This is a genomic window from Ligilactobacillus sp. UO.C109 (assembly GCF_026847815.1).
In the GTDB taxonomy this organism is placed as follows: Bacteria; Bacillota; Bacilli; order Lactobacillales; family Lactobacillaceae; genus Ligilactobacillus; species Ligilactobacillus salivarius.
On sequence record NZ_JAPSFH010000005.1, the window covers coordinates 1 to 51,616 of the forward strand.

Sequence of the window (51,616 nt, forward strand, 5' to 3'; positions counted from 1 at the left end):
AGTTTTCAAAGATCTACTCATCAGCTATCAACAACTGACAACTTTTATATCATATCAAGTCGTCATATATTTGTCAACAACTTTTTCATTTAATATTTTTTATCACTTTCTAAATCAGCGACAAGTAATATAATAGCAAACTTATTTTTAAGAGTCAATTATTTTTTTACAAAAAAATACTGTTAAGTATCTCTTACGACACTTAACAGTATTTATATTATTTCTCTTTTAGTTCTGGAGCATCAGTTGAGAACATATCCTCTGTCGATTTACCATTATTCTTTGTTAATAAACTTGTTTTCTTTTTCTTCTGTGCTTCTTTCAATTCCTTCAAGGCTACACTCTTCTTATAAGTATATTGTGACTTGTCTACTTTCTTAAAGCCTTCCAAATTGTAGAATCTCAGTAAATCACCTGTTATTATCTTATCAGACATATTCAACTCACTGTCTACTTCATCTTGTTGCTTTTCAACTTCCTTAGACTCCTTAGAAGTTAACTTAGAATTTACAACTTCACCATTATTATTATAAACTTTGCTTCCAATTTTACTATAAACAGGAGATACAAAGTCACCATTTCTAAACGCAACTGTCTGACTTCTATTATTTGATAACAAATCTTGTCCAAGTTGAACAGTTCCTGTATCTTTTATTCCTAGTAAGTCCATTAACGTAGGCATTACATCAATTTCTCCACCATATGTATGATTAATGCCACCTTTCAATCCATTTAAGTGGATCATGAATGGAACTTTTTGGAACATAGCCAAATCATAACTAGTTACTTTCTTTTTACCCAATAATTGCGCAATTGCTTTTTTATGGTTATTTGAGATACCATAATGATCACCATATACAACAATCATTGAATTATCATATAATCCTGCCTTCTTCAAATAATTAATAAATTCTTCAAATGACTGATCGAGGTAGCGTGCAGTTTGGACATAACCATCAACAGTTGCATCTCCTGTTGTTGTTTTCGCAATTGATTGATTCTTTTTATCCAATTCATATGGATAATGGTTTGTTAGAGTAATAATTTTTGCATAAAAAGGTTGTGGCAATTGTTCAATATATTTTACGGATTGTTTTAAGAAAATCTTGTCTTTTAATCCATAACCTATATTATAATCTTTCTTACTCTTATAGTAGTCTTTACTAAAGAAATATTGATATCCCCAAGACTTATAGGTATTATCTCTATTCCAGAAACTTCCTACATCTCCGTGGAATGCAGCTGTGGTATATCCTCTTTGATCTAACATTGCTGGCAATGCTTGGAACGTATTTCCAGCTCCATAACTTGTCATAGCAGAACCTGATGGCAATCCATACAATGAATTCTCTAACATAGTTTCTGCGTCAGAAGTCTTACCTTGTCCTACTTGATTAAAGAAATTATCAAATGCTAATGTATTAGAATCATGATAAAACTTATTTATATTTGGTGTTACTTCTTCACCATTAACTTTATAATCAATCATAAATTGTTGGAAACTTTCTAAATGGAAAATAAACACGTTCTTTCCTTTAGCCTTTCCATAATACTCAATATTAGGAGATGTTCTATTTTTATTAATTTTCTTCAGAATTTCATCTAGGTCTTTCTTGCTAGCATTAGCTCTAGTTGCAGATTCTTGATGAGCTTGATATGTACTGTAACCCGCAAAGAAATCTAAACCTAAGTACTTAACAATGTAATTATTATCAAATGTTCTTGTTAATAGTTGCGAACGGTCTTTCTCGGCTAAACCTAAATTAATAGCAAATAAAACTAGTGAAGACACCGTAATTATTATAGGTCTCCAAATTTTCACAGGGCTCAAATCAGGTTTGATTACTTTAAAAATCACCAATAGGGCTAAAATAATTACATCTAAAAATACTAAAAAGTCTGTTCCATGTATAATCTGACTAATACTTAAACTTAAGTTATTTGAAACAGAACCCGATGATTTTATGATACTCATCGATAGAAAATCTGAAAATTCTCGATAGTATAAAATATTGGCAAACAACCATAACGATTGTAGCAGATTAATGACTATCATAATCCAATAAGATTTTCTACCTCTGAAATAAAGTGCTATTCCAAATAATAATAATCCTGCCGGTATCGGATTCAAAGCTAACAAGAATTCTTGCATTCCATCCGATACTCCCAAAGTGAATTTAGTATTGTATACGATATAAGTCTTCATCCAAAAAAGGAAAAGCGTTAATGTAAAGAAACCTATTCGTGTACTCAATCCATCTCGAATTTTTCTTAATGCTAATCGCATCTCTTTTTGCCTCCATAACAGATTAATACAAAACGATTATAATAGAAAAGATGGCCTATTTAAATAATAGTAAGCCATCCTTCATAATTACTTAACAAATTAAAGTTAAGACTAATCATCCAACAAATCAAAAATTTCAATAGCTGCTAGATCAATATCATCAAATTCAAACTTTTGATGTGTCTGCATCTCTTCAAGAGTGTAAGTATTTGTAGTTGGATCATATGCTACTTGACCACGTTCAGAGCCATTTTTTTCAAAACGTCTAACTTGAACTTCATCGCTATCACTTTTAGCCATAGCATCAAGACGTGTGATAATCGCTACAAGTTGTGAATTTTCCATAAATTACAGCCTCTTTTCTTTAAACAATAATCGTTATTGCAATACTTATAATATACAAACATGATAATATCATGTTTACCATATTTTTACATTAGATTTTATTAAAAATTTCCCTTTTCTATACAATCTATTTTTTCGTTACAATTTGTTTAGGTTGAATTAACATTGCTATCAAGCCACTCAGCATCCCAAAATAATAAGTAACTATTCTCCATAAAAGCATTGCTAAAACTAACTTGCTTCCAGTACCGATAAAACTACTAAAGATTACCGAAAAGCTATATTCAGCTCCTCCAGCTCCTCCAGGTATTGGAAATAAAGATACAACCATAACTATCAAAACATGCATAGAAACTACCATAATGACGTTAACATGTGTCACTCCTAACGATAATAGGATGAAGTATGGAATAATATAATATACAGCTAACTGTACAAAAGTTATTGCACTTATTTTTAATAATAATTTCCAATTAGATTTCAATTTTAAACTCTCTTCATAGAAATTATCAATTTTCTCATCAACTATTTTATTCCAATTTTGATATTTTTCGTCATTAAATATCCATTTTATTGGTAATAATGTTACTTTTATAAACTTCTTAGTAAAATCATACCAATACATCACCATTAGCAAACTAACGATAACAGCTAGGTGTATAATAAAACCAAATACTACCAACCACGCTAGCGTATGTATTTTTTCTTGAATAAAATTAAAACCTATTAATAAACACAATACAAAATTAACAACTATCATAGCTTGGTAAACAATAAATTTCATCAATGTACTTGACGTTGCACGTCCAGCATCTAAGCCTGATTGCATTAATGCAAATAATTGTGCGGGTTGTCCCCCTGTTGAAAAAGGTGTTATCCCATTAAATAGTTGCTCTAACATTGGCACTCGTAACGCATCAAAAAATGGATAACTTTTAATCTGCCTTTGAACTAGTATTTTTATGACTAACGCTTCAAATACTAAAGAAAGAAACATACACAAAAATGCTATTCCTAACCACCACAAATTTAAGGTGGTAACATCATGTACAAAGCTACGAAAAGATATTTCTCGTAAAGAGAGTAAAAAAATCGCTATTCCTATACCAAACATTATGAATAACACTATTCTATTTTTTCTTGTCATAATCTTACCTACTAAATTTTTGATAATAAGCTAGCCATATTTTTGCTAGTCTTCTTTCAGAATAATATTCTGCAGCTTTTTTGGACTTTTCTTCCAACTTTTCTAATTTTTTTCTGTCTTGTGATAAATTGATAATTTTTTTATTCATATCATTTACATCCTTAGCCGGTTCATAGTAACCATCAATGATTGAATAATATAAATCTAAATCACGTAACATAACTGGCAGACCTGCACTAAATGCTTCTAATACACTCATTGGAAACAATTCATTGTATGAAGGAAGCAAAAATAAATCAGCAGCATTATAATACTCATTCATTTTATTCCTATCAACTATTCCCGGAAATTTCAAATTTGCAGGAGGATTCTTTATAACTTTTTTTAGTTCGTCATATCCATCAGTAATAGCTCCAAAAGAAAACCCACCTACCCAAACAAACTGTATGCCAGGATTTAGTTTAGCTAGTTTCACAAAGTCAGGTACTCCCTTACGTTCTTGTACTTGTCCTACACCAACTATTGTGAATTTATTATCTAAATTCAATTTCTTTCTCAAATTCTCTTTTGAATCTGAAATTTTATAAAAAGTATCACTAGATACAAAATTAGGTATATATGTTATTTTTTCTCTCTTTATTCCATAAGCCGTCAATTTCTCAATAAATGATGGATTAACAACTACCAGCTGATCCATTCTTTTATAAAAAGAAATTATATATTTAAAAAAAACTTTTTTCGCTAACCAAGGTAATTTCAAACTTCCATCTATCGTTTCCGGTAAAAAATGTACATATCCAATTTTACAGCCTCTTCCCGGAAAAAAAGTAGATAAATAAAATTGTGGATCAATAGTGTGATAATGGCTAATATTTACACGGTTAAATTTATTAATCTCTATATTAAGTTCTTGCGAATAATATTTTTTTAATAAATTTATTAACTCTGTATATGCACTTCCAACACCTTGTCCTTTAACCTTAGTTGCCGAAGAAAACATCCCTATCTTTATCAAAATTATCTTCCTTTCGCTTTGTTCAGCTCATCAGAATTAAATCTTAATTTCTTTTTCATATCAAAATCTAGCATACATTTTTCATAAAAAGAAACAACTTTTCTCCCAAAATTATCTGCAGAAATACTATTCAACAATTCTTCTCTCGGTTTAGAATCATTATATTTTTCACCATTTAATAGATAATCGACAACCTTGTTAACCAATTCATCTTCACCTGTAAAAGTCATACCTATACTTGCATCTGTCAAAATTGAATCTGTATATGGACTATGAGTAGTAATTACTTTTGTGCCTGAAGCGATTGCTTCTATATAGGTCAATCCTTGTGACTCTGATACTGAAGTTGAAACGAAAACATCAGCTGCCTTATAGTAGCTACCTACTTCATCATTGTTAATTTCTCCAGTAAAAATAACGCTATCAGTTAAATTCATATCAGATACCTGTTGTACCAAACTCTCCCTAGCAGGTCCATCACCACAAATCATCAACTTAGTTGCTGGAACTCTAGCTAAAATATCCGGCATAGCATTTAGTAACTTATCTATATTTTTTTCAAAGGCCAATCTACTCAAAGTTAGTAGTAAAGGTTGCTCTGAATTTATTTTATATTTTTCTCTAATATTTTCATTTGTACTTTTAGAAAATTTAGAGATATCTACTCCAGTTGGAATTATTTCAATAGGTTCATCAATTCCATATCGTTCTAATGTCTCTTTAACTCTTAAACTAGGTGCTACTATTCCTGACATGTGGTAACAAAAAGATTTAGACATTTGTTTAACATGATAAGGCTTTAATAATCTTCCTTTAGCCACATAATGTAGATAGTCCTCATACATTGTATGATAAGTATGTATACATGGAATTTTCAAATTTTTAGCGACGAATTTCCCAATTAATCCCATCGAAAATTCTGTTTGAGTATGAATAATATCTAAATTTAATTCTTTAGCTACTTGATAAGCATGAAAAAGTCCCCTTACAGCAATACGTCTATCTGTAAATGAAATGAATGGAATACTTGAAAAGCGAAAAATATTACGCTCATAAATACTTTTGTCAACATTAGGATCAGTTGTCGTAAAAATGTACGCTGTGTGCCCTTGTTTCTCTAATTGTTCTCGTAACGTTTTGATAGAGGTCGCAACACCACTTACTTGCGGATAATAAGTATCCGTAAATATTCCGATATTCACATATATCCCCCTCTGTCATTTTATAGTCATTGTTAATTATATGTTTTTAACAAAACCATTGCAATTAAAACCCATAATTTGATCAACAAATATCCCAAATTTTACAAATAATTTACAAATCAAAAAAGCTCGAGAAGGTATTCCCCTCTCAAGCCTTTTATATAAGTTATACTAAACTATTTTGTGTACTGATTTACAAGTTCTACAACTTCATCAGCTGTTTCACAATCATTAACTGCTTTATCAGCTAATTCTTCCATCTTCTTAGAATCTAGTGTCTTCAACAAACTACGTGTCTTCAAAATTGAAGTAGCACTCATTGAGAATTCATCTAAACCTAATCCTAATAAGATAGGAACAGCAACTTGATCCCCAGCCATTTCACCACACATACCAGTCCATTTACCTTCTTTGTGTGATGCTTCAATTGTATTCTTGATCAATCTCAAAATTGAAGGATTATATGGTTGGTATAGGTAAGAAATCTTTTCATTACCACGGTCAGCAGCCATAGAATAACCAATTAAGTCATTCGTTCCAATACTAAAGAAGTCAACATACTTAGCCAACTTATCTGCAACCATTGCAGCAGCTGGAACTTCCATCATCATACCTACTTCGATATCATCAGATACTGGAACACCATCTGCAACAAGTTTTGCTTTTTCTTCTTCAAAGATAGCTTTTGCTTCCTTAAATTCTTGAACAGTAGCAATCATTGGGAACATGATAGCTAAACTACCATAATGGGATGCACGCAATAAAGCTCTTAATTGTGTGCGGAAAATATCTTGGCGATCTAAAGAAATACGAATAGCTCTATATCCTAAGAAAGGATTTTGTTCTTCTGGTAATGGAAGGTATGGTAATTCCTTATCTCCACCAATATCCATTGTACGAACAACAACTTGTTTACCATTCATACCTTCAACAGCAGCTTTGTATGCTTTAAATTGATCTTCTTCAGATGGCAACTCGGAAGCATCCATGTAAAGAAATTCAGAACGGAATAAACCGACTGCCTCTGCACCATTATCATTTGCACCTTCAACATCTTTAGGTGTACCAATGTTTGCAGCTAATTTAACTTCTTTACCATCTGCTGTAACTGACTTAGCATCCTTCAATAATTTCCATTCTGCTTTTTGATCAGCAAAAGCTTTAGCTCTAGCCTTGTAATCTTCTAATTCTTCGTCAGTTGGTTCTACTAATGCTTGTCCATCTAAACCATCAATAATAACCATTTGACCTTCAGAAATTTCACTTGTAGCATTACCAGAACCTACAACTGCGGGAATTTCTAATGTACGAGACATAATAGCAGAGTGAGAAGTACGTCCACCAATATCTGTGATAAATCCCTTAACAAAATTACGATCCAATTGAGCTGTATCAGAAGGAGTTAAGTCATGAGCAACAATAACTACTTCTTCATTAATTAATGCAGGGTTAGGAATAGATACTCCCAACAAGTGACCCATAACACGCTTAGTAACATCGCGAATATCACCAGCACGTTCTTGCATATAAGCATTATCTTCCATTGCTTCGAACATTTGAATGAACATATCAGTTACACTCTTCAAAGCAGCTTCAGCATTTACTTTGTCATTTTTAATTTTATCGTTAATTTGTCCAAATAATTCTGGATCAGATAAAATTGTCAAATGAGCTTCAAAAACTTGTGCTTCTTCAGCACCTAGATTTTCAGTAGCTTTTTGCTTAATGACTTCAAGTTCTTGTTTGGAAGTTTCAACAGCTACACTTAAACGTTCGATTTCAGCATCTGGATTATCAATAGTTTTTTCTTCAAATGATAAATCAGGTTGAACGAGCATGTAAGCTTTAGCAGCTGCAATACCATCACTAGCTGCGATACCGTTTAAAACCTTAGTCATTATTCAGCTAAACCTTCCTTTTTCATTGTTTCTTCAATAGCAGCAATTGCTTCTGCTTCATCTGCACCGTCTGCAGAAATTACAACATCAGCATTTTGGCCTACACCTAAGGACATAACACCCATGATAGACTTCAAGTTTACAGACTTGCCATTGTATTCCAATGTTACATCTGAGTTAAATTTGCTTGCTGCTTGTACCAACAATGTAGCTGGACGTGCGTGAATACCTGTTTCTGCGATTACGTGAAATTCTTTCTTTTCCATTATTAATCAATCTCCTTTGAATAAGTAAATATATGTGATTAAGAGCCTTGTTAAGAACACGTTTACATTAACAATATGCAAACGATAACAATCTCGATACTATGATAATAACATGAAAACCTTAGTAAGACAAGACTTACTTCATTTTAAATTTATACATATTTTTTAGGTATTTTTACTGTTAAATAACTATCTTTACTGATTTATACTTAAAATATACTTGCTAAAATCATTATCATGCACAAAACATAATTAATACTAAATTAATTTGGATTCCTTACTATAAATATAGGTAGCTCCCCCACCTCGTTTAGCTGTTCCAACAATATTCTTTCTATGACTATAATTCATAAAAGCTTTTTGAAAATCCATGAATTCTTCTGTATTTATTTCTAACTTATCTAGTGTTCCTTCTCTAAGTTCGTCTAACAATGCAGTATAATCTTTTTCCATAAAAATCACCTCGCGCACAAAATTATAACATATATTTTATCCAAGTCTTTATACTTGAACTTTATACCTAACATTGTATAATGAAGTCATTAAGGTCAAAGTTGGTCAAAATAACTTTGATATGTTGATAGAAAGGTCGTGAAAATCTATGTTATGTCAAAATTGTCATAAAAATCCTGCGACAATTCACTTAACAACTAATTTAAACGGTCGCCAAACCTCTATTGATCTTTGTCAAAATTGTTACCAAGAAATCAAAAATGAAGCTAACGGCTTTAATAATATCGGACAAGATCCATTTGGTTTTGGTAGTTTAGATGATATTTTTAAAGCTATATCTAATCCTAATTTTTCTAACCAACAAAGTATGTCTCAAGAGCCACCTACACAAAGTGGTCGCATAGGTGGAAATAACGGTAATCGTAATGGTAATTCCTCTATTCTGGGACAATATGGATTAGATTTAACAGAAGAAGCAAAAAATGGTCAAATCGATCCAGTTATTGGACGTGATAAAGAAATAGCCAGAGTAATTGAAATTCTAAATAGACGTACTAAAAATAATCCTGTTTTAATTGGTGAAGCTGGTGTTGGTAAAACTGCTGTTGTTGAAGGACTCGCCCAAAAAATTATTAATGGCGATGTTCCTCAAAAACTAATCGGGAAAAAAGTTATTCGTCTAGATGTTGTTTCTTTGGTACAAGGAACTGGTATCCGTGGACAATTTGAACAAAGAATGCAACAACTAATGAAAGAATTGAAACAACAAAAAGATGTAATCTTATTTATTGATGAAATTCATGAAATTGTTGGTGCTGGTAATGCTGAAGGTGGAATGGATGCTGGTAATGTGCTCAAGCCATCTCTTGCTCGTGGAGAATTCCAATTAGTAGGTGCTACTACCCTAAATGAATTCAGAACAATTGAAAAAGATGCTGCACTCGCTCGTCGTCTTCAACCAGTTCAAGTTGATGAACCTAGTGTAGAAGAAACTATTAAAATTCTAAATGGTATTCGTAATAAATATGAAGCTTATCATCATGTAAAATACACTGATGAAGCTTTAAAGGCTGCTGTAACTTTATCTAATAGATATATTCAAGATAGATTCTTACCGGATAAAGCAATTGATTTATTAGATGAATCTGGATCTCGTAAGAATTTAACGATTCATGCAACTGATCCAAAAATTATTGAAGAACGCATTAAGAATGCCGAAAATCAAAAACAAGCTGCACTAAAAGAAGAAAATTATGAAAAAGCAGCTTACTATCGTGACCAAGTATCACGTTTTGAAAAGATGAAAGACAATGCTTCAGATGAAGATACTCCAGTTGTTACCGAAAAAGATATGGAACGTATTATAGAAGAAAAAACTAACATTCCTGTTGGTGAATTAAAAGCTAAGGAAAAAGAACAACTTCGTGATTTAGGCTCTTCACTTGAAAAGCATGTTATTGGTCAAGATGAAGCTGTAGATAAGGTTGCTCGTTCAATTCGAAGAAATCGTATAGGTTTCAATAAATTAGGACGTCCAATTGGTTCATTTTTATTCGTTGGTCCTACTGGTGTAGGTAAAACTGAAACAGCTAAGCAATTAGCCCGCGAGTTATTTGGTACTGAAGACTCAATGATTCGATTTGACATGAGTGAATACATGGAGAAATTCTCAGTTTCTAAATTAATCGGTTCTCCTCCTGGATATGTTGGCTATGAAGAAGCTGGTCAATTAACTGAACAAGTTCGCCGTCATCCTTATAGCTTAATTTTGCTTGATGAAGTTGAAAAAGCTCATCCTGATGTAATGCATATGTTCTTACAAATTCTTGATGATGGACGCCTAACTGATTCTCAAGGAAGAACAGTTTCATTTAAAGATACTATCATCATTATGACAAGTAATGCTGGTAGTGGTGATTCTGTAGTATCGGTTGGTTTTGGAGCTGAAGCAAATGGTTCATCTCATTCAGTTATTGATAAATTAACCAAATACTTTAAACCTGAATTCTTAAATCGTTTTGATGATATCATTGAATTTAATCCATTGTCTAAAGATGATTTAGTCAAAATTGTTCGGTTAATGCTAGATGATGTTAATAAAATGATGGCTGATCAAAATATGCACATTGATGTTAGTGATAAGGTAGCAGATAAACTTGCAGAATTAGGTTATGATCCTAAGATGGGTGCTAGACCACTTCGTCGTGTAATTCAAGAACAAATTGAAGATAAAATTGCTGATTTTTATCTTGATAATCCAAATGTCCAAAATTTTGTTGCTGATTTAGATAATAACGGTGATATCGTAATTAAATCTAAGTCTGAAAAAAATGAAGATTAATTTCTTAAGAGAGTTAACTTTTTAACTCTCTTTTTTTATGCTTTTTTATTCAATATTTTTGATAAAATTAATATATTTAGCTATAATATAATTAGAGATACAGGAAAGGTTCGGTGATTATTATGATGCATTTAGTTGATGTAACTGCTAGTCATGCTAAAGATATTCAGCGTGAATTAGCAGCCACCCCTGCCCACTTCATTAAAGTTTATACTTTAGGAAATTCACGTGTTGTATATAAGAAAAAGCATGGATTTTCTGAAATTGTAATTTCAAATAAATTACGTGGAATAACCGACAAAGAAATTACTTTTGTTGTTGAAAAACTTTTGAAGAATGACGCTAAAAATATAGAGATTACTAAACAAAAGAGTTTAGTTGAAATCATCGTTAATAACTAATTCATATATGACTACTACTTATTAGCCCCAGATTGATATTTTACATCAAATTTGTCGGGCTTTTATTATTTCACAAATTCATTTAAAATCTTGTTTATTTTAATGATATAATAGAAGATAATAGTTCTTCATGAAATGAGGTGAAATAATGGCATTCTTAGACTCAGTAAAAAACTTGATGAAGTTTAATAAAAATAATGAAACAAAACAAAAAAATGATATATCCACAGTTGAAAAAAGTGATCTCTCAGATAAAAATAAAGAACCTATCACTAAAGTTGGACATAACGCTACTTTAATCATCATATATCAAGATGATCGTGGTCAAAGTCTGACTACTCCACAAATTATTTCTGGATATATTGGCGAAGAACTTCATTTAAGATTCAAAGAATTTCCCAACTATGACTTAATTAATATTTCAGGATTTACCAGTGCCTTTGTTGATCAATATGGTTCTATAACTCTTACCTATCGTAAACATCAAGGGGCTGATGTTTGGCTATTTTCACAAGATATTGATAAGCAAAAGTTACTGATGCGTCCTGTCTTTATCCGAGGAGATTTTGGGGAACGTTTTGAATTAAATGCCCCTACCATCCCTGACTATTCACTACAAAAAGCTGTTGGTCCTACTCGTGGTGTCTTCTCAGATAAACAACAATTAGTCACATACTATTATCGTAAATCACGTTGGAAAATTGTTGATCATAATGTGCATTATCTTCGTATCAATTCTTATTGTTTAAGTTATACAGAACCCGAAGGACATGATATATCTGTCACACTTGCTCCAGATACTATTTGGCAAACATTTGAGTCTATTCAGCTTATCAATAATGATTGGTGGTATAACATTGGCGGAAATGCCTGGGTTAAATTTGATGAACAACGTATGGAATTACTAGAAAACAATCCATATACTTTATCAGATACATTAAAGATCGCTCCTATCCAGGATGATCCTGAACTAAGTATTCCTGAACCAGTTAAATTATCTGTTACTGCTGAAATTAACTTTGTACCTAACCAAAAACTTGCTCTTTATGATCGACCATTCGGTAAAAAAATTAATGAGATAGAAAATGGAAAAACTGTGCTCATAACTGCTCGTAACCGTGTCGGTCATATGCTTTGGTTTGAAGTTGATGGTCTAGGTTGGACAATTTGGGAATATCTACAATTTTAAAAAGAGATGTAGTTGAAATTCAACTTACATCTCTTTTTTATTTATTCAGCTTTAAAATGATACATTGTAGCAGCATAGTCATTACGGATAATAGGATCATAGAATCCTAATTCCATTAATTCATCGCCACCATAAACCTTATTAGTTTCAACATCACGGTAGTTCCTATTGGTATCTAATCCATATAATTTAGTTTTCGTTAATACAGGTTGAGCTTCTGCTAAAACTTTACATACCATTACTACTGCTTCATCTTTTTGAGGGCTTACAAACATCCAAGCTGTTTTATTACCATCTTTAGAAAATTGTAAACGATAGAAATCTCCATATTGGACTAATTTTCTAATACCCTTGTATTGATTTACTTGTTTTTTAACAATTTCTTTTTCTTCGTCTGTCAATGTTGTTAAGTCTAACTCATAACCAAAGACTGCACTCATAGCAACTGCACCTCTAGTATCGATTGGTGTCACTCTACCAGTTTGATGATTTGGAACTGCAGACACATGAGCTGTCATCATTGATGGTGGATATACTAAACTTGTACCATATTGAATAGTTAATCTGGCAATCGCGTCCGTATTATCACTAGTCCAGCTTTGTGGCATGTAGTAAACAAAGCCTGCATCAAATCTTCCACCACCGCCAGAGCAGCCTTCAAATAAAACATCTGGGAACTTGCTAGTTATTCTTTCTAAAATATCATAAACCCCTAAAACATAGCGATGATAAACTTCACCCTGTCTATCTGCAGGTAGATTTTGTGAATAGATATCAGATAAATTACGATTCATATCCCACTTAACATAATTAATATCATTATCGGCAATAATAGTTGAAATCTGATCAACTATGTCATCTCTGACATCTTTTCTTGTCATATCTAAAATATATTGATTACGTGATGGACTTGGTTGTCTTCCTGGAACTTGCATCAAATATTCAGGATGGCTTCTATATAATTCCGAATCCATTGAAATCATTTCTGGTTCAAACCAAATACCAAATTTCAAATCTTTGCTGTGTACGTAATCTGCAAAATGTTTTAAGCCTTGAGGGAATTTTTTCTCATATACATTCCAATCACCTAATGATGAATTATCGTCATCGCGATGACCAAACCATCCATCATCTAATACAAACATCTCTATCCCCAGTTCCTTGGCTTCGTCTACGATTGGCTTTAATTTATCTTCATCAAAGTCAAAATATGTAGCTTCCCAATTATTAACTAGAATTGGGCGTTCCTTATATTTATATTTGGAACGTGTAATTCTATCTCTGATAATATTATGAAATGCCTTACTCATAGCATTCAATCCATTATCAGTATATGTCATTAATACTTCTGGAGTTTGGAAACTTTCCCCTGCTGGCAATTGCCAATTGAAATTATAACCATTAATCCCTACTAATAATCGAACTTGATCAAGTTGATCTTTTTCAATTTCAAAAGCATGGTTTCCTGAGTAAACTAACGCAAAGCCATACGCAGCACCATTGAATTCATCAGTATTACTATCAACCAAAGCAACAAACGGATTCATTTGATGACTAGAAGTACCACGAATGCTACCAAATGTTTGAATCCCATATCCTAATTTTTGTCTTTCTAAATGACGTTCGTTTACATGGGCTCCTGGTAAACTAATTACATCAAAGTCTCGTTGAGAGAAATCTATTTGCATGGATGCAACTTTTTCCAAGTTTACATTTTCTTGTCCTAGATTCTTAACCTTAACTGAACGTGTAATAATTGGATAATCACGATATATTGTATATAGTAAGTCAAATAAAACTCCACTTTTCTCGTCTTCTAGCGTAACAATCAAAGTATTAGCTTCCGATTCTGACTCCACATAAGCTGCTGGAAGTCCTGTCAATTCAGGTTTTCCTTCTTCAACTTTGTAAGCCTTATATTTTAGCATTAATCCATTTGAGCCATCTTTTTGACGCACTACTATTGCTGGAACTCGATAATCCATCTCACCGGCACTACTATATTCTTGTGGCAAAGTATCTTTGGAAAAGGTTCTATCTAAACTACCTGGTAAATTACCAGAAAATCCTCTATCTACTCGTGGATAACGTAATTGTCCATGATAACTTTTTACCCTTTTACCAAAATATAAATGACTAATAGTATCGCCATCTTCAATTGAAAAAATATATGAAAGTTGCTCATTATGCAAATGAAAAACTCGATTTTCTTTATCTACTGTAATTAAATCTACCATTTTACCAAACCTTCCTTAGCTATAGTTTACTTTAATCCACAATGCCTACTTCTTCTACAAAACGTTTAAATGCCATTCTACCGGTGTCATCATGCTTATAAACTCCAGCATCTTCTAGCACTCTAGCAAATACTCGACCTAATTCTTGATGAATAATTGTATCAACATTATCTTGATTTATATCTGAATATTTTTGTTTAATATCATCAGCCCACACTTGATGATATTCTTCCATTTTATTTTCTTGACCTAATAAGTATTTCTCAACTTCTTGAAGTTCACCTTTCAAACGAGGAGGTAAAATTGCTAATCCCATTACTTCAATTAACCCAATATTTTCTTTCTTAATATGTTGAACATCTGGATGAGGATGGTAGATACCATCTGGATATTGTTCTGAAGTTTGATTATCACGCAATACCAAATCTAATTCTAACTGTCCATCTCGTTTGCGAGCAATTGGCGTAATCGTATGATGTTTTTCACCATTAGATTCAGCTAAGACAGAAACTTTTTCATCTGAATATCCACGCCAAGTTTTTAGAATTTTATCAGCTAGATCTACTAAATCTTCTTTTGAATTTCCACGTAAACGAATAACTGACATTGGCCATTTAACAATTCCTGCTTGTATATCTTCATAACCTGCAAATTTTAATTCTGTTTCTATTGGTGCTTTTTCCATCGCGAAAGTATGACGTCCACCTTGATAATGTTCATGTGTTAATATAGAACCACCCACAATTGGCAGATCCGCATTACTTCCTACAAAATATCCTGGAAATTGCTCAATAATACCTAATAAATTATTGAATGTTTGCTTGGTGATTTCCATTGGTTCATGAATTGTATCTAAGAAAATACAATGTTCATTAAAATAAGCATACGGCGAATATTGGAATCCCCATTGTTTATCATCTAAATCGAAACGAATAATTCTATGATTTGCTCTTGCAGGATAATTAACTCTTCCTTGATAGCCTTCATTTTCCATACAAAGTTGACATAGAGGATATCCACTTGCTTTCATCTTTTTAGCCAAAGCAATTTGTTTTGGATCCTTCTCAGGCTTCGATAAATTAATTGTTATCTCTAATTGTCCATATGATGTTTCAACTGGAAAATAAATATTTTTCGCAATAGCTTTTGTCTTAATATAGTCATTTCGTTTACTTAAATCATAAAAATTCTGAATAGCTTCTTCTGGTGAATTTTGTTGGTAAGTTTGCCAAAAATCTTGATTAACTTTACTTGGTAAAGGAGTAATGAAATTCATCAACTCTGCGCCTAAACAATCTTGTTCATTCAAAGTTTCACCAACTTTACCATGTTGGACAGCATATTCGACTAGCTCGTTTTTTAAATCAATAATTTCATTTTTAGTAGTTGTTAGTTTTTCAACACCTTCTCCTACCAAATTCAAAATCCGATTATATAAGTAATTTCTATCAAGTTCTGTATAATTTCCTTGTTCAATTACTTGCTTTATAAATGTATCTAATAGTAATTTATCATCCATCTTTCTCAGAACCTCTCTTTACTTATCTTGATAACCTTCTGGATGTAAAGTGTGCCACTTCCACGCTGTCTCAATAATCTTACTAATATCATCAAATTGAGGTTTCCAACCTAAAACTTCTCGTGCTTTTGTAGAAGAAGCCACTAATACATCTGGATCTCCACCACGTCTAGGTGCTATTTCAGCTGGGATTTCTTTATTTGTAACCTTTCTTGCTGCTTCTAAAATCTCTTGATTAGAAAAACCTGTAGACGAACCTAAGTTAAATGCCGTACTTGGATTACCGGCTTTTAGATAATCTACCGCTAGAATATGCGCATCTGCCAAATCTAAAGGATGAACATAATCTCTTATATTAGTACCATCTGGAGTATTATAATCATCACCAAAGATTTGTAGCTTGTCTCTTTTACCCATTGCTACTTGTAACACAATTGGTAAAAGATGAGTTTCAGGCATATGGTCTTCACCGATTGATCCATCAGGTTTAGCACCAGCCACATTAAAGTAACGTAATGGTACAAATTTTATTCCATATGCTTTATCAGCCCAACGCATAATCTTTTCCATCATTAACTTACTTTCTCCATATGGATTGATTGGATTTTGTGGAGTTGTTTCCTTAATGGGAACTTCTTCTGGAATACCGTAAGTAGCTGCTGTAGATGAAAAAACAATTTTATCAATTGAAAATTCATTCATTACTTCTAATAACTTAACCATTCCAGCAGTATTGTTATCAAAATACTTCAATGGCTTTTTCATGGACTCTGCTACTAAAGAATAGGCAGCAAAGTGAATGACCGCATCTATATCAGAGTTTTCTTTAAAAACTTGACGCATAAAATCTTTATCTGCAATATCTCCTTGATAAAACTTAGCATCCTTGTTAACCGCTTGACGATGTCCAGTCACCAGACTATCAACAACGATTGTTTTTTCACCCTTCTCTATCAATCTATCCACTGTATGTGAACCAATATATCCAGCTCCACCTAAAACTAAAGTAGCCATCAAAATCCCTCCATTAATTATTCTTTATTAAAGTACTTTTGTTCCATCTGCAATTTCTGCAATATAGAATGTAGGAGCATAACCTATCTTTTCTGTATAAACCTTACCCACATTTTCTTTAAATGCTTCAACTTTGTCTTTATCAACAATTGCGATACCACAACCACCAAAACCAGCACCAGTCATACGAGCTCCAAGTACACCTTTTTGTTTCCAAGCAGTATGTGCTAATGTATCAAGCTCGATTCCTGTAACTTCATAATCATGTTCAAGTGAAACATGTGATGCATTTACTAAGCGACCGAATTTTTCTAGGTCACCTTCTTCTAATGCAGCTTGTGCTTGCATTGTACGTTGATTTTCCCATACAGCATGGCGTGCTCTCTTCAAACGATTTTCGTCTTCAATTAAGTAAGCATATTCATCAAAAGTTTGAGCATCTAGTTCACCTAAAGTATTAATATCTAATTTAGCTTGCAATTCACCTACTGCAGTTTCACATTCACTACGACGTTCATTATACTTAGAATCAGCTAATTCACGACGTTTGTTTGTATTCATAATAACAATTACGTTATTTTCCATATCTACTGGTGCATATGAATATTCAAGAGTATTAGTATCTAATAAGATTGCTTGGTTTTGTTTACCCATTCCTACTGCAAATTGATCCATAATACCAGAATTTACACCAATAAATTTATTTTCTGTTTCCATTCCTAACTTAACTAAGTCAACACGATCAATATCTAAGTTAAATAATTCTTGGGCAATTACACCAATTAACATTTCTAATGAAGCGGACGAAGATAAGCCAGAACCGTTAGGAATATTTCCTTCAATAAAGATGTCCATTCCTTTATCAACATCATGACCTGTTTCCTTTAAGAAATAAATCATCCCTTTAGCATAATTTACCCAATTATCTTTTTTGTCGTACTTTAAATCATCAAGCGATGTTTCGATAATTCCTAAATCTTCAAAGTTAGCGGAATAAAAACGTAATTTATTATCTTCACGTTTACGAGCAGCACCATAAGTTCCTAAGCTAATTGCACATGGGAAAACATGACCACCATTATAGTCTGTATGTTCACCAATTAAATTAATACGTCCTGGTGAGAAGAATGTAGCTTCAGCTTGTTCACCAAAAATTTCTGTAAATTTATCATTAATTACCTTTTTATCCATAATATAATCCTCCTCGTTATCTCGTATAAAGAAAACGTTTTATTAACAATTTTATTGTAGTACTTTTTAGTAAACTTTTCAATAAAATTTACTAAAAATATGAGAAAAATTTATTATTATATCAATCTATGATACAATATATATTGAAGTTACTTAGAAAGATGGGGTTATATGGCTACTATTAAAGATATCGCCAAACTTGCAGGCGTTTCACCAGCAACCGTCTCTCGTGTTTTAAATTATGATGAATCGTTATCTGTTGGTGATGAGACTAAAAGAAGAATTTTTAAAACTGCTGAAAAGTTAAATTATTCTAAACATAAAAAAAAGAATAAAGAAGAACATTTAAATAAGATAGCAATTGTACAATGGTATACTGAAGCCCAAGAATTAACAGACTTGTACTACTATTCAATTCGTCTAGGAATCGAAAAAAGAGCTCAAGAATTGGGATATGAAGTTGTGCGTATTTTCCATGATGATCCTTTAGATGCAATCCAAAATGTCGATGGGATCATTGCAATTGGAAAATATAGTACTAATGAAATACAACAACTTGATAATCTAAATGCTAATTTAATCTTTGTTGACAGTGATTCCTTAAGCAACGGTTTTAGTTGTGTCGTAACTGATTTCCAAAATTCCGTTATCACTGTTTTAGATCACTTCTTAGAAAAAGGTCAAAAAAATATTGGATTATTAGCAGGCGAGGAACATACCTCGGATAATTCTCAAACTTTGATTGATCTACGTTTTACCATATTCAAAGATTATCTTAGTCGTTTAAATCTTTATAACCATCAAAATGTATATGTTGGAAGTTTTAATCCTGAATCTGGATATAAAATGATGAAAAAAGCTATCGTAGAGTTAGGCGACAATCTTCCAGAAGCATTCTTTGCTGCTAATGATGCTATTGCTATCGGCGCAGTTAGAGCACTTCAAGAAGAAAAGATTTCTATTCCTGATCGAGTAAGTATCATTTCTTTTAACGATACCTCTATTACTAAATATGTTTACCCATCATTAAGTAGTATTAAAGTATTTACTGAAGAAATGGGCGTTGAAGCCGTTAACTTACTATTGGATTACATCGCTCATCCATTTAGCGTTGCAAAAAAAGTTACCTTAGGAACAAAACTAGTTCTTAGAGATAGCACTATCAATTAATTATTTATCTTCACAAAAAAAGTATGAGTTCAATCGAGCTCATACTTTTTAATTAATCTCTATTTCTTTATTTCAATAGCTGTATTTGTATTAACAACTTCTGAACCAACTGGTACTTTCACATCAAATTCTTTAAATAAATCCGAATGTGTAAAGGTCATTAATACTGTATCATCTAAGCCAGCTTTCTTAATTGCTGGATCCCAGAATTCAAGAATTTGTTGCCCTTTCTTGACATGTTGTCCTTCTCTGACATATGTTACAAAACCTGTACCCTTCATAGAAACAGTACCAATACCTACGTGAATTAGAACTGGAATTCCGTTATCAGAAACCAAACCAATAGCGTGACGAGTTGCAAAGACTGTCTTAACTTCAGCATCAAATGGGGCATATACTTTACCATCTGTAGGTTTAATTGCAATACCTTGTCCCATCTTACCCGTTGAAAATACTTCATCAGGTACATCTTTCATAGCAATAACTTTACCTGCTACTGGAACCATTGCAGTTAATTCGTCAGACTTAATTAACTTATCGTTTTCTGCATTAGATTGATCAAATTGATCGCCCCAAGTCTTTTCAAGTTCTGCAACGATTTCTGCATGTCGTTCTTCAGTTAAAGTAATCTTCTTCCAGAAAACAAACATCCCAATTAAAATGAAGATTGCTGGAACACCAAACATCATAAATTTGAAGACCATTTGTTGATGCATAGTGATAGAAGCAGCAGTTGCACCAGTAGTCATTCCTGCTAAAACAGCAATTTGTCCTACAACACCGTTAGAAACAGCTCCACCGAACTTATCAACTAAAGGACGAACTGATAAAGCAAGTGATTCGTCACGATGCCCTAACTTCCATTGACCATATTCAACAGAGTCAGTAATAATCATTAAAACAACTAAGAAAACAATTGGTTGAGGAATGTAGAATAATTCAGCGGCAATCAATACAAGTAATAAGCTCTTGCCAGCGACAGTGAATAAACCGATTCCAATTAACATAGTTACTAAACACCAAATAAATAATGGCTTACGATTTAATTTATCTGCTAATTTAGGAAAGGCACTTACAGCAAAAATACCTACAAACATGTTTATAAATTGTAGTAAACTGAAACCTTTTGGATCCCCCATAATATATTGGAAGTAGTAAAGTTCTAGAGCATTTACTAAGTTAATTCCTACACCATATAGTAAGTAAGCCAAAGCTACCCACATTAATTGATCATTCTTAACTAACATTTTGAAAACTGCACTTACACCAGCTGTATCTTCTTTGTTTTCACGTAATTTATTGTCAACTTCACGTGTTCCAATACCAACTGCTAATGCTGTTACAAAAGCAACTGCAGCTACAATAAAGCCAAACCAGAACCAACCTCTATCATCACCTGTTCCTCCATTACTTTGAAGGGAGAAGAATAATACAAGAGGCATAACAACAACACCAACTAATGAACCACCGATTGAAGAACCGATACGAGCAAAGGTAGCTGTCTTTTCACGTTCTCTTGAATCAAATGATAGCGCTGGCAACATAGACCAAAAACCAACGTCTTTAAATGAATAGAATATATCCATTGCAATATAAAGAAATGCAAAAATTACTAAATATAACCATGGATGTGTTTTAGTTAAACCACCCATATTTGAGAATAATGCCAATAAAGCAATTGATGAAACAGTACCACCAATTACTACCCAAGGACGAAAGTGTCCCCAGCGAGTCTTGGTACGGTCGATAGCGTTACCAATAAATGGATCAATTAATAATTCAACAATACGTAAAACCATGATAATCAATGTAACAGCACTAACTAAATGGTTATTTAACGTTTTATCTCCTGTATCAAACAAATGAGATGTAATGAAATTAATTAAATATGTAGACATCGCTGCATAAAACACATCGTTACCAAAGGCACCAAAGGTATATGCAATACGAGAAGTAATCTTCTCACTTTTACTTTGTGAATTTCTTATTTCCATATAACGAAATCCCCTTTACTATTTTTTACAACTTTATGGTAAACGATTTCAACGATTAAGTCAATAATATTTAGTAAATTTTTCAGGATATTTTTTATTAATTTTTACTAAAGTTATTTTGGTGACATCATAATATTTACCACCTGTTTTTTTGTATCAAAAAAGTCTCATACTTCATAAGAAATACGAGACTCTATTTTGTTAAATTGTTGGTTCAATTGTAAATGATACTGTCAAATCTTTATTTGATGGAATCCAAAATTGTTTTTGTACAGGTGCACCCCAAGAATCATCTCCACCTACACCCATTTGAGCAGCTAATAATCTTACCCAAGTATAATGAGGATTACTCAATTCTTCTTGATGCATCGCTTGTTCTATTTCATATTCGCTATATGGAAGTACTGAACTTTCGAAAGTATCACCGTTTGCCACAAATCTTAACCCTTCTCCATATACATCAGTTACTTCCAACCATCTAGTGCCACGATGATTCCCTGTTTCTTGTGGTACTAAATATGGAGCTAAATTAGTATCAGCATCACCTTCGTATATGCCTAGTTTTACTCCATTATCTCGATCGATATAGTTTTCATCTGGACCTAAGCCGTAGAATTTATACTGATTGTATTTACGTTTTAATTTTAACTCATAACCATATGCAGGTAATGATGGTAGTCCGTCAACTCCAAAATATTTAGCAGTTACTTTTACTTTTCCATCTGGTGTAACTGTATAACTTATTACGTTATATACTTCTTTAGCTAATGGCAATTTCCATTTAAATGAAACAGTTATCTCACTTAATTCTTCCTTTACATTAACATCAACTAATTTTTGATATAAACCTGCTTGCAACCATACCCCACGATCGAAACCATGCTTAACACCACGATCATTATCAGTCATCGCTCTCCAAAATGTTGTTTTAGGTGTACGTGTAATATACTCTTTACCATTATAAGCCAAAGATACTATTCCACCTTCAGCTCTAGAAAGTAGCACACTAAACCCATCACCATTTATACCAATATTAACATCACCATGCACAACATTTAATTTCCCAGATACTATTTCATTATCCTTAGACGATACTTTAGTTACTAACTGTCCGAATGATAATTCATGTCTTTCATTTGCCCAAGCAACGCTCTCTTTTAGACAAACATTTACTTCAAAAATATATTCTCCTGGGATTTTTTCAATGTTTGGCCAATCAATGACTTCTTCTTGTTTTGTTTGTGGTAAAACGTTAAATGAATAATCTTTCTGCCATATTTTTTGACCATCACGTTTTACAATAGTTTCAAAAATATACGCACTTGTGTCAATGAAGAGATTGTCATTCTTTATAATTACTCCTTCTTCAGTAACTTTCACTTTAACATTAGCATACAATTGCTTAACTTCAGCAGCTTTAGGAGACGGTGTACGATCTGCAAAAACAATACCGTCTCCAGAAAATTCATAATCAGTTGCCCTCTCATCAAAATCTCCACCATAACCTAAAACTTTTTCGCCAAAGTCATCAGTTTTTAACATTGCTTGATCAACATAGTCCCATATGAAACCACCTTGATATTGTGGATATTTATCTTCTAAATCTGTATATAACTTCATACCACCTGTGGAATTTCCCATTGAATGCATATATTCACAAGATATATATGGTTTTGAAGGATTTCCTTGCAAATACTCTTCAATTTCTTGAGGTTTAGCGTACATTCTACTTTCCATGTCAGTTGCTTCCTCAAAATCACGATTCCAAGTTACATCTTCATAATGTACTAAACGTGAATCATCTACTTTATGGAAGAAATCATGCATTTTTACGATATCATCACCAGCATAGGATTCATTACCACATGACCATATAATTACAGATGCATGATTCTTATCACGCTGAAACATTGAATTTGCCCTATCTAAGACATTATCTAACCATTCTTCTTTGCTTCCAGGCACATTCCAAGATGGTTCACATTCACCCAATTTTTGCCATGAACCATGACTTTCTAAGTTAGTTTCATCAATAACATAAATACCGTATTCATCACATAGTTCATACCATCGTGTTTGATTAGGATAATGTGAAGTTCTTACAGCATTAATATTGTTTTGTTTAAAAAACTTAATATCATGTAGCATTACATCTTCAGAAATTGCTCTGCCATGGAGATAGTCAAATTCATGACGGTTAACCCCTTTAAAAATAATTCGCTTCCCATTGATTAGCATGATTCCATCTTTCATTTCAAATCTACGGAAACCTATTTTTTGAGTTGCTACTTCAATTACTTCTCCATTCTTTACCAATGTAATCTTCAAATCGTAGAGATAAGGCGTTTCAGCACTCCATTTTTTTATATTTTCCAGTTTTATATCTATAAATGTTTTCTCGCGTGCTTTTTCTTTTTGAGACCAGACTACTTGATCTTCATCATATAACTCTACATTAATTTCTGTATTTTCTAGATTTCCTTCTAACTTAGTATCTAATAGCAAAATTCCATCCTTATAGCTATCATCTAAAGTAGTTTTCGCAAATATATCACGCACATGAACTTCTGGAATTGCATAAAGGAATACATCTCGGAAAATTCCAGAAAATCTGAACATATCTTGATCTTCTATCCAACTTGCTGATGAACGTTTATATACTTCAACTGCTAACCTATTTTCTGAATCTTCCCTAATGAAGTCAGTAAGTTCAAAGTCATGAGGCGTAAATGAATCTTCACTATAGCCAATAAATTTTCCATTTAACCAAAGATACATCGCCGTTTCAACACCCTGAAACGAGATAAAGATGCGCTTATTTTTTAAAGATTTATCTACTGTAAATGTTTTAACATAGCTTCCAACTGGATTATATTTTCTTGAAATATATGGTGGTCGTAATTCATCTAATCCATCCCATGGATATTGTGTATTGATATACTGCAAATGATCATATCCCTGAGTTTGAATGTGACCAGGAACCTTTATCGTATCAAACCCACTATCGTTAAAATCTTCTTTATAGAATTTTTTTACTCTCAAGTCTGGATTTTGTGCATAAGAAAATTTCCATAATCCATTTAAACTTTGTTTTAAACTTGTTTCCTTATTTTGATATTCTTCTTGACTAGCATAAAATTTATGACTTGAATAAGCCTCCAAACGATTTATTGCAAAAATATCGGGTTTCTCTAGCCAACTTAACTTTGCTTTTGTATTTTCCATTAATATCAACCTTTCTAAGAAAATGCTTACATTATTGATTATAACTTATAAATTTTATATAACCAATTACTTTTTACTAAAATATTAGTAAATTTAATAAAAATTTACTTAGAAAGTGTCTTTGTCTTTATAAAAATAAAAAGCCATTAGAAATTTTTCTAATGACTTAGTTATTATTATAATTTAGCTGTTAATTTAACATCTGGATATTTATCCATAAACCATCTTTCAGCGAATTCATTTTCGAATAAGAATAATGGCATACCAGTTCTATCCTTAACTAGAAGATTTCGTGAACTAGACATCTTTTCATCTAATTGTTCTGGATCAATCCAACGTGCAATCTTATGTCCCATTGGAGTCATAACAACTTCAGAGTTATATTCATTTGCCATTCTAAATTGGAACACTTCAAATTGAAGTTGTCCTACAGCACCTAAAATATAATCTCCAGTACTGTAACTTTGGTAGAGCTGAACAGCTCCTTCTTGTACTAATTGTTGAATTCCTTTATGAAAAGATTTTTGTTTCATAACATTTTTAGCAGTTACACGCATAAATAATTCTGGTGTAAATTGTGGCAATTTTTCGAATTTAACAGCTTTTTTACCTGTATAAATTGAATCACCAATTTGAAAGTTACCAGTATCATATAAACCAATAATATCCCCAGCAACAGCTGTTTCCAATGTTTCACGTGTATCAGCCATAAACTGAGTTGAATTAGATAATCTTAGTTTTTTGCCTGTTCTTTCTAGGAACACATCCATACCTCTATCAAATTCACCAGAACAAATTCTAACAAAAGCAATGCGATCACGATGGTTTGGATTCATATTAGCTTGAATCTTGAAGATAAATCCAGAGAAATCTTTTCTATCTGGCTCTACTTCTGAACCATCTTCTGTTTTATGCGCTGCAGGCTTTGGAGCGTATTTTAAGTATGCATCTAAGAATGTCTTAACACCAAAGTTTGTCAGTGCAGATCCGAAAAATACTGGTGTCAATTCACCTTTAGCGATTTTTTCTTCATCAAATTCACTACCTGCACCTTCAATAAGTTCTATTTCTTCTAAAACTTGTTTGTAGATACTTTCATCTTTTAATGGGTTATCTCCTTTTATTTCACCATTATCGTCTAATTCTAAAAAGGCTTGACCTTCATCTTCAGAACGGTACAATTCAATGCGATGATTATAAATGTCATATAACCCCTTCAAACCTTTACCCATACCAATTGGCCAGTTCATAGCATAAGATTCAATTCCCAAAACATCTTCCAATTCTGCTGTTAAATCTAATGGTTCTCTACCATCGCGGTCCAATTTATTAATAAAAGTAAAAATTGGAATACCTCTCATACGACAAACTTGGAATAATTTCTTTGTTTGTGGTTCAATACCCTTAGCTGAGTCAATAACCATGACAGCTGAGTCAACCGCCATCAAAGTACGATATGTATCTTCGGAAAAATCTTCGTGCCCAGGTGTATCAAGAATGTTGACTCTTTTCCCAGCATAGTCAAATTGCATTACCGAACTTGTTACAGAAATTCCACGTTTCTTTTCAATTTCCATCCAGTCAGACTTAGCAAAATTTCCACTTTTTTTAGCTTTAACAGTTCCTGCTTTTCTTACAACTCCACCAAAAAGTAATAATTGTTCAGTTATCGTAGTCTTACCAGCATCCGGGTGAGAAATAATCGCAAATGTACGACGATTATTAACTGATTCTTCTAATTGTTTTTTATCCATTTTAAACCTCTCTAATTAATTCTTTTCAAATACCATTTTCTATACTACATAAGAAAAGAGCAGGTTTCAACACCTACCCCTTATATTTCTAATTACTATTTGGAACTCTAATAGTTTGCCCAGCCGTTAATGAGTTACTTGTCCCCATATCATTCAAATCTTGAATAGCTTGTGCCGTCGTTCCATATTGGCTAGCTAACGTTGCTAAAGTATCACCATCATTAACTGTCACTTCCTGTGAGTTTGATAACATAGAAGCTTTACTTTCACTGGCAGCACTCTCACTAGCTTTTCTAGCACTTTCACTTGCAGCGGCAACACTTGAGGCTGCTGCTTCACTTGCGCGTTTACTTTCTGCTAAACTTTGCTCTTTCTTTGAACTCTCAATCTTACTTTGCTTGCTTGCTTCCTCAGCTTTAGAGATAGATACTGATTTGCTATAGCGTTTCTTAGCTTCAACTTTTTTACTAGATTCCACTTGTCTGTTTTTTGTTTCATGGTGTGAATGCAGCACCTTACCTACACCTAGTAATAAGATTAGAACTAGTACAACACCTACAACTCTAACTAATCCCTTATTACCTTTTTTCTTTTTATGTCCTTTAACATTCTTATTCAGATTGTTATTTTTTACTTCTTTCTCTGCTTCAGATATTACTGGGTCTTGGCGATGATTGTGATAAAATGCTTTTTTCATTCTAGGTTCATCGCGTCTAGTATATCCATGCTCAAATTGTTCAACTTTGAACTCATTATACACTTTAGTAATATCAAAATTTTCTTGTTCTATTTGCTTTTCTTTTAAGTATTTATTTTTTTCAGGTAATGTTAGACCATTATACCAATCATTTTGATACTGGAATTTACTCATTACAATTTGAGTAGGACCTAATTCTTTTACCTCACCAAAGTCTAACCACATCGAACGTTCACATAGAGTTTCTAATACTAAACCAGTCGTAGCTGTAATAATAAAAGATACTCCATGATCTTTTAAATCTTGAATTTTTCGAATAACTTTTTCAAAGAATGCTCTTTCTAACGATGCAAATACTTCATCCAACAAAACTACTTCAGGTTTGTTAAATAAAGCTATCGATAATGCTAGTCTAGACAACATTCCTGTTGAGTATTCTGATACTGGTCGATATACCCATTGCCCGATTTCAGTAAAATCAATAATCGCCTTAACTACATGATCAGCTTCAATTTCATCATCGTATGCTTGGTCTACTTGTTTTTTTATATTTTCAAGTCCTGTTAACTGAAAATTAATAGAATTTGTCATTGATGCTAAATATATATGGGACTTTGTTGATATAAATCCTGTAGTAGGTTCTTCTAGCCCTGCTAATATTTTTAGTAACAAGGCTTTTCCAGAACCATTCCTCCCAATCAAACCTATCGCTTCGCCTTCAGTTACGCTAAAAGTGATCCCTCGTAAAGACCAAAAATTATTTTCTGATTTTTTATTCTTATCGCTTAAAAGCGGACTTTTTTTAGTTAAATACTTTATACTTATCTTTTCCATGTCCACTACTCACCTTTTATTTTAATAATAACTATTATCATTATACCTGTAATTTTTGATTATTAAAATACTCTAGTTTTTTATCGTTAACTTATATAAAAAAGGTAGCCTCAATTAGACTACCTCAAAAAATAATTATTTAATTTCTTCTTTTCCTTCGCGTTGCATCAATAAACTAATTTCATCTTTAATATCTTTACCATTATAAAGAACATTATAGATAGCTTCAGTAATTGGCATTTCAATATTTTTTTGTTGAGCTAATTCATAGGCTGCTTTACAAGTATTGATACCTTCAATAACCATACCCATATCTTGAATAACTTCATCAAGTGCCTTACCCTTACCTAGTTGATTACCTGCACGCCAGTTTCTTGAATGAACACTAGTACATGTAACGATTAGATCACCTACACCTGATAAACCGATAAATGTTAGTGGATCAGCACCAAAAGCAACACCTAATCTACTAATTTCAGCCAAACCACGTGTCATTAAAGCGGCTTTAGCGTCATCACCATAACCTAAACCATGCAAAGCACCTGCACCAATCGCAATAACATTTTTAAATGCTGCTCCTGTCTCAACACCTATTACATCTTTATTTGTATAAATTCTTAAATAATCATTCATAAATAAAGATTGTACCTTCTTAGCTGAATCTAAGTTTTTACAAGCTGCCGTAATTAAAGTAATATCTTTACGTGCTACTTCTTCAGCATGACTTGGTCCAGATAAGACTACTACATCTTTACGATATTCACTTGGAATTTCTTCTTCTATTACTTCAGAAATTCGTTTGTGAGAACCTAATTCAAGCCCTTTACTTGCATGAATAATTAATGGCTTTTGTCCTAGTTCTTTTAAAACTTCAACTAATTGTTGAGCAACTAGTCTTATTACTTTAGTAGGTACTACGAATAAAACTGCTGAAGCTCCATCAACTGCCTCTTTAAGATTTGTTGTAGCCTTAATTGTTTCTGAATACTTGTGTCCTGGTATGTAATGTTCATTAGTATGGTTTTCATTTAATTCTTTGGCTTGTGATTCTTTATTAGTCCACAACCATACTTCGTTTTTATTTTCATCTAAAACACCAGCCAAGATACTTCCCCAAGATCCAGCACCAAGAACTGCAATTTTTTCTGTCATCTCGCTCATCCTTACTTTTTAGAGTTCTACTCTTATATGTTATCACTAATCATTAATAGTTTCAGATAAATCTTAATATTTTAATTATTTTTCAATTTTTACTTCATCTGAGGATTCATTCTCTAAAATAATAACTTCCCTTACATGTTTAACAATTACCTTGATGATTGCATAAAATGGTATACATAAGATAATACCTAGTAACCCAGCAATTTTTCCAGCTACCAACAACAATAAGATAATTGTTAGAGGATGGATATCGACTGATTTTCCGATAACATTTGGATATATCAGATTACCATCAATTTGCTGTACGATAATGCAGACTATTATTGCCATTACTGCAGTGTTAAAAGAATCAGTTAAGGATAGGATCAAAGCTGGAACTAATCCAATATAAGGACCGATATATGGAATAATATTAGTTGCCCCAGCAAATATTCCTGTCAATAAGGCATAAGGTACACCGGCAAGTCCATAACCAATAGCTGTACAAATACCAACAAAAATACATTCAATTGCTTGTCCACTAATATATTTTGATAAAGTATTGCTCATATCTTGTAACATTGCTTCAACTTGAGCAGTACGTTTACGCGGTACAAACTTTAAAATACTAGGCATTAATTTATAACCATCTTTTAACATATAAAATAACATAAATGGAACAGTTAAAACTGTAACTGTGATATTAGTTATTGCGGAGATAATACTTCCTAAACTGTTAGTTAATGACTTCATAAATTTAGCTATCATCTCACTACCGGATCCTTCAAAACGGTTTAAGTAAGATTGCAAATCAATATCTTTCAACCAACTACTTCGACTATCATATTTCAAAAAATGTTGGAAATTCTTCTCCAACTGAGAAACATAGGTTGGAGATTTTGTAATTAAATTTTCTACCTGCACAATAATTTTGGGTAAGAGGAAAGCAATTGACATCGCAATAATCGCAAACACTGCTATAAAAACAATGGCGACTGCTCCAGTTCGATTAATTTTAAATTTCCCAATCTTAACCTTCATTAGTAACTTCACTAATGGTAGTAGCATGTAATACAAAAATCCTGATATGATTACCGGAATAAATAAGGTTGAAAAGAATGCTGCTACTGGTTGAAAAACAAAATTTATCTTCATACAAACCCAAATTAATGTTGCAACAATCAAAATTTCTAACGACCAAAACATCAAATTCTTTTTATTAGGCATAGAAACCTCCTCAAAAAACTATTGCTAAATAAGAGAGAGGCTGTGATATAACATCGCAACCTCTTTTTACTCCTTAGAATATATTACATTACAGCGGTAATTCACTGTTGACGCGACAATTCTAAATAACGGTTATACCAAATTTCAACATATTCTTTTGAAAATGGACCTTTACCATTATTTATCCAATCAACTAAAACCCTAACGTTATGTTTCAAAATCTTATCAATGTCTGCCGAATAATGCCACTTATTTCCATGATCCTCATATTCATCGACATCTAGCAAACGTTTTTCACCATTAGGAAAGACTTTGACATCTAAATCATAGTCAATATACTTCAAAGCCTCTTTATCTAATACAGCAGGTGAGGCTAAATTACAATAATATGATACTCCGTTCTCACGAATCATTGTCACAATATTAAACCAATAATGTTTATGAAAATAAACTAAAGCTGGTTCTCTTGTAATCCATCTTCTTCCGTCAGATTCTGTTACTAAAGTATGGTCATTGCAACCAATTAACGCATTCTCACTGGTTTTAAGTACCATTGTATCTCGCCACGTTCGATGTAAACTACCGTCATGCTTATAACTTTTAATAGTTATGAAATCGCCCTCTCGCGGACCAGATATATTCATCATAAGAAAATCCTCCGCTTCTTCATAAACACGAATGTAAATTACACCGATATTCATTGATATTATACCAGATATTTCTCTAAATACACAAAAAGAGCTAATTAATTTACAAAAAATGTATATTATTTAATTACTTTTTACTCAATTTAACAACGGCTTCTACTCTTGCCGTTTGTGGAAACATATCTACTGATTGAATGTACTCAACATTATATATTTTGACCAACTTCACTAAATCTCTAGCTAAAGTTGACGGATTACATGAAACATATACAAATTTATTGGGACGATACTTTAAAATAGTCTCTATCATCTTATCATCCAGTCCAGTTCTTGGAGGATCAACTACCAAAGCATCTGGCACAAAATTATTTTTAGTCCATTTGGCAAAAAGATCTTCTGCCTTCCCTACTTCGTAATGAATATTCTTTCTACCTGATAATTCTGCATTTTTCTTAGCATCTTCTATTGCTTCAGGAATAATATCCATTCCTCTTACTTCTTTGGCGTCTGGTGAAACAAATAAACCAATTGTTCCTACCCCACAGTATGCATCTACTAGTGTTTCATCTTCTTTTAAATCCAATGCCTTTTTCACTTCTGTATATAATACTTCAGTTTGACTAGGATTTAATTGGAAAAATGATCGTGCAGATAGTTCAAATTTTATGTCTCCTAATTGTTCTAGTAATCTATCCGTTCCAGCTAACTTAAAGGTTTCTTCACCCCAAACCAAGGAAGAACGGCTTGGATTAATATTTTGCATGACTGATACGATTTGTGGATATGCTGACATAATTTCGTTTACAACCTGATTTAAGTTAGCACAATTATTTCTTGCCGTTACAAATACTACTTGAACTTGTTCTGTCTTTAGCGTTTGTCTGATTACAACCGTTTTTAAGATTCCAGAATTTCTTCTTTCATCATAAATTGAAATATTCCATTTTTCTAATAGCTTAACTATCTTTCTCATTATTTCCATTGTTAATGGCATTTGAGTTTTAAAAGTTGGTAAATCTACTAAGATATGGCTATTAGGTTTGTATAATCCGGCAATTACCTTATTTCCCTTAACTTTTCTTACTTGAAATTGGGCTTTATTTCGATACTCATAAGGTACTTCCATCCCTAAGGTTGGCCGTAATTCCATATTTTCATAATTAGTTGGTTTGAATTTTTCTAAAGATTGACGAATAACATCTGTCTTAAATTCTAACTGCTTGCTGTATGCTAAATGTTCAAGCTCTATCCCACCAACATCATAATTATCAACAGGTTCTACCCTATCAGGACTTGCTTTTCTAATTTTCTTTATTTTCGCATTTAAATACTTAGGGTGAACTTTAGTTACTTCAGCCAAAATTACTTCACCAGGAAGTGCTTGAGGCACAAATGTTATCTTACGCTTAAAATATCCAATTCCTTCACCATTTATTCCTAGTCTTTTAATTGTTAAAGGAAACTTCTGTCCAACTTTTATTTTTATATCATTCTTTACCTTTTGCATGAATAATCTTAACCTCTCGAATTTTTCTCTGATTTATTATACCATGTTAACAGTAAATATTAGTTGATTTAGGAAGGTCGATTGTGTGGTAAAAAAAATAACGATGATTCAAACTCAAAAGAAAGCTGGACGTTTCAATATTTATATTAATGATAAGTATGCATTTCCAGTTAGTGAAAGTGTCCTAATTAAGTATCGTTTACATAAAGGACAAGAACTTGACGAAAATTTAATAGAAGAAATTAAATTAGCTGATGACATTTCTAAGGGCTATAATGCTGCTTTAAATTATTTATCCTATCAACTCCGTACTAGAAAAGAAGTCGAAGATAAATTACGCTCTCTTGATATTCATGAAGATTATATTCCTGAAATTATCAACAAGCTTATTGATCTGGATTTAATTAATGATAAAAATTACGCTGAAAGTTATGTTAGAACTATGATGAATACTTCTGATAAAGGACCTAAAGTTATTAAACTTAATCTTTCAAAAAAAGGGATTGATGATAATATAGCTGAAGATGCTTTAATTCTTTACACTGACAAGTTACAAGTAGAAAAAGGTGTCACTTTAGCTGAAAAACTAGCTAATCGCTATAGTCATGATTCATATCGTAATAAACAAAATAAAATCAAACAATCATTACTAACAAAGGGATTTCCATATGATATTATTGATACAATCATTCAAGAGTTAGATTTAATTTTTGATGATGATACAGAACGTGAAATTTTATTGGAAAAAGCTAATAAACTTTGGTCACGTTATGATAATTTAGATATTAAGAAGAGAAAATTTAAGATTCAACAAGCTCTTTTTAAGCAAGGATTTTCTTTTAGCGATATTACATCAGCTTTAGATGAAATAGAAGATACTAACATATAATTATGTAAAAAAATATACATCATTATATTTTGATATATGCTATATTCTTCTCTAAAGGAGGATGTGGCGTGAATTTAAATTTAGATAATATTCTTTTAGAGAACTTCAAAGAACAACCTAGCGATGATAATTTTAACAAACTATTTCAAAAATATACTCCCCTTGTTTTTAAATTAATAAATAGTTATCATTTTACTTTTTACGAACGAGACGATTTAATTCAAGAAGCTAAAATTGTTTGTTATTCTTCAGCCTTACGGTATAGGTTGCCATCTAATATTACTTTTGGATATTATTTTCAGATTAATCTTCGCAATAAATATAATTCCCTCTACCGACTAGAACATGCCTATAAGCGTAAATCCGAAAAGGAATCAACCTCCTACGAACAATTGTCTTCTAACTTAAAAGAAGTCGTCATTGGTTCTGATTATAAAAATCACGCTCCTGATAAGAATATTCTGGTGAAAGAAGCTATTCAAGCATTTCTTCACTCTTTAGATGAAAAAAATTGTCGTTTATTTAGAGATATAATTTCTGGTAAAGTTCAAAAGAAGGATATTTTACAAGACTCCAAATTACGTTATCGCTATTATAAGCTTAAAAATCAATATAAAAATAATGTATTTGATATTTTTTTCAAGTAAAAAGCATCTGCTTTATTAATCATAACTAGATTAATAAGTAGATGCTTTTTTACTATCCTAATTTTCCTACAACTTCTAATTTTTCTAATGTTGACTTACCATGTGGTGCTTTGACGATTCTATCTGAAACATCATTTCCAGCATTATTTCCATGATGAGTCCCACCTTGCCAAGCAGCAACGTTAGTAACATCATAAACAACACCATCAACTGCAATATATGCTTTGCGACCTTCCTTACCATCATAATTCTTTAACTCGTCTAAAGTGAAAATTTTTTCTGTCATATTAAACGCTTCCTTCCTTTATATTTCTATGTTTATATTATCATAGATATGATTTTTAGTATTGGAAAAAGACTAAATTTTCTTTTGGTTATACTATATTTTTTCTAGTCCAATTAAATTTTTTACTATATAATAGCTTTATGTGTATTTGGAGGAAAATATGATTGAAAAAAAATATTTCTTTATTATCAATCCTATCGCTGGCAATGGTCGTGGACTAGCAGCATGGAAAAAAATAAGGAATACATTACAAGAACAAAACATTTCTTATATCCATAAATACACTTTTCCAGATCAAAAATCAAATCAAGAAATGATTTTAAACTCTCTTGATCCTAATCAAATAATTGTTGTACTTGGTGGAGATGGAACAATTAATGAAATTCTAAATATTTTAATTGATTGTCATCTACAAAATCCTTTAAGCTACATTGCCTGTGGTTCTGGAAATGATTTTGCTAGAGCAATTTCACTTCCTTCCAATCCTCTCAAAGCTTGGGAATATATTCACCATCAAGCCACTATTAAAAATATTTGTGTTGGAAAAGTTAAAATAAACGATATAGAATGCTACTTTTTAAATAATGTTGGTATTGGTTTCGATGCTAGAATTGTTTATTCAGCCAACCATTCTAAATTAAAAATGTTATTGAATAAAGTTCATTTAGGAGCTTTAGTATATGCATCTTTTTTCTTAAAAGCACTTATTATTCAAAAATTTTTTCCCACATTATTTAAAAATAATGGGACTTCTGTCCAAAAATATAAAAAAACTTTTTTATGTACAATAACTAATCACCCTTTCTTTGGCGGTGGAGTTAAATTAGTTCCTGAAGCTAGTGTTTTTAACCAAAGTATCGATGCAATTATTTTAGAGAAAAGTACTAAATTAGGCTTTTTAATTAATTTTCTTCGTACAATCTTACCATTAAAAAATCCTAGTAATAGTAAAAATTGGCATCATCAATATGGTAAAGAGTTTAAAATAACTATCAACTCTCATCAGCCTATTCATATTGACGGTGAAGCAAGTATTATCGACTTAGATACTGTTTCTTTTGATACAATTACTTTTCCATTCCTAGCTTAAAATCCCTTATATCATGGCATTTTTCCATAATATAAGGGATTTTATTATTTAGCTAAATAGACTTGATCTTTGATAAAATCAAATGACTTATGATGTCGATTCAAGTCAACTGATCTTTCAAGATGAGCCTCTTTCCAAAATGCTTTCGAGTTTGTAGCACCTAATTTTTCTCCAACTACAATCAAATTGCCTTTCCATTTTTTTTGACGTAAATAATGCAAAATTTGCATGTCTATGTCAGTACTATCTGGACACCATTCTATAATAATATTGGAAACATTATTTAAATACTTCTTTACTGCCTCTAAAGCGTCCAATTGTTCTATCTTAGTCCAAGGATTAGGACGTTCGTTGTCTTGATGACGCCAATCTAAATTGTCAGTACAAATAATATTTTTCAAAAACTTCCCTAACACTGCATTTCCAGCCATAATCATTAACGTTTGTTCATCCGCCAAAAAAGCTTTTAAATCTTGTAACCACTCTTGCGAATATATATGCCAGATTCCATATTCTTCAATTATATATTCTCTAAAATCTAGTAAATGGCTCTCTAGTTCCATAATATTTGGGAATTCTGTTAAATGTTCTAAAATCTCTGTTTCCGTAAATTCTAAATTAGGTAACGATTTAGTTGGAATATTACCTTTCTTATAACAGTTATCCGCTTCAAGTAAAGCAGTTATTTTCTTTTTAGCTATTGGTAATTTATCGAATTCGACTAAATAGTTTTTCAAATTTTGAATATATTCTTCTTCCATCACGTCTAACCTCTTATATGCCGTTTACTTTTCTTTAACCAATATAACCCAACTTTTGCTATAATAAAATAGAAATACGCTAGAAATGGGGTTTACTCATGATAAGAGATATAAATCACGATGTTAAAATTCTTTCTAAAAAAAGTACACCTGCTTCAAAAAATGATATAGCAATCGTTCAAGATTTAGTTGATACTTTAACCTATCATCGTGATCATTGTGTTGGCATGGCCGCTAACATGATTGGTAAAAATAAATGTATTATTGCGTGTCAATTCGGTCCTTTAATTGTTGCTATGATTAATCCAGTCATAACTAAAAAATCTCAAAAATATTCTACTTCTGAGGGTTGTCTTTCTTTAACTGGTGAACGTGAAACCACTCGTTTTAATAAGATTGAAGTTAGCTACTTGAACCAATCTTTTCAAAAAGTTCATGCTACTTTTGAAGGCTTTAATGCACAGATTATCCAACACGAAATAGATCACTGTAATGGTATCTTAATTTAGGGGGAAACTTACTTTGGCAAACAAACAACATATTAAAATATTTTCACACAATGATTTAGATGGTTTTGGTGCACCAGTTTTACTTAAAACACTTCAACCATACTTATTTAAAAATGCTACCTTTGACTTAACCACTTGTTCAGCTGGAAATTTAGATAGAGAGTTATCTTACTGGTTTCGTCAACCTTCATTACACCAATATACCGATGTTTTCATCGCTGACATGACACCTGATAGTGACTACTCATTCCAACAACTTGAACAACATTTTCCAAATCATTGGTTAATTTTTGATCACCATGAGAGTGAAGAAAAACTTCGCCAAAAATATCGTCAAAACTGTATTACACCTACTAATACAGATATTAATCCTAGTGCAACAAGTTTAGTCTGGGATTGGGTAAGTCAAAATGTTAATTTCAGTAATATTCCTAGTAAACGTCAAAATGACTTACGTTACTTAGTAGAACTTATCCGTGCTTATGATACATGGGATTGGAAAAATGATCCTAACATGGACAGTGCTACACGTTTAGCTGCTGATGAATTAAACCAATTATTCTGGTTCTATCCATTAAGTCGTTCAGAAATGTTTGTCACTGAAGTCTTTGGAACTAGTTGGGAACAATATCGTCAAAACAACAGTCTTTTGATTAATACCTTGAATGGTAGAAGACAACGTTATTTAGATAAACACCTCAAAAGTGTGCTTACCTTTGAACTTGATGGCCACAGTTTTGGAATTGTTTATGCTAGTGATTATAAGTCTGAAATTGCTCATGCTTTATTAAAGAATCATCCAGTCGATGCCGCACTAGTAATAGACAATCGCAGTATTTCCTTACGTAGTAACGGTAAGTTAGATGTTGCTTCCTTCTCTGAAAAATACTTTAATGGCGGTGGTCATTCAGACTCAGCTGGTGGTACCTTAGAATTCAATCCTGTTGAAACGGGAGAACAAGCTGTAATTGATGCTTTAAAACACCAATTTGAAATCAATAAAAAACTAGAGAAGCAAGAAAAAGAAGAAAGTAGCAGTACTTTCGCTGATAATCTTGATCCTGAAATGGCTGCTAAATTGGCTAGTCTATTTAATAATAATTAAGTAAAGAATGTGATTATTTGATAACATTAGGTCTAACAACTTGGAATGAACATCCTGCTTTGATTCACAATGAAGATCGTCCGGTTACACTTTCCGAATATTCTGCTTACTTTCCAACAGTAGAATTAGATACATTTTTCTATGGCATTCCTAGAATTTCCACTGTTGAAAATTGGCAGGCTCAAGTTCCTGAATCTTTTCAATTTGTTGTCAAAGCTAACAAAGTTCTAACCTTACATGAACAAAGTGATATTCAGCACATTAATTTAACTTTTCATAATTTTCTGGAGAGTTTACAACCTTTAATAGACAAAAATCAATTAAAAACTGTACTATTTCAATTTCCGCCGTACTTTACTTTAAACAAGAAAAGTACTAATTATTTACGTTATTTAAGGCAGAAATTGCCAAATATTTCTATTTCTCTGGAATTTAGACATAAAAGTTGGTATAACGATACTAAAAAATTAGTTAATTTTTGTCGAGAATTAGGTTTTACTTTAGTTATTGCTGATGAACCATCTCGTCTAGACTCTTCGGTTCCTTTTCTCCCAGTTATAACTAATCCTAATCTAACATTTTTCAGATTACATGGGCGTAACATTGAAGGTTGGGAAAATCCCGGAAAAAATTGGCGTGCCAAACGTACATTGTATCGCTATTCTGATGATGAGTTGTTGGAACTTAAACAAGTAATTCAAAAATTACAGAGCGACACTAAAGAAATTTGTGTAATTTTTAATAATAATTCTGGTAAAGATGCTGCTCCTAATGCCTTAAAATTACAAGAATTCCTAAATATTACTTTTGATAATTTGGGACCAAAACCACCTGAACAACTTAATTTCTTTTAAAATAAATAAGAGGATGATTAACCATAAAAGATTAATCATCCTCATTTTTTATGTATAGAGGCCAACCCCACACTGATTTTCAGTGCGTTATTGACTCTCTGCATTAATTTTTCATCTATATGTGTTACTTTATCTTTTAATCTTTGCTTATCAATCGTTCGTAACTGTTCTAGTAATACTACTGAATCTTTTTCCAAACCAACCTCTTTAGCAACTAATCCTATATGTGTAGGCATTTTTGGCTTTGAGATTTTTGAAGTTATTGCAGCAATTATTACTGTAGGACTAAATTTATTACCAATATTATTTTGAATAATTAATACTGGCCTAACTCCCCCTTGTTCCGAACCAACTACAGGTGATAAATCAGCAAAAAAGATATCCCCACGTTTCACCTCAAAATCACTCATATCATCGACTCCACTCTATTCTTTTAACTCATCTGCATGATCTGAAGAACACTCACAATTCCAAAATTCACCACAAATTTCTTGATTTAAAGCTCCCATTTCCATATAACCAGCTATCAGTTGTTCCAAGCTAGTCTGGTTTTCTTGGATGTGATTCATCAAACTATCATCATTTACAACTTCATTGCTGTCAACAGAATAAAAACTACAATATTCTACAAAATTCTTATCTTTAATAATAGCTTTTACACTTTTCTTAATCATAAAAATTACCTCGCCTTACATTATAATTAAGATATTCTTTTACCTACTACTTGTAAATTCTTGGAACTCTCTCCGTTATATTACACATAATTTCATAATGAATTGTATCGGCATAGTTAGCCACATCTTGAGCTGTAATAACTTTACCATTATTTTCTCCAATTAAAGTTACTTTTGTACCAAGATCATACTTTTTAGGTAGTCTAACCATAAATTGATCCATACAAACTCTACCGACAATTTCACAATATTGACCATCAATCAAAACTTTAAAACCTTGCATTCTTCTTAACCAACCATCAGCATAACCAATTGGCACAGTTCCAATCCATTCTGATTGAGAACTAGTATAGGTAGCACCATAACCAATGGATGAACCAGCTTCTACTTCTTTAACTGCTACTAATTCACTTTCCAAACTTAATGCTGGCTCTAAATTCCAAGTTTCATCAATCACATCGCCAGAAGGATTTAATCCATACATTGAAATTCCCATTCTTACTAGATTTCCTTCAAAATTTGGATGCCATAGAGCTGTAGCTGAGTTAGCTTGATGAATATATTTTGGTTTCTTTTTCAATACTCCCACTAACTCATCAAACTTTTGAGATTGCTTTTCAAAATATGCTGGGTCCTTACTATCAGCAGTTGAAAAATGTGTAAATACTCCTTCACACTTTAATTGATCAGAATGTTTTTCAATAAAATCAACAGCTTCTTTCAAATCTTCAGTATTTCTAAAGCCAATTCTTCCCATACCTGTGTCTAATGCTAGGTGGATCTTTAAGCTTTGTTTTTCTTCTTGAAGTAGCTTTTGAGCTTCAGTCAAAAATTCTAAAGTCCCTACAGCCACAGATAAATCATGTTTAGCCATACAAACTGCTTCACTCGCTGGATTTACACCTAAGATCAAAATCGGATCTTTTATTCCACTTTCTCGTAAAGCTATTCCCTCATCAATAATAGCCACACAAAAGCCGTTAGCTCCTGCTTCTTTAGCAGCTTTGGCTACAGGAATCATTCCGTGCCCATAAGCATTGGCTTTAACTACTGCAAATAAAGATTGACCATCCTTTAATTTTGAAATTTGGGTTGCTACATTATGCTTAATTGCTTCTAGGCTAATTATAGCACGCGTATTGCGATGTCTTCCAATTACCATTCCTACACTTCTTCTCTCTTACTTTTGCTTAATTAAGAATTTTTTCATCTTAGTCTGCCATGTTAATTTTTCTAATATTACTTCTGTAACTACATATTCACCAGAGTGAGAAATCGAAATCCTGGCTTGCAATTTATTATCTCCAGGGAATTTTACAATTTCTGGTCTTCCAGTTTGACTATCATTTAAAATCTCAATATCTTGAAAACCAACCTTTTTTCCAATTCCAGTTCCATATGCCTTACTAAATGCTTCTTTAGCAGAAAAACGACCGGCTAAAAATTCATACTTTCGATTTCCTTTATATTTTTCAAATATAGCTAACTCATTTACAGTTAGTATACGTTTAGCAAAACTCTCACGCTTCTCTTGCGCTTTTTGAATTTTCCTTATTTCTTGTATATCTATTCCATTTCCATAAATCATAGTTATCGTTAGCTCACCCCTCAGAATATCACACCTATTTTACCAAATCATCTAAGAAGTTGCACCAATTTATTGCAAACAAAAACTGATATATACTTTTTACCAGTATACATCAGTTCTTAAACTTAATTAAGCTTTCTTTGTTCTAATAGTAAATCTATTTTTTTTGCCACTTCTGCGCTTATTATCACGATTTTTTCTATCATGCTTGTTGAATCTCTTACTACGCTTAAAGTTATCATTACCACGACGATAATTACCATTGCGACGACCTTTCTTACGACGAGGTAATGGTTTTTCTGGTGTAATCTTTACAGGAACATCAGAAGCATCCTTCTTAGTCATATTATTTAAGAAAGCTGCTACTACTTCAACAGCATCATATTGTTCCAATAGTGCTTGTGCTTGTGCTTCATAGCGTTCTGTATCTGTATCAGCTATTAAATCTTTAATATCATCTAAAGCACTTGAAACTTGTCCAATAAATGCTTCATCTTGAGTTGGTGGCTTCAATGGATCCATGCGTTTCTTAGTTAATTTCTCGATAACACGTAGGTAATCCATTTCGTTAGGTGTAACAAATGTTACGGAAGTTCCATGGTGTCCTGCACGACCAGTTCTACCAATACGGTGAACATAACTTTCCGGATCTTGTGGAATATCATAGTTGTAAACATGAGTAACTCCTGAGATGTCTAAACCACGGGCTGCGACATCAGTTGCTACTAAGATATCCAAATCTCCATTTTTAAACTTACGTAATACGTTCATACGACGTTGTTGAGTCAAATCACCATGAATGCCAGCTGCATTGTAACCACGTGCTTCTAAACCTCGAGAAAGTTCATCAACACGACGCTTAGTTCTACCAAAAACGATTGTTAATTCAGGAGCTTGAACATCAATCAATCTAGTCATAATATCGAATTTTTCAAATTCTTTTGTCTTCACAAAATATTGATCAACTAAATCTGTTGTTAACTCTTTAGCTTTGATTTTTACAATTTGTGGATTAACCATAAATTTTTCGCCAATCTTCAAGATTTCTTTAGGCATAGTTGCTGAGAATAATAAAGTTTGACGTTCAGCTGGTACTGCTTGGATAATCTTTTCAATATCATCCAAGAATCCCATGTCTAGCATTTCATCAGCTTCATCTAAAATCAAATGTTTAACATGAGCCAAGTTAATTGTTCCTCTTTGAATATGATCAAGTAATCGTCCTGGTGTTCCTACTAAAATATGTGGTGTGTGTTGTTCAAGTTGCTTAATTTGACGTCTAATATCAGCTCCGCCATACACAACTTGGACCTTAGCTCTTTTTTCTTTTCCTAAATGAAAAAGTTCTTCTTGTGTTTGAATTGCTAATTCACGAGTTGGTGAGATTATTACTGCTTGAATTTGTCTCAAATCCAAATCTAATTGTTGTAATACTGGCAAACCAAAGGCTGCAGTTTTACCGGTACCTGTCTGTGCTTGTCCAATTACATCATTACCAGCTAAAACAAGTGGTATTGTTTCTGCTTGAATAGGAGTAGCTTCTTCAAAACCACTTCTCTTTACAGCCTTTAACAAACTTTTATCTAATCCTAATTCGCCAAATTTCAAAATTCTTCCTCCTAAAAACAATAGAAACCGAAATGGTCTTGCGCGTCATAACCATTCATTCGGCTTCTATTAACGTTCAGCCATTATCATGGCTTCTTTCTCATCATAAATTTACTCTAGATTGGCATTCAATGCTTAAATTAATTCACTTACAACGTTTTCCAAATGAATTCCGTGACTAGCTTTTAATAAAACAATATCATCAGACATTAATTCATTTTTTAAATCAGAAGTTAAAGTTAGTAAATCATCTTTTTGATAGTGATGAATTTGAGTTTCATCAAATTTCTCTCTTAATTTTTCAGCTAAATGTCCCATTAATTCTCCACATAGATAAATACTATCTATTCTATCAGGATTAATAGCTTTGGCTAAATCACTGTGCATTTCTGCAGCTTGCTCACCTAATTCAAGCATATCACCTAGAACAACAATTCTTTTACCACTAGTTGGAACTTGCTCAAAAGCATATAAAACTTCTTTAACTGCTGTTGGATTTGAATTATATACATCGCTCAAAATCTTTGCACCATTTTTAGCTTCTAACCATTCTGTTCGATTGGCTGTTAAATCAAATGATGCTAAAGCTTTTTGCATCTTATCTACTGGTATATGATAAATATTACCCACACTTAAAGCTGCTAAAGCATTGAAAACATTATATGCACCAATCATATTGATCGTGAAATCTACTTCAGGCCAAGTTGCTACTTTAAAACTTGTCTTAGTAGCATCACTAACAATATCCATTGTACGCATATCATTATTATCAAGGCTACCAAAGGTTAGTACTTCTTGACTAACTTCTTTAGCTTTCGTAGTCAATAATGGTTCGTCACCATTAATTACCAATTCTCCATCTTCTTTTAAACCATGTGTAATTTCCATCTTAGCGTCAGCAATATGATCTCTTGTTCCAAAGAATTCTATATGCGCTTCACCAATCATAGTAATTACTGCAACATCAGGTTCAGCTAATTTACTCAAAAAATCCAATTGACCATAACGATCCATACCCATTTCTACTACTAGAACTTCTGTATTAGGTTCCATACTTAAGATTGTCATAGGTACTCCAATTTCATTATTGAAATTAGCAAAAGTCTTATGAACATTGAACTGTGTAGCCAACACTGCTGCTGTCATATCTTTTGTTGTAGTTTTTCCGTTACTTCCTGTAATAGCTACTACTTTAGGATTAATTTTCATTAAATAATGCTTACCTAATTGTTGTAGAGCAACTAAAGTATCAGAAACAGGTAATACTGCAATACTATCTGGGATATTTTCAGAATGATCTTCTTGCCATAGTGTAGCAACTGCCCCACCATTGATTGCAGCTTCTACATACTTATGACCATCATTTTCAGCCACCAAAGGAATAAACAAAGCACCAGACTCGATTTTACGGCTATCGAAGCAAACACTTGTAATTGAAATATCTTCCCATTCTTCTTTAGCTTCGATATTGAGTGCTCGTGCTACTTCGGCTAATTGCATTTTCATGCTCAAACCTCTCCCTTTCAATATTATCAATTTGCAGGTATATTTAACCTCTTAATCATTATAATTATAGTAATCTACCAATTTAGAGTTCTAAATCATTGTAACATATTAACCAGAGTAATGCTTTAGATTTATCATCAATCTTTCAAAGTATTTTCAAAAATTTTCAAAACTTGTGGATTTTTCATAATATCAAAATATATTTCTTCAAATACGCCCTTGAACTCTGATCTATCTAGGACTTGCTTAAATATTTTTGCTACCATCTGTGGATCGTTTCCAAATGCACCACAACCAAAAGCACCTAATATTAAAACTTTAGTTTCATGATTTTTGAAAACACGCAAAGTTGCTAAAACTTTATTATATATATCTTCAGCAATCTTTTCTGCCGATAAAACTTTATTATTTGCTCGCATCGAAGTTACATCAGGTGCTGCAACAGATACAACATCGGCAAATTTTCCTTTCAAGATTTGGTCTTCTTTTTCATCGCGAATAAATTTAATATTACTAGCATAAATTAAATATGGACTAAATAAAAAATCATTGGGGTTTTGAATATTATGATAATAATATGTCCTGCGGTACTTCTTTAACTCTGGGTATAGAAAACTATTTCGGCAAATTGTTTGTTCTTGCGCATTTACACCATGTTGAAAATTTCCGCCAATTGTAACCGGACTTGCAAAACTCATTACTCCTAGTTTCTTATCTTCAGGAACCTTAAAAATTCTATAAAGTAAATTTTCATCCTTTACCACTATCTTAGTTTCATATTGATTTAATGTTTCCGTTTCTACAGGTAATTCTGTAATTAATTCCGAAGATTGTGGTAGTTGTCGCATTTCTACTTGATATATATTCATCGTTTTATGCGCTAATAATTGTAATCTCTCTTTATTCATCATTTCACCCCTCTATTTTTTAATCTAATTTTAATTTTATCATATAAAAAATAAAACTCAAATTTCTTATCTTAGTAGCAAAAAAACAGCATTAACAAGATTATCCATCAAGTTAATGCTGATTTTTAATATTCATTTAAATTAATTATTCACCTGTTTGCAAAATCCATAAGAAGATTAAAAATACGAAGAATAATACATACATCAAAGGTGGAACTTCTTTACCACGTTTTGCAGTAATCATTGTGATTGGGTAGAAGATAACACCTAATGCAATACCGTCAGCGATACTATATGTCAATGGCATAGTTGCAAGGATAACGAATGATGGAATAGCAATTTCCAACTTATCCCAGCTAATACGTGCCATGTTACCTGCCATTAAAACACCTACCATAATCAAAGCTGGTGCTGTAACGTATGATGTAACTACTGTTAACAATGGTGAGAAGAACATACCTAAGATGAACAATACACCAGTTGTAACAGCCGTTAAACCTGTACGTCCCCCTACCGCAATACCAGCAGATGATTCAACATAAGCACCAATTGGAGATGTACCTAAAACAGAACCCACTAACATAGCACTGGAATCAGATAGTAAAGCCTTACCTACACGAGGCATCTTGTTATCTTTCATAAAACCGGCTTGTTGTGCTAAACCAACTAATGTACCAGCCGTATCGAAGAATGTTACCAATAAGAAAGTAATTACAACTACGACTAATTGCATTGTATTAATATCTGTAACATGCTTGATTGCTTGACCAAATGTTGGTGCTAAACTTGGAGCAGATGAGATAAATTGATGTGGTGCTGGAATTAAACCTGTTACCATACCAATGATTGCAGCTACAAGCATAGCGATAAAGATTGCACCTGGAACGTTTAATAACATTAATACTGCCATTAAAACAAAACCAATAATTGATAACCATGTTTGACCTTGGAATGTTCCTAAACCAACTAATGTAGATTTGTTAGCAACGATAATGCCTGCACTCTTCATACCGATAAAAGCAATGAATAAACCAATACCAGCAGAGATAGCGTATTTCAAGTCTTGTGGAATAGAGTCAATGATCATTTCACGCAATTTAAATACTGTAATTAATAAGAAAATAATAGCTGCGACGAATACACCAGCTAATGCTGTTTGCCATGGAATACCCATACCAATAACAACTGAATAAGCAAAGAATGCATTAACACCCAATCCTGGAGCTGTTGCAATAGGATACTTAGCATAAAGTCCCATCATTAAACATCCAAAGGCACTAGCTAATGCCGTAGCTGTAAATACGGCCCCCTTATCCATATGAGCAGCACCTAAAACTGTTGGGTTAACAAATAAAATATAGGCCATTGAAATAAATGTAGTAAAGCCGGCTAAAATTTCACGTTTGATAGTAGAACCGTGCTTATCAATGCCAAAGTATGAAATAACTTTATCTTTCAAAATAATTCTCCTCTTTCGGTTTTAATAAGAAATAAGTACATTCGACTTAACTTACAATGTAAATATACACTAAAAACCGAATATTGTAAATAGTATTTAGCAAAACATTCTAAAAAAAAATAATGGGAACTCTTTTTTCATTGAGTTTCCATTATTTTTTATAATTAATTCGATGCCATAATCGGTGTCTCAGGTGAGAGATTCCAATTAATATCTTCTGTAAAATTAGTTCTAGGGGTTAAAGGATTGTGATATCCTCTAAAACTTACTTTAGCATTCAATGGTAAATCCACTAGACCGTGCTTAGATATACTTGCAACTTCTATCGGTGTAGCTGATAAGTTCTTACCTAAAATATTCAATTGTCCATTTATTTTAGTAATACTATTATCATCATTTTCCTTAATGCTAGATGTAACTTTCCATGTACTTTTACTTGTATCTGGAATGGACAAAGAAAGCTTATCACTATCCTTTGTCAGTGATTCAAAACTTCCACCATTATATATATTCTTTACTGAGATAGTACCAAAATCTATTTTATCAGGTACTTTTAAAGTTGGAACTTGAATTTGAATTAAGATAGGATTGGTTAATGTACTTAATTTCCCATCTACATATACTTTCATCATTAAATATGTCTTTTTTCCTTCAATTGCCTGCTTCATTAAATACTGTGTAAAATTATTTTTAGAAGATAGTATCATCCAATCTGTTCCTAAAGTTCCATCAGCTTTCCGATCTTTATTATTCGTAAATTCTGTAGAAACTTTCTTTAAGTCATTAATATTGTCACTCGTTGAATAGAACCAACTATAAGTCAATGTGTGGCCTGTTCCTAAATCACCGGTAACTTTATCAACAAATGATGAATCTAAATAATCTTTTGTATTAATTGAAGCATTATCCAAAGTTTCAGCTGATAATGATATTGCCTTTAATCCCCCATAAGACAATGGAATTTTCAAATTATCTGAAGGAATTTCATAAGTCAACACTGTATCTAAACCATATTTATTTGTATCAGAAGAAGCTAATCCATCAACTATACCGTCTAACTTAGTGACATCAGTTGTTATTTCATAAGTTGTCCTAATTTCATTATCAACGACATTTTGCCCGAAAAAGTGACTTTCGCCAGCATTATTTAAGATTGAATTGTCAAACTTTCCAACATTACTATCTTGAAGTTTAGGTGCATTCATGGTTAATGTAGTATTTCTTCCGACATAAAATATTCCGTCTTTTAAAGATTGATTAAAGTTAGTAACATTATTCCAGCCTAAAACAGGTGTACTCATAACAAATGGATAAGTACCATCATCTGCTACACCATTGGTTCTCCAAAAACCATATGATCCGTCATCATCATAAATACAAATCTGAATTTTATCAGCTGTAATATTACCTACTGTAACATCCAACATCCATAATGCTGTTCTACTATAATCTTTGATTTTAGTCCTTATTACATTACTACTAGATATCTCTTGACCCGAAAATGTACTTCCATTTTGCATCACTACATAATATTTCGTTTTAGTACTCTCATTCCAACTTTTATAAGCTATCATAGGAATCATAACGTGAATATTATTAGAATCCTTATATTCTTCCATATAATATCCTTCATCTTTATTAACCATAAAACCATACTTATTTCTCGTTAAACCTCCAGCTTCTTTTGTCCCCTGTGTCCAAGTTGCAAATGAAGTTGTCGGCCAAGTTACCGCTGCTTTAACAGTATTGGTATTCATTATAGTAAATAGCAATATTAATGCCATACCTGAAATAAATAATAGTAATTTTCTCTTAGTATTCATTTGTATCACACTAACTTTTTAATTTTTTTCTCTGCCACATAATAACTGCAACTAGGCTTGCAATAATCAAAATTAAAATTATTACTACTATCCACAGCATCATTGATATACCTAACCATCCTGTTTGCTTAGTCAATGGTGCTCCTTGTTTTGATGTAATTACAAAATCTTTTACCAGATGCCATTTTCTTTTTCCTGACTGCAGATGCATATCTAATGTGTATTTACCTGCTCCAAGCTGATTACTACTATCAGAAACTAAATAATCAAAACTAGAGTTAGGAGCTACTTGATAATTATTTACACTCTTGTGAACCAATGTTTTAGTATGATTCTTCTTAGTTATCTTTGAATCTATTGATAACTTACCAAACATTACTGGTTTCACATTATGTAATTTAGCAGTAATTTCAGGTCCATTCTTCACCGTTACTTTATCTAGTTCCATTTTAGCAATTCTTTTAGCTTTTGCCTGTTCAGTTATGACAACTGGTAATGTCATAGAAAAATGATTCTTAGTATTCACACCATTTTTAGTATTGTCATAAGAATTGGTTAACCGTTCTACATAAATTCCTCCAACAATTACTCCAGCAAAAGCTTGTTTGGGTACATTTAAATTTACTATAACTTTTGTACTTTCTCCTGCTTTTACTGTAACTTTTTGTTTCAATTCTTTCTTTGATACTAAATCAGTAAGTTGATATTTTGCAGTTTTATCTTTTTTATTTTTAAAATCTGTGTAATTAATCGTCCCATCATTGTTTGTAATTGCATTTCCAACTTTTACAATATAATCTATATCTTGATTTTTATTTAAATTAGAAATTTTTACTTTTACAGGTACCTTCGTTGATTTTTTTACATTTAAATCAAAATATCCTGCATCATCCTCCTTTTGTTCACGAGGATATACAGGACTTATCGTAAATTCAGCCGCGTTGTTAGCTATACTATCAGCACTTACATTTGGTACCTTGAAAAAACAAATACATAGTACAATACACAGAAATAGTTTTACTATTGAATTTGTTTTCAATCTTACCATACCTTATCTATTTATTGTTATTCACTCTCAGTTGATGAATCTTTTGTTGCTGCAGTTAAATTCCATGTCAAATTAGCTGTGTAGCTACCCGGAACAATTGCATCATGCCCATTAAATTTCAAAGTTGCATGTTGAATTGTTGAAGTTGCTGTACCTTTTTTAGCACCTGTTGAAGTTGCTACTTGATTAGATACGCTACTTGGTAATTCCAAACTAGTTTGTGCTTTAGACCAAGTCCAGCCTTCTGCCGCACCGTCACTAAACTGGAATGCTGATGGTGTAAATTGAATAGTACCATTAATTTTACTATCACCATTCACAAACGCTGTCGTATTAGTAACTGCCAAATTCCATCCAATATTGCTTAAACGTGTGTCAGTAACTACTACATTATTATTGTTAGTCAATCCTTGATCCACTGATTGACCACTAAAAATAGTACCTGCTTTAACATTATTAAATGGAAAACTTGGTACTTTGTCTAATGATAATTTAGCAGTTGTATCTGTACTCTCATCTTGAATATTAAGAGTTGCTGTACTCTGTTGATTAGTAGTATCAGCTTTTACCATTGGTACACTCAAAACCAAAGTTCCACCAAGTACTAACGTTAATAAATTTAACTTTGAAAATAACTTCATTGTGTTAATTCCCCCAAAAAAATTATATTCTTTACAGTCATATTATAGCACTATTTATAAAAAAATTGATAATACATTTTTTTATAAATGTTTTTTATTATCTTTATTTATTGAATTAATCTAATAGAATTGTACAATTCCACTCTTTTAATTTAACTTTTACTGATATTCAATAAGCCTTTTAATTAATGATATTTTTTATAATTTAATTAATTATTATTTAATGATAAAGTTATTATATTCAAAAAGGGCAAGCAGTTATAACTGCTTGCCCTTTCTTAGATTCAATCTAATTCAACGATATTTAGGGGGGATTATCGTTTATTAGTCTTTTTTCTTCTTAGCTTTCATTAATGCTAAGCTTGTCAATACGAATAGTCCACCTAGAACTCCTGCATTAGTTGAACTATCACCTGTTTGTGGTAATTCTTTACGTTGTACCGTGTGTTTCAAACTATCACTTGAAACTTTATTCACTGCTCCAGGATTTGTAGTTCCTATCATATTTCCGTTATTTCCATCATTCATGTTTTCAGATGAAATAGTATTAGATAGACTTTCACTCAAACTATCAATTAGAGATGCACTTGCACTCAACGAACTTGATGTACTTAAGCTTTCGCTTTCGCTCAAGGATCTACTCAAACTATCTGATGCATCTGTATTCATTGAAGAACTTCCACTCAAGGATTTACTCAACGAACTTGATGTGCTTAAGCTTTCACTCAAGGATTCACTTTCGCTCAAGGATCTGCTCAAACTATCTGATGCATCTGTATTCATTGAAGAACTTCCGCTCAAGGATTTACTCAACGAACTTGATGTGCTTAAGCTTTCACTCAAGGATTCACTTTCACTCAAGGATCTACTCAAACTATCTGATGCATCTGTATTCATTGAAGAACTTCCACTCAAGGATTTACTCAACGAACTTGATGTGCTTAAGCTTTCACTCAAGGATTCACTTTCGCTCAAGGATCTACTCAAACTATCTGATGCATCTGTATTCATTGAAGAACTTCCACTCAAGGATGTACTTATACTTAAGCTTTCACTTAAGGATGAGCTTGTACTCAAGGATTCACTCAAACTGCTTGATGTGCTTAAGCTTTCACTCAAGGATTCACTCAAGGAACTTGATGTACTTAAGCTTTCACTCAAGGATGAACTTGTACTCAAGGATTCGCTCAATGAACTTGATGTGCTTAAGCTTTCACTTAGTGAGGAACTTGTACTCAAGGATTCGCTCAACGAACTTGATGTACTTAAGCTTTCACTTAAGGATGAACTGGCTTTCACTTAGTGAGGAGCTTGTGCTCAAGGATTCGCTCAACGAACTTGATGTGCTCAAGCTTTCGCTTAAGGATGAGCTTGTACTCAAGGATTCACTCAATGAACTTGATGTACTTAAGCTTTCACTTAGTGAGGAGCTTATACTCAAGGATTCACTCAATGAACTTGATGTACTCAAGCTTTCACTTAAGGAACTTGATGTGCTTAGGCTTTCACTTAAGGATGAG

45 protein-coding genes and 1 pseudogene are annotated in these 51,616 nt (G+C 32.3%); 12 read left to right on the forward strand and 34 right to left on the reverse strand.

Going from position 1 to position 51,616, the window contains the following annotated elements:
* Positions 1 to 217: 217 nt before the first annotated feature.
* The 8 genes from OZJ21_RS01220 to OZJ21_RS01255 form a co-directional block, all read right to left on the reverse strand.
* A complete protein-coding gene (locus tag OZJ21_RS01220) occupies positions 218 to 2,287 on the reverse strand; it encodes an LTA synthase family protein (RefSeq protein WP_003699509.1) in 2,070 nt (689 codons plus the stop codon).
* A gap of 111 nt (positions 2,288 to 2,398) precedes the next feature.
* The gene (locus OZJ21_RS01225; RefSeq protein WP_003699512.1) at positions 2,399 to 2,632 is read right to left on the reverse strand and encodes a YkuJ family protein; all 234 of its coding nucleotides are present in this window, start codon (positions 2,630 to 2,632) and stop codon (positions 2,399 to 2,401) included.
* 127 nt (positions 2,633 to 2,759) lie between these two features.
* Positions 2,760 to 3,779, reverse strand: coding sequence for a lysylphosphatidylglycerol synthase transmembrane domain-containing protein (locus tag OZJ21_RS01230; protein WP_003710704.1), 1,020 nt, complete (start codon positions 3,777 to 3,779; stop codon positions 2,760 to 2,762).
* 4 nt (positions 3,780 to 3,783) lie between these two features.
* Positions 3,784 to 4,794 carry a glycosyltransferase family 4 protein gene (locus OZJ21_RS01235; RefSeq protein ID WP_069468623.1) on the reverse strand — a complete coding sequence of 337 codons (1,011 nt, stop codon included), beginning with the start codon at positions 4,792 to 4,794 and terminating at the stop codon, positions 3,784 to 3,786.
* 2 nt (positions 4,795 to 4,796) lie between these two features.
* Positions 4,797 to 5,996: a glycosyltransferase family 4 protein gene (locus OZJ21_RS01240; RefSeq protein ID WP_003710705.1), complete on the reverse strand. Its 1,200-nt coding sequence runs from the start codon at positions 5,994 to 5,996 to the stop codon at positions 4,797 to 4,799.
* 176 nt (positions 5,997 to 6,172) lie between these two features.
* The gene (gene ptsP, locus OZJ21_RS01245; RefSeq protein WP_081511793.1) at positions 6,173 to 7,894 is read right to left on the reverse strand and encodes a phosphoenolpyruvate--protein phosphotransferase; all 1,722 of its coding nucleotides are present in this window, start codon (positions 7,892 to 7,894) and stop codon (positions 6,173 to 6,175) included.
* On the reverse strand, positions 7,894 to 8,160 hold the full coding sequence (locus OZJ21_RS01250; RefSeq protein WP_003699522.1) for a phosphocarrier protein HPr: 267 nt from the start codon (positions 8,158 to 8,160) through the stop codon (positions 7,894 to 7,896). The genes ptsP and OZJ21_RS01250 overlap by 1 nt, the downstream gene beginning before the upstream one ends.
* Before the next feature lie 258 nt (positions 8,161 to 8,418).
* Positions 8,419 to 8,613, reverse strand: a complete 195-nt coding sequence (locus tag OZJ21_RS01255) for a hypothetical protein (RefSeq protein ID WP_003699525.1) — start codon at positions 8,611 to 8,613, stop codon at positions 8,419 to 8,421.
* Positions 8,614 to 8,761: 148 nt separating this feature from the next.
* Between OZJ21_RS01255 and OZJ21_RS01260 the strand changes: the two genes are divergently transcribed.
* The 3 genes from OZJ21_RS01260 to OZJ21_RS01270 all read left to right on the forward strand — a co-directional run bounded on the left by OZJ21_RS01260 (position 8,762) and on the right by OZJ21_RS01270 (position 12,544).
* Positions 8,762 to 10,954, forward strand: coding sequence for an ATP-dependent Clp protease ATP-binding subunit (locus tag OZJ21_RS01260; protein WP_268857308.1), 2,193 nt, complete (start codon positions 8,762 to 8,764; stop codon positions 10,952 to 10,954).
* 122 nt (positions 10,955 to 11,076) lie between these two features.
* Positions 11,077 to 11,355 carry a DUF1827 family protein gene (locus OZJ21_RS01265; RefSeq protein ID WP_162606779.1) on the forward strand — a complete coding sequence of 93 codons (279 nt, stop codon included), beginning with the start codon at positions 11,077 to 11,079 and terminating at the stop codon, positions 11,353 to 11,355.
* A gap of 148 nt (positions 11,356 to 11,503) precedes the next feature.
* The gene (locus OZJ21_RS01270; protein ID WP_086201587.1) at positions 11,504 to 12,544 is read left to right on the forward strand and encodes a MucBP domain-containing protein; all 1,041 of its coding nucleotides are present in this window, start codon (positions 11,504 to 11,506) and stop codon (positions 12,542 to 12,544) included.
* A 41-nt stretch (positions 12,545 to 12,585) separates the two neighbouring features.
* Here the strand turns inward: OZJ21_RS01270 and OZJ21_RS01275 are convergent, their stop codons facing one another.
* Genes OZJ21_RS01275 through OZJ21_RS01290 form a run of 4 tightly spaced genes read right to left on the reverse strand, consistent with a single transcriptional unit; the run spans position 12,586 to position 18,505 of the window.
* Positions 12,586 to 14,781: an alpha-galactosidase gene (locus tag OZJ21_RS01275; RefSeq protein WP_268857309.1), complete on the reverse strand. Its 2,196-nt coding sequence runs from the start codon at positions 14,779 to 14,781 to the stop codon at positions 12,586 to 12,588.
* Positions 14,782 to 14,812: 31 nt separating this feature from the next.
* Complete coding sequence (galT, locus tag OZJ21_RS01280; RefSeq protein ID WP_268857310.1) at positions 14,813 to 16,300, reverse strand: UDP-glucose--hexose-1-phosphate uridylyltransferase; 1,488 nt, start codon at positions 16,298 to 16,300, stop codon at positions 14,813 to 14,815.
* Between the two features lie 18 nt (positions 16,301 to 16,318).
* Positions 16,319 to 17,314 carry a UDP-glucose 4-epimerase GalE gene (galE, locus tag OZJ21_RS01285; protein ID WP_268857311.1) on the reverse strand — a complete coding sequence of 332 codons (996 nt, stop codon included), beginning with the start codon at positions 17,312 to 17,314 and terminating at the stop codon, positions 16,319 to 16,321.
* Positions 17,315 to 17,341: 27 nt separating this feature from the next.
* Complete coding sequence (locus OZJ21_RS01290) at positions 17,342 to 18,505, reverse strand: galactokinase (protein WP_204770929.1); 1,164 nt, start codon at positions 18,503 to 18,505, stop codon at positions 17,342 to 17,344.
* A 171-nt stretch (positions 18,506 to 18,676) separates the two neighbouring features.
* Between OZJ21_RS01290 and OZJ21_RS01295 the strand changes: the two genes are divergently transcribed.
* Positions 18,677 to 19,675: a LacI family DNA-binding transcriptional regulator gene (locus OZJ21_RS01295; RefSeq protein ID WP_014568197.1), complete on the forward strand. Its 999-nt coding sequence runs from the start codon at positions 18,677 to 18,679 to the stop codon at positions 19,673 to 19,675.
* A 59-nt stretch (positions 19,676 to 19,734) separates the two neighbouring features.
* On the opposite strand, the gene OZJ21_RS01300 is transcribed toward OZJ21_RS01295, so the two are convergent.
* From OZJ21_RS01300 to rlmD, 8 genes are all read right to left on the reverse strand, one after another.
* Positions 19,735 to 21,669 (reverse strand): PTS sugar transporter subunit IIA, encoded by a 1,935-nt coding sequence (locus OZJ21_RS01300; RefSeq protein ID WP_003705755.1) that lies wholly within the window; start codon positions 21,667 to 21,669, stop codon positions 19,735 to 19,737.
* Between the two features lie 201 nt (positions 21,670 to 21,870).
* Positions 21,871 to 24,894 (reverse strand): glycoside hydrolase family 2 TIM barrel-domain containing protein, encoded by a 3,024-nt coding sequence (locus tag OZJ21_RS01305; protein WP_268857312.1) that lies wholly within the window; start codon positions 24,892 to 24,894, stop codon positions 21,871 to 21,873.
* Between the two features lie 176 nt (positions 24,895 to 25,070).
* A complete protein-coding gene (locus tag OZJ21_RS01310) occupies positions 25,071 to 26,648 on the reverse strand; it encodes a peptide chain release factor 3 (protein ID WP_268857313.1) in 1,578 nt (525 codons plus the stop codon).
* A gap of 88 nt (positions 26,649 to 26,736) precedes the next feature.
* A complete protein-coding gene (locus OZJ21_RS01315; protein ID WP_087367707.1) occupies positions 26,737 to 28,179 on the reverse strand; it encodes an ATP-binding cassette domain-containing protein in 1,443 nt (480 codons plus the stop codon).
* A gap of 135 nt (positions 28,180 to 28,314) precedes the next feature.
* Positions 28,315 to 29,331: an NAD(P)H-dependent glycerol-3-phosphate dehydrogenase gene (locus tag OZJ21_RS01320; RefSeq protein WP_178847825.1), complete on the reverse strand. Its 1,017-nt coding sequence runs from the start codon at positions 29,329 to 29,331 to the stop codon at positions 28,315 to 28,317.
* Between the two features lie 84 nt (positions 29,332 to 29,415).
* On the reverse strand, positions 29,416 to 30,546 hold the full coding sequence (locus OZJ21_RS01325) for an AI-2E family transporter (protein WP_003699547.1): 1,131 nt from the start codon (positions 30,544 to 30,546) through the stop codon (positions 29,416 to 29,418).
* A gap of 101 nt (positions 30,547 to 30,647) precedes the next feature.
* Positions 30,648 to 31,193: a nucleoside tri-diphosphate phosphatase gene (ntdP, locus tag OZJ21_RS01330; protein ID WP_003710725.1), complete on the reverse strand. Its 546-nt coding sequence runs from the start codon at positions 31,191 to 31,193 to the stop codon at positions 30,648 to 30,650.
* A gap of 127 nt (positions 31,194 to 31,320) precedes the next feature.
* A complete protein-coding gene (rlmD, locus tag OZJ21_RS01335) occupies positions 31,321 to 32,700 on the reverse strand; it encodes a 23S rRNA (uracil(1939)-C(5))-methyltransferase RlmD (protein WP_003699549.1) in 1,380 nt (459 codons plus the stop codon).
* A gap of 85 nt (positions 32,701 to 32,785) precedes the next feature.
* Between rlmD and recX the strand changes: the two genes are divergently transcribed.
* Positions 32,786 to 33,589, forward strand: coding sequence for a recombination regulator RecX (recX, locus tag OZJ21_RS01340; protein ID WP_081530251.1), 804 nt, complete (start codon positions 32,786 to 32,788; stop codon positions 33,587 to 33,589).
* 68 nt (positions 33,590 to 33,657) lie between these two features.
* Positions 33,658 to 34,236 (forward strand): sigma-70 family RNA polymerase sigma factor, encoded by a 579-nt coding sequence (locus OZJ21_RS01345; RefSeq protein WP_003705743.1) that lies wholly within the window; start codon positions 33,658 to 33,660, stop codon positions 34,234 to 34,236.
* Between the two features lie 52 nt (positions 34,237 to 34,288).
* On the opposite strand, the gene OZJ21_RS01350 is transcribed toward OZJ21_RS01345, so the two are convergent.
* The gene (locus tag OZJ21_RS01350; RefSeq protein ID WP_003705741.1) at positions 34,289 to 34,522 is read right to left on the reverse strand and encodes a cytochrome b5 domain-containing protein; all 234 of its coding nucleotides are present in this window, start codon (positions 34,520 to 34,522) and stop codon (positions 34,289 to 34,291) included.
* Positions 34,523 to 34,682: 160 nt separating this feature from the next.
* Between OZJ21_RS01350 and OZJ21_RS01355 the strand changes: the two genes are divergently transcribed.
* Positions 34,683 to 35,612 carry a diacylglycerol/lipid kinase family protein gene (locus OZJ21_RS01355; protein ID WP_268857314.1) on the forward strand — a complete coding sequence of 310 codons (930 nt, stop codon included), beginning with the start codon at positions 34,683 to 34,685 and terminating at the stop codon, positions 35,610 to 35,612.
* 44 nt (positions 35,613 to 35,656) lie between these two features.
* Here OZJ21_RS01355 and OZJ21_RS01360 read toward each other — a convergent pair whose 3' ends face one another.
* Positions 35,657 to 36,373 (reverse strand): SAM-dependent methyltransferase, encoded by a 717-nt coding sequence (locus tag OZJ21_RS01360; protein WP_081533707.1) that lies wholly within the window; start codon positions 36,371 to 36,373, stop codon positions 35,657 to 35,659.
* Positions 36,374 to 36,471: 98 nt separating this feature from the next.
* On the opposite strand from OZJ21_RS01360, the gene OZJ21_RS01365 reads away from it, so the two are divergent.
* From OZJ21_RS01365 to OZJ21_RS01375, 3 genes are read left to right on the forward strand one after another with little or no spacing between them, the layout of a single operon-like run.
* Complete coding sequence (locus OZJ21_RS01365; RefSeq protein WP_003705736.1) at positions 36,472 to 36,882, forward strand: peptide deformylase; 411 nt, start codon at positions 36,472 to 36,474, stop codon at positions 36,880 to 36,882.
* A gap of 13 nt (positions 36,883 to 36,895) precedes the next feature.
* On the forward strand, positions 36,896 to 37,987 hold the full coding sequence (locus OZJ21_RS01370) for a hypothetical protein (protein WP_003699578.1): 1,092 nt from the start codon (positions 36,896 to 36,898) through the stop codon (positions 37,985 to 37,987).
* A gap of 17 nt (positions 37,988 to 38,004) precedes the next feature.
* Positions 38,005 to 38,841, forward strand: coding sequence for a DUF72 domain-containing protein (locus tag OZJ21_RS01375; RefSeq protein ID WP_047035271.1), 837 nt, complete (start codon positions 38,005 to 38,007; stop codon positions 38,839 to 38,841).
* 41 nt (positions 38,842 to 38,882) lie between these two features.
* On the opposite strand, the gene OZJ21_RS01380 is transcribed toward OZJ21_RS01375, so the two are convergent.
* From OZJ21_RS01380 to OZJ21_RS01435, 12 genes are all read right to left on the reverse strand, one after another.
* Entirely contained in the window at positions 38,883 to 39,251 is a 369-nt protein-coding gene (locus tag OZJ21_RS01380; RefSeq protein ID WP_003699581.1) for a type II toxin-antitoxin system PemK/MazF family toxin, read from the reverse strand.
* Between the two features lie 15 nt (positions 39,252 to 39,266).
* Complete coding sequence (locus OZJ21_RS01385; protein ID WP_003699582.1) at positions 39,267 to 39,515, reverse strand: hypothetical protein; 249 nt, start codon at positions 39,513 to 39,515, stop codon at positions 39,267 to 39,269.
* Between the two features lie 46 nt (positions 39,516 to 39,561).
* The gene (gene alr, locus OZJ21_RS01390) at positions 39,562 to 40,677 is read right to left on the reverse strand and encodes an alanine racemase (protein ID WP_003699584.1); all 1,116 of its coding nucleotides are present in this window, start codon (positions 40,675 to 40,677) and stop codon (positions 39,562 to 39,564) included.
* Between the two features lie 18 nt (positions 40,678 to 40,695).
* Positions 40,696 to 41,103, reverse strand: coding sequence for a holo-ACP synthase (gene acpS, locus OZJ21_RS01395; protein ID WP_134354725.1), 408 nt, complete (start codon positions 41,101 to 41,103; stop codon positions 40,696 to 40,698).
* A gap of 129 nt (positions 41,104 to 41,232) precedes the next feature.
* Positions 41,233 to 42,711 carry a DEAD/DEAH box helicase gene (locus OZJ21_RS01400; RefSeq protein ID WP_003705725.1) on the reverse strand — a complete coding sequence of 493 codons (1,479 nt, stop codon included), beginning with the start codon at positions 42,709 to 42,711 and terminating at the stop codon, positions 41,233 to 41,235.
* Between the two features lie 135 nt (positions 42,712 to 42,846).
* Positions 42,847 to 44,217 carry a UDP-N-acetylmuramoyl-tripeptide--D-alanyl-D-alanine ligase gene (locus OZJ21_RS01405; protein WP_268857315.1) on the reverse strand — a complete coding sequence of 457 codons (1,371 nt, stop codon included), beginning with the start codon at positions 44,215 to 44,217 and terminating at the stop codon, positions 42,847 to 42,849.
* A 137-nt stretch (positions 44,218 to 44,354) separates the two neighbouring features.
* Complete coding sequence (locus OZJ21_RS01410) at positions 44,355 to 45,125, reverse strand: TIGR02452 family protein (RefSeq protein WP_268857316.1); 771 nt, start codon at positions 45,123 to 45,125, stop codon at positions 44,355 to 44,357.
* Positions 45,126 to 45,270: 145 nt separating this feature from the next.
* A complete protein-coding gene (locus OZJ21_RS01415) occupies positions 45,271 to 46,584 on the reverse strand; it encodes an NCS2 family permease (protein ID WP_003704255.1) in 1,314 nt (437 codons plus the stop codon).
* 164 nt (positions 46,585 to 46,748) lie between these two features.
* Positions 46,749 to 48,407 (reverse strand): hypothetical protein, encoded by a 1,659-nt coding sequence (locus OZJ21_RS01420; RefSeq protein ID WP_268857317.1) that lies wholly within the window; start codon positions 48,405 to 48,407, stop codon positions 46,749 to 46,751.
* Between the two features lie 10 nt (positions 48,408 to 48,417).
* Entirely contained in the window at positions 48,418 to 49,455 is a 1,038-nt protein-coding gene (locus OZJ21_RS01425; protein WP_160994046.1) for a DUF916 and DUF3324 domain-containing protein, read from the reverse strand.
* A gap of 17 nt (positions 49,456 to 49,472) precedes the next feature.
* Positions 49,473 to 50,096, reverse strand: a complete 624-nt coding sequence (locus OZJ21_RS01430; RefSeq protein ID WP_099460069.1) for a WxL domain-containing protein — start codon at positions 50,094 to 50,096, stop codon at positions 49,473 to 49,475.
* A 324-nt stretch (positions 50,097 to 50,420) separates the two neighbouring features.
* Positions 50,421 to 50,600, reverse strand: a complete 180-nt coding sequence (locus OZJ21_RS01435; protein ID WP_180376572.1) for an LPXTG cell wall anchor domain-containing protein — start codon at positions 50,598 to 50,600, stop codon at positions 50,421 to 50,423.
* A gap of 22 nt (positions 50,601 to 50,622) precedes the next feature.
* On the opposite strand from OZJ21_RS01435, the gene OZJ21_RS01440 reads away from it, so the two are divergent.
* Positions 50,623 to 51,399 carry a hypothetical protein gene (locus OZJ21_RS01440; protein ID WP_268857318.1) on the forward strand — a complete coding sequence of 259 codons (777 nt, stop codon included), beginning with the start codon at positions 50,623 to 50,625 and terminating at the stop codon, positions 51,397 to 51,399.
* Positions 51,380 to 51,616 (forward strand): annotated as a pseudogene (locus OZJ21_RS01445) (hypothetical protein); the annotation flags it as partial. The gene OZJ21_RS01440 and the pseudogene OZJ21_RS01445, both read left to right, overlap by 20 nt.

What these genes read in the sequence shown, in the direction of transcription:
- OZJ21_RS01435 (WP_180376572.1), bottom strand. Translation starts at nt 50,600, where the DNA reads ATGATAGGAACTACAAATCCTGGAGCAGTGAATAAAGTTTCAAGTGAT.
- OZJ21_RS01425 (WP_160994046.1), bottom strand. Translation starts at nt 49,455, where the DNA reads ATGGTAAGATTGAAAACAAATTCAATAGTAAAACTATTTCTGTGTATT.
- OZJ21_RS01300 (WP_003705755.1), bottom strand. Translation starts at nt 21,669, where the DNA reads ATGGAAATAAGAAATTCACAAAGTAAAAGTGAGAAGATTACTTCTCGT.
- OZJ21_RS01385 (WP_003699582.1), bottom strand. Translation starts at nt 39,515, where the DNA reads ATGATTAAGAAAAGTGTAAAAGCTATTATTAAAGATAAGAATTTTGTA.
- OZJ21_RS01225 (WP_003699512.1), bottom strand. Translation starts at nt 2,632, where the DNA reads ATGGAAAATTCACAACTTGTAGCGATTATCACACGTCTTGATGCTATG.
- OZJ21_RS01360 (WP_081533707.1), bottom strand. Translation starts at nt 36,373, where the DNA reads ATGGAAGAAGAATATATTCAAAATTTGAAAAACTATTTAGTCGAATTC.
- OZJ21_RS01315 (WP_087367707.1), bottom strand. Translation starts at nt 28,179, where the DNA reads ATGGAAAAGATAAGTATAAAGTATTTAACTAAAAAAAGTCCGCTTTTA.
- OZJ21_RS01355 (WP_268857314.1), top strand. Translation starts at nt 34,683, where the DNA reads ATGATTGAAAAAAAATATTTCTTTATTATCAATCCTATCGCTGGCAAT.
- OZJ21_RS01290 (WP_204770929.1), bottom strand. Translation starts at nt 18,505, where the DNA reads ATGGATAAAAAGGTAATTAATGATAAATTTACAGAAATTTTTGGTGAA.
- ntdP (WP_003710725.1), bottom strand. Translation starts at nt 31,193, where the DNA reads ATGATGAATATATCTGGTCCGCGAGAGGGCGATTTCATAACTATTAAA.
- OZJ21_RS01260 (WP_268857308.1), top strand. Translation starts at nt 8,762, where the DNA reads ATGTTATGTCAAAATTGTCATAAAAATCCTGCGACAATTCACTTAACA.
- OZJ21_RS01380 (WP_003699581.1), bottom strand. Translation starts at nt 39,251, where the DNA reads ATGAGTGATTTTGAGGTGAAACGTGGGGATATCTTTTTTGCTGATTTA.
- OZJ21_RS01295 (WP_014568197.1), top strand. Translation starts at nt 18,677, where the DNA reads ATGGCTACTATTAAAGATATCGCCAAACTTGCAGGCGTTTCACCAGCA.
- OZJ21_RS01275 (WP_268857309.1), bottom strand. Translation starts at nt 14,781, where the DNA reads ATGGTAGATTTAATTACAGTAGATAAAGAAAATCGAGTTTTTCATTTG.
- OZJ21_RS01350 (WP_003705741.1), bottom strand. Translation starts at nt 34,522, where the DNA reads ATGACAGAAAAAATTTTCACTTTAGACGAGTTAAAGAATTATGATGGT.
- galT (WP_268857310.1), bottom strand. Translation starts at nt 16,300, where the DNA reads ATGGATGATAAATTACTATTAGATACATTTATAAAGCAAGTAATTGAA.
- OZJ21_RS01305 (WP_268857312.1), bottom strand. Translation starts at nt 24,894, where the DNA reads ATGGAAAATACAAAAGCAAAGTTAAGTTGGCTAGAGAAACCCGATATT.
- OZJ21_RS01250 (WP_003699522.1), bottom strand. Translation starts at nt 8,160, where the DNA reads ATGGAAAAGAAAGAATTTCACGTAATCGCAGAAACAGGTATTCACGCA.
- OZJ21_RS01320 (WP_178847825.1), bottom strand. Translation starts at nt 29,331, where the DNA reads ATGACAGAAAAAATTGCAGTTCTTGGTGCTGGATCTTGGGGAAGTATC.
- OZJ21_RS01430 (WP_099460069.1), bottom strand. Translation starts at nt 50,096, where the DNA reads ATGAAGTTATTTTCAAAGTTAAATTTATTAACGTTAGTACTTGGTGGA.
- OZJ21_RS01440 (WP_268857318.1), top strand. Translation starts at nt 50,623, where the DNA reads ATGTTTTCAGATGAAATAGTATTAGATAGACTTTCACTCAAACTATCA.
- OZJ21_RS01420 (WP_268857317.1), bottom strand. Translation starts at nt 48,407, where the DNA reads ATGAATACTAAGAGAAAATTACTATTATTTATTTCAGGTATGGCATTA.
- OZJ21_RS01270 (WP_086201587.1), top strand. Translation starts at nt 11,504, where the DNA reads ATGGCATTCTTAGACTCAGTAAAAAACTTGATGAAGTTTAATAAAAAT.
- OZJ21_RS01310 (WP_268857313.1), bottom strand. Translation starts at nt 26,648, where the DNA reads ATGGATAAAAAACAATTAGAAGAATCAGTTAATAATCGTCGTACATTT.
- ptsP (WP_081511793.1), bottom strand. Translation starts at nt 7,894, where the DNA reads ATGACTAAGGTTTTAAACGGTATCGCAGCTAGTGATGGTATTGCAGCT.
- OZJ21_RS01220 (WP_003699509.1), bottom strand. Translation starts at nt 2,287, where the DNA reads ATGCGATTAGCATTAAGAAAAATTCGAGATGGATTGAGTACACGAATA.
- OZJ21_RS01365 (WP_003705736.1), top strand. Translation starts at nt 36,472, where the DNA reads ATGATAAGAGATATAAATCACGATGTTAAAATTCTTTCTAAAAAAAGT.
- OZJ21_RS01325 (WP_003699547.1), bottom strand. Translation starts at nt 30,546, where the DNA reads ATGCCTAATAAAAAGAATTTGATGTTTTGGTCGTTAGAAATTTTGATT.
- OZJ21_RS01410 (WP_268857316.1), bottom strand. Translation starts at nt 45,125, where the DNA reads ATGAATAAAGAGAGATTACAATTATTAGCGCATAAAACGATGAATATA.
- rlmD (WP_003699549.1), bottom strand. Translation starts at nt 32,700, where the DNA reads ATGCAAAAGGTAAAGAATGATATAAAAATAAAAGTTGGACAGAAGTTT.
- OZJ21_RS01255 (WP_003699525.1), bottom strand. Translation starts at nt 8,613, where the DNA reads ATGGAAAAAGATTATACTGCATTGTTAGACGAACTTAGAGAAGGAACA.
- acpS (WP_134354725.1), bottom strand. Translation starts at nt 41,103, where the DNA reads ATGATTTATGGAAATGGAATAGATATACAAGAAATAAGGAAAATTCAA.
- OZJ21_RS01265 (WP_162606779.1), top strand. Translation starts at nt 11,077, where the DNA reads ATGATGCATTTAGTTGATGTAACTGCTAGTCATGCTAAAGATATTCAG.
- galE (WP_268857311.1), bottom strand. Translation starts at nt 17,314, where the DNA reads ATGGCTACTTTAGTTTTAGGTGGAGCTGGATATATTGGTTCACATACA.
- OZJ21_RS01230 (WP_003710704.1), bottom strand. Translation starts at nt 3,779, where the DNA reads ATGACAAGAAAAAATAGAATAGTGTTATTCATAATGTTTGGTATAGGA.
- alr (WP_003699584.1), bottom strand. Translation starts at nt 40,677, where the DNA reads ATGGTAATTGGAAGACATCGCAATACGCGTGCTATAATTAGCCTAGAA.
- OZJ21_RS01405 (WP_268857315.1), bottom strand. Translation starts at nt 44,217, where the DNA reads ATGAAAATGCAATTAGCCGAAGTAGCACGAGCACTCAATATCGAAGCT.